The sequence below is a fragment of the Marinithermofilum abyssi genome (assembly GCF_014641195.1).
GTDB lineage: Bacteria > Bacillota > Bacilli > Thermoactinomycetales > DSM-45169 > Marinithermofilum > Marinithermofilum abyssi.
The window spans coordinates 1-54,509 of sequence record NZ_BMHQ01000008.1; the positions used below are offsets into that span (position 1 = coordinate 1).

Here is a 54,509-nt window from a genome sequence, read left to right on the forward strand (position 1 = left end):
AATGAATTAACGGGTCACGTTCTGACCGCTCTTCAGTTTTCAAGGAACGCTTGTGTGAAGCGTTGTTCGCTTCCTTTCAGTGTCTTCCGCTCTCTCGCGGCGACAAGATCTATCCTATCACTTTCAGGCGATCTTGTCAACACCTTTTTTCAACTTTTTTCGTGGCCGCCTCAGCGCCGGGCTTTCAGCGCCGTTCGCGTCAGCGACAAGAAATAGTATAGTAGGATCCTCGACATATGTCAACACTTTTTTCTGCAAAAATTAATGTCGGAGAAACTCAATCCCGACGCGGATTTTGCGAGGTACAAACGTCATTTTCCAACAAATGGTTTGTACCTCGCATCATTGTAATCGAATCACCGCAACACCTGTCACATTACCCGCAGACAACTCTACTAAACCTATCCTGATATTGAGAGAAACAAGGCGCTTTAACTGCTCATGCCCGATGTTCTTCTAATCCTGCCCGCTTCCCTTTGGCGAAGACCGATGTGCAATAGGCACACCGCAGTGCTTTTTGAGGAACCGAAGAAAGACAATAGGGACATTGCTTCGTCTCTTCCTGATGTTCCGCCGCATCTGCCTCCTGCTGTTTTCTTCTCCAGTTGATCTGCCGGATGATCAGGAACAGCGCGAAGGCAACAATGAGGAAATCAATCACCGTATTAATGAATACACCATAATTGATGGTAGGTGCCCCGGCTTTTTTCGCTGCGGCCAAAGTGCCATAGGACTTTCCGGAGAGATCGATAAACAGATTGGAAAAATCGATGTTTCCCAAAAGCAGACCAATCGGCGGCATCAAGATGTCATTGACAAGGGAAGTCACAATCTTGCCGAAAGCAGCGCCCAGAATTACGCCAACAGCCAGGTCAACCACATTGCCCCGCATGGCGAACTCTTTAAATTCTTTCAGCACAACGGATGTCCTCCTCTCGTGATGTTCACTCCGGGCTCACCCATAACAACGCGGGAAAGTTTTTCTTGGTTTGCATGGAATGAATGAAGGCGATCGCTTACCCTTCGATCCATATAAAAAAGATCTGCCGGGTTGAAGTGGCAGATCTTTTTTCGTATACACGTCGAGGTTTTTCGTATCGGGAAATGTGATTACGAATCAAACCGTTTGCCGTTAATTTCAAAGCTGGTGGTTACTTCTCCATTGAGCGACTGGGACACGGAGCAGTATTTGTCCCGGGATAAATCCACGGCGCGGCGGACTTTCTCCTCAGGCAAGTCTCCGGTCAACCGATAATGAATATGTACGTTCGTAAACCGGCGGGGATGATCTTCCGCCCGCTCACCGCTGATCTCCATCTCATAGCTCTCCACTTCCAGGCGCATTTTCCGCAGAATGCCGACAATGTCAATCCCGGAGCATGCTCCAGCGGCTGCCAGCAACAATTCCGTCGGACGGGGCCCTTTATTTTCCCCTCCCACATCCGGGGCTGCATCAATGGTGACTCGATGGCCAGAAGGTGTCTCCGCCTGAAATTGCATCTTACCGTTCCATTTCATTTCCACTTTCATTGTACAAACCTCCCCATTACATTATCGATGACAAATAGACAATTAAGCCCGATTCGATCAAGGCCGCCAGCACTAACATAACCACTATACCGCCTACAGCATAAGGAATCCGAGCAAACAGGGACTGCCAATCCTCTTTGGACTGAAGCAAACGCTCAGGCGAGATCCAACTGAGGCTCCATCTGGCAAAAGTAATCCCCAGACGAATTCCGTATGCCGCAGCAAAGATGACAGCGGGCAACTCCAAAATGCCGTGGGGCAAAATCGATGTCGCAAATACCACCAAGGGGTGAAGTCCCGTTTCCCGAGATGCTTGACCCAGTACAACGCCCAGCATTAATCCATTGGAGATCAACGCCAGCGCTGGAAAAATCCCCAAGAAAATACCCAAGCCAATCATCACGGCAGAAGCGCGCAAGTTATTTAGAAAAATCACAGCAAATGTATTCGCAAAGGTGGGGTTTTGTTTGATGGAGTTCGCGGCCTGCTTTAATTGCTCCCAGACGCCCGCCTGTTGCAACAGCTCTTGGATAGGACGGGCATTTGCATACCCCAACAGGGCACTGGCTAACAAAAGGAATAAGGAAAACCCCACCAGCTTTCTTTCCACCCGTATGGACTGTATAAACCCTTGCACAATTCTCCCCCTTTATCTATCGCACCGGCTTTTTTACAGAAACGGCATAACCCTCGTCCATTGGAATACATTTAGTATGGGACAGAACAGCTCATCCATTCCATGATCGGAGGTGGAACCGATGAATTTCTTCTGGGTGTTTTCCGGTAAAAAAATCCGGCGGGTTCTGTTGATGGTTACCGCATTTCTTTTTGCTTCCGGGGTGTATTATGCGGAGAAAGAGAATATCCAAGTGTTCATGCCTCTAAACTCCGGACCCGAAGCCGTCTACAGCGTCGATACAGACAAAAAAGTAGTGGCTTTGACCTTTGATATTTCCTGGGGAGAGGAACGAGCGGGTCCAATCCTGGATGTCCTTGAACAAAAGGGAATCAAAAAAGCGACGTTCTTTTTGTCCTCCCCTTGGGCGGAAACCCATCCCGATATTGTCAAGCGGATTGTGGATATGGGATATGAGGTGGGCAGCCACGGTCACCGGCACGTAAATTACAGCACGTTGAGCGAGGAACAAATTCGGCAACAAGTCAGCAAAGCCCATCACATTTTGAGCAAAGTAAGCAAAACCGAACCCAACTTGATTCGTTTTCCCAATGGAGACTTTGACAAACGGGTGTTGAAAATCGCCAACAACCTGGGATACACCACTATTCAGTGGGATACGGATTCCCTGGACTGGATGAACCCTGGAACGGACAAGATCGTCAGCCGCGTCACCAGCAAAGCCCACCCCGGCGACATCATTCTGTTGCACGCCAGCGACTCCTGCAAGCAGACACATGAAGCACTGCCCCAAATTATCGATCAGCTGCGTGCCAAAGGATATCAATTTACCAGTGTATCGGAGTTGATTGCCGGAACAAAGGTAGATCTGAATCCCGTCGATTAAGGAGCGGAAAAAGCTAGGCTTTTGCGTCTAGCTTTTTTTGTTTTTTCCCTAAAGCGCCTGCCGGAGTATCCTTCACTAAGCGGTGGAGCTGCATAATCTGCCACGCGTTGCACACGAGAAGGCTGCATACCATGAACAGTACCATCTCCATGGACTTTTGTTCCAGTGAAGGAATCGCCTCCAACATGGTCGCCGTGACCATGAAGAAAACGGTCGGCACAAAGGCTTCCGGTTTGGTGGCCTTTTGCTTAAACCATGCTGCTGTTAAGCCGGCGATGAGCAGCATCCCGGGAAGAATCAACGAGTTCAACAGCGACGGCCCATCCCCTTTCTGCCATCCCCACATGGCCGCCTGGTACAGGGCTCCCAGAGTGAGCAACAATTGCAACCCTTGGTATACCGCCTGATTTCGCAAAAAACCGACGGCAACCATATTAAACACCATATAAGCAAAGAAGCCCATTTGAGCCACAGCCCCAAACATCACGCCCGCCCAGAGCTGCCGCTCCATATCCAACCCAATGGGGCCCGTCCATTGCTGCAATATTCCCCCGATCACCGGAGCACTCATGCCGCCTATCAACAACGTGGTCCAAAACAAAAAAAACAGCTTACGGATGGTCATCGAACGGTCTCTCCCTTAAGCGATTGCAAAACTGGTCCCTATCGTCAAAAAACTTCGCCGTCTTTCAGCCCTATTATACCGATGTTCTTCGACGAAATAAATCGACTCCTCTTTCCTTGTACTGGAATCGGGATAATCAGCCGCGGATTCACTCATATTAAACATAACAGAACTCATGAAAGGACGTACTTCCGATGCGTGTTTCTCCCTGGATCACGGCGTTCGCCTGCTGCCTGCTGCTTGTCTCCTGCAGCCCGAGCCCTAAGCCGGAACCCCAACAGCCGGATTATAAAGAAACCAAACAGATGGTGCTGGATGTACTTCATACGCAAGAAGGAAAAAAAGCACTGTCGGAACTGATGCAGGAGCCGGATTTCAAAAAGCAAATCATTGTTACTGACAAAGTGATGGAAGAAACCATCGCCAAAACCATGACCGATCCGAAAATGGAAAAACAACTGGAGAAAATCCTGCAAAAACCGAAAGTGGCAGCCAATCTGTCCAAGGCCACGCAAAAGCAACAAAAAAAGCTGCAAAAGCAACTGATGAAAGATCCGGAATATCAAAAGCTGATGCTGGATATCCTGAAAGACCCGCAGTTTACACAGCATCTCACCCAGTTGATGAAAAGCCAGGAATACCGCAAGCAGACGATGAAGGTGATGGAGGAAGCGCTGGACACTCCTTCCTTCAAAGAGAAATTCATGAAGCTGCTTCAAGAGGCAGTAAAGGAAGCGGAAAAGAAAAAATCCGGCGGGAAAAAAGGAGCCGGCGGAGAAGGCGGCCAACAGCAACAAGAACAGCAGGGTGGACAATCCTGAGGAAGCCCGCTTATCTGGGCTTCCTCAGGTTGCTGACAACGTTCGGAGAAGCCCTTCTGCTGTGTCGTGTACAAAACGTTTTTTGGCTCGTACGGTTAACGTGTTGTGCACATCTGTGACACAGAAGGAAACGACGAATAAGAAGAATAAAAGGCTCTCTGCTACCCTTGTGAAGTCGCCTTCGATTTTTATTTCCATCCCACATATTGATGCTCTCGGTTAAACAGCGTCGGATATACCCTCCAAGCGATTCAACAAACGAAACAAGGTGCTCTTGCCTGCGCCGGAGGGTCCCATAAGGACCGTCAGGGTGCCTTTGGGAATCGCAGCCGATATCTCTTTCAGCGGTTCGACTCTGCCTTCCTTCGTCTGATAAGATTTACTGATTCGATGCAAACGGATGAGCGCCTGTTGTTTCACACGGTTTACCCCTTTACCTCCATTGTACCCTTGAACAGCCAAGAAAAAAGCACCGGCATTCCCAGCCGGTGCTCCCCTTGATGACGAACGTCTTGAACACAGCAAAGAGCTCTTTTGCCCGTCCTCGCTTTTTCCTCCCCCTTATTTTGTTGCACCTTATGCCGTTTCCATCTTATCCAGTATCCTACGGGCCAAGTCACCATAAATTTTTCCGGTTGGTGTCTCGGCGGCATAAATCGACGGAGAAAAGTCAGGATGTTCGGGGTCGCCGTTGTCCGGAGCACCCAAAGGAATCTGCGCAAGCAGTTCAGACTGAAGCTCTTCTGCCAGCTTGGTCCCGCCGCCGCGACCAAATACGTAATCCTTGTTCCCGCATGCGGAACATTGGAAGTACGCCATATTTTCAACCACACCCAAAAGCTCGTGATCCGTATGAAGCGCCATCGCTCCTGCACGGGCAGCAACAAAGGCCGCAGTGGCATGGGGGGTGGTAACCAAAAGCTCTTTGCTCTGGGGCAGCATCTGATGCACATCGAGTGCCACGTCCCCCGTTCCGGGAGGCAAGTCCAGCAGCATGTAATCCAACTCGCCCCACTCCACCTCCTGGAAGAAGTTGCGCAGCATTTTTCCCAGCATGGGCCCGCGCCAAATGACCGGGGCGTTTTCTTCGACGAAAAAGCCCATGGAAATCACTTTTACGCCGAAACGATCCACGGGATAGATCGTTTTTCCCACAACGCGGGGCCGCTCCTGAATGCCCATCATATCAGGCACACTGAAGCCGTAGATATCGGCATCGATCACTCCCACTCTTTTTCCTTCCCGAGCCAAAGCAACGGCCAAGTTGACGGTGACGGTAGATTTACCCACCCCGCCTTTCCCGCTGGCTACCGCGATAAACTTGGTTTTTGAATCCTTCGACAACAACGGAGGCACCTGTTCTTTCACTCCGGCTGCCGCTTCTCCCGGCTGTCTGGAACGCTTGGCCCGAACCTTTTCCTGGTGCTCCCGGCGGATGCGTTCCGCAAGAGCTTGCTGTTCCCGTTCACTCAAAACGCCAAACTCCACGTCCACTTCTTCCGCTCCCAGGGCTTTCAGTACTCCTGTCACCTTTTGGTGCAATTCATTCTGATGAGGAGCGTCCTCGCTTAACAACATCAGCTGCAAGCGAATCCGCCCGTCCTTGATCCGAATGTTGCGCACCAGATTGAGGCTGACCAGGTCTTTTTTCAGCTCGGGATCGTTGACGCGGCGAAGGGCATCCAACACTTTTTCAACGTTCAGCATCTACAACACCTCAAATGTGTGCTCTTCCTATTCAATCCCGATTATAGCATACTTAAGGAGCCTCTTTTGGAAGCGCTTCTCCCGAGTAGAAGCGTAAAATTCCCGTATAGATCGCTGCAGCCAATTTTTTTTGATAATCGGGCCGGGCCAGCATGGCCGCTTCCTGTGGATTGGAGAGAAACCCAACTTCCACGAGAGCGGAGGGAATTTGCGACGTCTTCAGGATGTATACATCTCCGCTGTAACGGGCCTGCCTTTTGGTATTTTCCAGATTGCGTACCAGCTCCTTTTGAATAAAAGTGGCCAGGCGCTGGTTGGCCTCCAATGTAGGATAATAAAAGGTTTGGGCACCGGACCACCGGGGAGACGGAATGGCATTAAGGTGCACACTGACAAGGGCATCTGCCCTGCTTTTTTTGATCAGCTGAGCCCGCCGTATCAGATCCTGAGCCTTTCGGCGCCGGGCTCCCTCATCTGCCAAATCCTTGTCCGTTTCCCGCGTCATCACGACCAAAGCCCCTGCCTCTTGCAGATAATCCCGCAGATAGAGAGTAACTTGGAGTGCTACATCCTTTTCCACCAGCCCGCCTTTACTGATAGCGCCTCCATCTGCACCGCCATGGCCGGGATCCAGTACGATCACCCGCCCTGCCAAGGGCATATGGAAGGTCCACTGAGCCCCTGGCCAAGAAATCCATGAAGCAATACCCATCATTATGGCGGAAGCCAGTACCACCCCGCTCAGCCATAACGCTCTTTTCTTTTGCAGCAGCTTTTTGAAGACGTCCATTCCCTTCCCACCTTTGTCCATTCCCTATCTGATCTATGTATATGGGACAAGTTGAACAGATATGTTTTATAGAAAGTTCCAGATGAAAGCCCACGGCGACCATAGGAAGTGCCATTGGGGTATTTTCATCGTGGGATGAAAGGCGACGTTGCTCAACACCCCTTTTCGGGGTGGAAAGAGTAACCAATACAGGGGTTAATCGAACGTATGAGCGGTGCTCATCCCACGGGTAGTGGGTTCGTTCCTTGTAAACGTCATGGTATGGGGTTCCAGTAGCGAACCAATCTCTCCTACTGGGTAAAACCATGAGAGTGAGATGGAGGAATTAGCGTACTGGTAATAGGTACGCCGCCCATGCGGGTACATTTCTAACTGCATGGGATGGGCTGATGAGACAGCCCTGAACTTGGGAGTTGTCTGAAACAGAAATGGACTGAGGGCGCTAACTACCCAAGAATCCCAAGGCTGAAGCCGTGTGGAGTCTCAAAGCATCCGTTGTTTGCGCAGCTGTTTCCCCTCATTCGTCCCCAGAAAAAACCACTGAGGTACCACTTCCTCCAGCACCAGCCAAACGGATTGGCAGACCATATCCTCCAATACCTGAAACAATTGAAAGTCCTCAGCAGCCTTTTGAAAGAGCTGATCCGCTTCTTCTCCAAATACCTGAAAAAACCAGCGCCGGTATTCCCATGTGTCTGCGGCCCCTTGTTCCAAGGCTACCCGGCAATGCTTCAATCCCATGACAAAAGAATCAAAGGCCAATCGGTAAACAGCCTCCTCCACCGCTACCCTGCCCCGGGCAGACATGGACTTGTGAAAAGGCTCGACCCACTCTATCATGACCCGATCAAGTTCCGTCCACGGAAAGAACTTTAACGCCAGCAGCCGCAGCCGTTCTGCTCTTTCAAGGAAGGTTTCCTCCAAATCAATCACTTTTCCCATGATGTTCACCCCACTTCCCGCACGGGGACCCTTACACTAGTGTTTGAAAAAAAGGCCGTCACCATGCAAAAAAGCAGCTCTTCTGCTAAAACGGCAGCTCAATGAAAATCAATCCGGTCCATTCTGCCTCCTGGCAACATAGTAAAAATATAAAAACCCCTGCAATATTGCAGGGGTTGAACACCGATCTCTCCAGATTACCGTTTCGAGAATTGAGGTGCACGACGCGCTTTTTTGAGCCCGTATTTTTTCCGTTCTTTCATCCGCGGGTCACGGGTCAGGAATCCGGCTTTTTTCAGCGTCGGGCGCAGCTCCGGATCCACTTTGAGCAGGGCCCGGGCAATGCCGTGACGGATGGCTCCCGCTTGACCGGTGAAACCGCCGCCGCTCACGTTTACCAATACGTCATAGCGGTTCAAGGTGTCGGTCAACACCAACGGTTGTTTCACAATCGCTTTCAGGGTTTCCAGGCCGAAGTAGCTATCCATGTCGCGACCGTTGATCACGATGCGACCGTCACCCGGTACCAGGCGGACGCGGGCAACGGATTCTTTGCGGCGACCGGTGCCGTAGAATTGGACTTGTGCCAAGAGTGGTTCCCTCCTTTATGCTGATATGCTGATTATCCGCGCAGTTCCCAGGTTTCCGGGTTTTGCGCCTGATGGGGATGTTCCGTTCCGGCGTAAACTTTCAGCTTTTTCAGCTGTTTGCGGCCGAGGCTGTTTTTCGGCAGCATGCCTTTCACAGCCAGTTCAATCATCCGGTCCGGACGTTGTTCGCGCAGCTCACCGGCAGGGGTGGACTTCAGTCCGCCCGGATAGCCGGAATGACGGTAGTACATTTTTTGCGACGCTTTTTTTCCGGTCAGTTTCACTTTGGCGGCGTTGATCACCACGACAAAGTCACCGGTATCCACGTGGGGGGTGAATTGCGGCTTATGTTTTCCGCGCAGAATGGCGGCCACTTCGGAAGCCACACGGCCCAACGGTTTATTGGCAGCGTCGACCACATACCATTTCCGATCCACTTCGTTCGGTTTGGCCATATATGTGGTTCGCATCATTTTCCCTCCTCATCTGTCAGCGAGACAATCCATTTCCTCAAACAAAAATCAAACAACCCTGTGGGTAAAGATGGAGTTGTTCCATGGTTTCCCATGGTTGCGCCGAACTGTTCCACCGGGGCTAGTGGAAAAATACCAACGACCATATTACACCAAGCAGTGGCTTATGTCAAGATCCAGCTTCGGAAGTTTCTTCCTTCCAAGGGGTATAGCAAACCTTCACCATGACAAGTCCTTCGGGCGGCAGGGTTTTCCCGGCACGCCCCCGATCCTTGGCCTCCAAGATCTCAGGAATAGCCGCCGGCGACAACTCGCCCTTACCGACTTGGACGAGTGTGCCCGCAATGATCCGGACCATATTGTACAGAAAACCGTTCCCTGTGACAGTGATAGCAACGACGCCGTCCTCCGGTTCGGTAATGCGACAGCCGTATAGGGTACGTACCCGGTCTGTCACAGGGGATTTCGCGGAGGAAAAGGAAGTAAAGTCATGAGTCCCTACCAGATGACTTCCTGCTTCCTTCATCCGGTCGATATCCAGCAAGACAGGCAGATGCGTCCGAAACCGCCGGGTAAACACGTCCGGTATCTTGTGGGTATCCAAAGTGTAGCAATACTGCTTCCAGCAGGCATCTTTACGGGCATGAAAGTCCAGCGGCACTTCTTCCGTGTCGAGAACAGTCAGATCTCGGGGAAGCGCCCGATCCAATATCACCGGCCAACGCTCAAGGGGGATCGGCGAATTCGTTTCCCAGTGAATCACTTGTCCCCGGGCATGGACGCCGGCATCTGTGCGGCCTGCTCCGGTTACAGTCACGTTCTCTCCCGTAATCCGGGAAAGGGTTTCCTCCAGCGTACCCTGAACGGTCCGTTGCCAGGGCTGTCGTTGGAAGCCGAAAAAATCGGTGCCATCGTAGGCAACAGTCATCTTCAGCTTCCTCATCCTGCTTCGACTCCCTTCTCCTGATCCTTTCGCTGATGGATAGATGGATAAGTGCATCAAGTGTTTAACCGCAGCCACAGAAGGACCCCTGTCAGCCCCGCCAACAACACCAACATCCCCCAATCCCTCGGTGCAAACTGCAGCTGCCGGATACGGGTCCGCCCTTTGCCTCCGCGATAACAGCGAGCTTCCATCGCCAGAGCCAACTCTTCCGCCCGGCGAAAAGCGGATACAAACAACGGAATGATCACGGGGATGTAGCTCTTGGCCCGCTGAAACAGGTTGCCGGTTTCAAAATCAGCCCCGCGGGCCTGCTGCGCCTTGATGATTTTCTCCGTTTCCTCCCAGAGGGCGGGAAGGAAGCGAAGGGCGATCGACATCATCAAAGCCAGCTCATGAGCGGGGACACGGAGCTTTTCCAATGGCTTCAGCAGCCGCTCCAGCCCATCGGTTAGATCGATGGGGGAAGTGGTCAACGTCAACAACGTGCCCATCACCACCAACAGCAAGAAGCGAAGCGACATCCAGCCTGCTTGCCGAACCCCTTCTTCATAAACGGTCACGGGTCCCCATTGTAAAAGCAAGTCTCCTCCTTTGGTAAACCCAAGATGAAGAAGCGCTGTCAAAGCGATCAACCATAAAATCGGCTTCAACCCCCGGAAAATCATCGGCAAAGGGATGCGGGAAAGCCAAACGCCTCCTGCCGCTATTACGGTCAAGAACAAATAGGCTAAAGCATCTTGGGCGAGGAAAACAACAAACATATAGCCGAATACAAACAACAGTTTCGTTCGCGGATCGAGGCGGTGCAACACGGATCCCGTCGGTATATACTGGCCCAGTACCGGGCTTTGGAAGGCGCTCATCCGGACTTCCCTTCCTTCCATCGGGCGAGAAGAGAGGATGCCAGATCCTCTTCCCGGCGAATCCCTTGCGGAAGAGGGGGGTGTAGATTCCGATTCAGCTCTTCCGCCAATACGATCCACTCCGGCACTTCCAAGCCCCACTCTCTCAACCGGGTTCCATGAGCAAACACTTGCTCCGGTGTGCCTTCAGCAACCAAACGCCCACGATGCATCACGAACATCCGCTCTGCATGCCGGGAGATCTCTTCCATGCTGTGAGATACCATGATTACTGTCATCTTTTGCTCCCGCTGAATCTGACGAATGGTTTCGAGCAGCTCCCGCTGTCCTCTCGGGTCTAATCCCGCCGTGGGTTCATCCAAAATCAACACCCGGGGCTGCATGGCCAGAACGCCGGCCAACGCCACTCGCCGCATCTGACCGCCGCTTAAATGAAAAGGGGAAAGGTCAGCCAGCTCAGACGGCAATCCTGCCCATGCCATCGCCTGTTCGACCCGTTGTTCCACTTCTTCCGGGGACAGCCCCAGATTTCGGGGGCCAAAAGCAATATCTTTGGCCACCGTTTCCTCAAACAGCTGATGCTCCGGATACTGAAAAACCACACTCACCCATTTTCGAAACGGCTTCCGGTTTTTGGTCTCCGGATCCAAAACAGCATCAAATACACGAACCCGCCCCTGGGTGGGACGGAGCAGGCCTGCGATCAATTGGATGAGGGTGGATTTTCCCGAACCGGTGGGTCCCACGATGCCGATAAAACTCCCCGCCTCCATACGAAGGCTGACATCCTGCAACGCTGTATGAGCAAAGGGTGTCCCTGCCATATAGACATGACTCAGCCCTTCGATAACAATCCCCATAACTCGTTCACCAGTTCCTTTGTATCGGAGGCAGTACCGGTAAGCGGCATGCCCTGCTTTTGCAGCTGTTCCTGCAGCCGGTAAATCAGCGGAGGTTCCAAGTCCCAGTCTCGCAAGCGCTCACCTTGACGAAAGACTTCACCGGGTGCTCCTTGCATCTGAACCCGGCCTTCGGCCATCACTACCAAACGATCTGCCAGAGATGCTTCCCGTGCGGAGTGGGTAATATGAACCACCGTTGTTCCCTGTCGATGCAAGTCTTGAATCGCCTGCATCACATCGTCCCGGCCGGCAGGGTCCAACATGGAGGTGGACTCATCAAACAGGATCACAGCCGGTTTCATCGCCAAGATCCCGGCAATCGCCAGTCTCTGCTTCTGTCCGCCGGACAGGTGATGGGGGGAGTCCTCCTCTCGACCCGCCAACCCCATCTGTGACAGCACCTCGGGGATTCGACGAAGCATTTCCGCCCGGGGAACCCCCAAGTTCTCCATGCCAAAAGCGACATCATCCCGAACGGTGGCCCCCACAATCTGGTTATCCGGATTTTGAAACACCATCCCCACCTGGCGGCGGATTTCCCATAGGTCTTCCGCATTTCGGGTGTCTTTTCCCATCACCCGAACACATCCCTCTGTCGGCAGCAGCAATCCGTTCAGCAATTTGGCCAAGGTTGATTTGCCGGAACCATTGGGGCCCATCACCGCCACGTACTCCCCGGGATCGATCCGCAGATTCACCCCTTGCAAAGCCCACTGACTGCGAGGGGTTTTCTCGGGGAAATAGTGATAAAACACTTCATGGACCTCCACAATGGGTGCCATGGTTTCACCTCACTTCACCCGCTGGCCGCATGCGGCGATCATTGTATATAAAGAAAAAAGGGCAGATTTCAGGATCGGAACGATCCTGCCCTCTCCCTTTCATCGACACACGCGTTATTTCACCAGTTCCAGATACACCATTTCGGCACCGTCGCCGCGGCGGGGACCGATTTTGATGATCCGGGTGTAACCGCCGTTGCGGTCTTCATAACGCGGACCCACTTCATCAAAGAGCTTCTTTATGGCATCCACTTTTTCGTGGTTTACACTTTCGCCGTCTTTCTCGGTGCGGGAGCGCTCCTTGCGGACAAATGCCGCTGCTTGACGACGAGCGTGCAGATCGCCCCGTTTTGCCAAGGTGATCATTTTTTCCGCGATGGACCGCACTTCCTTGGCTTTGGCTTCGGAAGTCTCAATTCGCTCGTTGATGATCAGGTCGGTGACTAGATCCCGAAGCAAAGCTTTCCGTGCAGCACTGTTACGACCCAATTTTGCATATGCCATGGATTTCCCCTCCCTCGTGTCAAAGTCGCGATGTCAGTCGTCCTTGCGCAGGGAAAGTCCCAACTCAGCCAGCTTTTCCTGCACTTCTTCCAGGGACTTGCGTCCCAGGTTGCGGACCTTCATCATATCTTCTTCTGTCTTTTGCGTCAGCTCTTGGACAGTGTTGATACCGGCCCGCTTGAGACAGTTGTAGGAGCGGACAGACAGGTCCAGCTCTTCGATGGTCATTTCCATGACCTTTTCTTTCTTGTCTTCTTCTTTTTCGACCATAATCTCGGCGTCTTGCGCTTCTTCGTTCAGACCCACAAAGAGCATGAGATGCTCGGTCAGTATCTTGGCCCCGAGGCTGACGGATTCGTCCGGACGCAGACTGCCGTCGGTCCACACTTCCAAAGTCAGCTTGTCATAGTTGGTGACTTGACCGACCCGGGTGTTTTCCACTTCATAGTTCACCCGTTCGATGGGTGTGTAGATGGAATCCACGGGAATAACCCCGATGGTTTGTTCTTCGTTTTTATTGCGTTCGGCCGGCACATAGCCCCGTCCGCGGTTGGCGGTCATCCGGATATGAAGGCGTGCATCATCAGCCAGGGTGGCGATATGCAGATCCGGGTTCAAAATCTCCACGTCGGAATCGGCGCGGATGTCTCCGGCTTTGACTTCACCGCCGCCTTCGACGTCGATCTCCAGGACCTTTTCCTCATCCGAATGGATCTTGAGAGCCAAGTGCTTGATGTTAAGGATCAGCTCCGTGGTATCCTCAACCACGCCGGGAATCGTGGAGAATTCGTGCAACACCCCGTCAATCTGAATGGAGGTTACAGCCGCACCCGGAAGGGATGACAGCAAGATGCGGCGCAACGAGTTGCCGAGGGTGGTGCCGTATCCGCGTTCCAAGGGTTCCACAACGAATTTCCCGTATCGGCCATCTTCACTCATCTCAACGGTTTCGATTTTTGGCTTTTCGATTTCTATCATACGGTCTTGAAACCCTCCTTCAGAACGTCGCATTCCGGGTGAGATCGCAAAAGTATAGCAGTCCGCATATTAAGCCCGAATAGTCGGGCGACGCACTACCAGTAAAGATTCGTCCCATACCAGTATAGACACGCTTCTACCCGTTTAAACCAGCGCCCCGACCCGGAATTTGGATCGTATTAAACACGGCGACGCTTCGGCGGGCGGCACCCGTTGTGAGGGATCGGTGTAACGTCTTTGATGAGGTTCACTTCAAGCCCGGCCGCTTGCAGGGAACGAATGGCGGCTTCCCGGCCGGCTCCCGGCCCTTTCACCATGACTTCCACCGTTTTCATGCCATGCTCCATCGCTTGTTTGGCAGCAGCTTCCGCAGCCATTTGAGCTGCAAAGGGCGTGCTTTTACGGGAGCCCTTGAAGCCCAAGGTACCGGAACTTGCCCAAGAGATGGTGTTTCCCCGCTTGTCGGTGATGGTGACGATTGTATTGTTGAACGTGGAACGAATATGAACCGTACCCGATTCGACGTTTTTCCGTGCGCGGCGTTTTACGCGCTGGTTAGTAGTTCTTTTCTTGGCAGCCATCGTTTTCCCTCCTTACTATCGATTATTTTTTCTTGTTGGCAACTGTCCGACGAGGACCTTTGCGCGTCCGTGCGTTGGTTTTGCTCCGTTGGCCGCGCACCGGCAAACCGCGGCGGTGACGGATTCCCCGATAGGATCCGATTTCGATCAGGCGCTTGATGTTCAGCGCGGTTTCCCGACGCAGATCCCCTTCAACCACCAGGTTCTTGTCGATGTAGCTACGCAGCTTGGCTACTTCGTCTTCCGTCAGGTCACGCACCCGCGTATCCGGGTTGATCCCGGTCTCTTTCAAAATGGTGTTGGCTTTGGAACGACCGATCCCGAAGATGTAGGTCAGTCCAACTTCCACCCGCTTGTCGCGAGGAAGGTCGACACCCGCAATACGTGCCATGTTTTCCGCACCTCCTGTCTTATCCTTGTTTTTGCTTGTGTTTCGGATTCTCGCAGATAACCATCACGGTCCCCTTGCGACGAATGACTTTGCATTTTTCGCAGATGGGCTTCACACTGGGTCTCACTTTCATTTTGCTTCCCTCCTGTACATTCGGTGTCGATCGAACGGATCATTTCCGGCGTCAGGGTTCCTCTCGCTCTGCCGCCGCGACCCTCGACACCGATGAACCGTTACTTATATCGATAAGTGATACGGCCTCGGGTCAAATCGTACGGGGAGAGCTGGACCGTCACCTTGTCGCCGGGGAGGATCCGGATGAAGTGCATGCGGATCTTGCCGGAAACGTGAGCAAGCACTTTGTGACCATTCTCCAGTTCTACACGAAACATCGCATTGGGCAGGGGCTCGATAACCGTGCCCTCCACCTCGATCACATCTTCTTTGGCCATTGACTCACTCTCCTTTTTTACTCTCCTGCTTGAGGAGGTATTGGTTCAGGGCGTAGCGCAGTTTGGCGTTCGTTACCCGACCGTCCTGTTCCAAGTCTTCCGCTACTTCCCGGGCGATGTGCTTGGTAGGCTGGATATGCTTGACGTTTTTCCTTTTCGAACGGCCAAACTTCCGTTTGTCCCCATCCGCCAAATGGACGAAGTGTGGTTCTTCCACACGGATCACTATCGCATATCTCCCTGCCTCACGACCCCTTAACACCCGGACGATTTGACCAGGTTGAGGCCGCCTTTCGCCGTCCGTCACATCCATCACCCTTCACCTTTTACGCTGTGGTCAATATTTCGTGGCCGTCTTCCGTGATCGCGATGGTATGCTCAAAATGGGCGCAGAGGGAACCGTCCTGAGTCACTACGGTCCAGTTGTCGGCCAGCGTCTTTACATGCCGGCTTCCCACATTCACCATCGGCTCGACGGCCAGTGTCATCCCCGGTTTGAGACGGGGTCCTTTTCCTGGCGGACCGAAATTAGGCACGCTCGGTTCTTCATGCAGATTCTGGCCGACTCCGTGTCCCACGTATTCCCGGACGATAGAGAATCCGGCTTCCTCCACGTAAACCTGGATGGCGTGGGAGATGTCGCCCACCCGAGCACCGGGCTTCGCTTGCTCCAGTCCCTTGTACAGGGAGGTTTCCGTCACTTCCAACAGCCGGGACGCTTCATCGGTAATCTGTCCCACGGGATACGTCCAGGCCGAATCACCGTGATACCCCTTGTAACAGGCACCGATATCCACACTGACAATATCCCCGTCATTCAACACCCGATCGCTGGGGATCCCGTGTACAAGTTCCTCGTTGACCGAGGTACATACACTGCCAGGAAAGCCGTTATATCCTTTGAAGGATGGAGTCGCCCCGTGTTCGCGGATCACCTTTTCAGCCAGGCGGTCCAAATCTTTGGTCGTCATGCCGGGCCGAATCGCTTTGCGAATCACCTGATGGGCTTCATGCACGATGCGACCCGCTTCCCGGAGGAACTCCAGTTCCTTTGCCGATTTCAAAATGATCATGTGGCAGTCCCTCTTAAATGCGCCAAAATCGACTCCGTCACGTGGTCGATCGACTGTTCGCCGTTAATGACACGCAACACATCTTTTTTCTGATAGTAATCGACTAAGGCCTGGGTCTTTTCCATATTGACGGCAAGGCGCTTTTTCACTGTTTCTTCCTTGTCGTCATCCCGCTGATAGAGGCTGCCGCCGCACTTGTCACATATGCCCTCTTCTTTCGAAGGGGCAAATACGACATGGTACGTAGCTCCGCAATTGCGGCAGATACGACGACCCGTCAGCCGTTTTAACAATTCTTCCTCGCCCACTTCAATATAGACAACATGGTCGAGGTTCCGCCCCATCTCCTCGAGGATCTCATCCAATGCTTCTGCTTGGGGCACCGTACGAGGGAACCCGTCCAGCATAAACCCCTCGTCGCAATCATCTTTGCCCAAGCGCTCCCGGACGATACCAATCGTCACACGGTCGGGCACCAATTGACCCTCATCCATAAACTTCTTCGCTTCCAGACCCATCTCAGTTCCTTCCTTGACTGCGGCCCGGAACATATCTCCGGTGGAGATGTGCGGAATGCGGAATGCCTCGGTAATCCGTTCGGCCTGCGTGCCTTTTCCGGCACCGGGCAATCCCATCAGCACAATATTCAAGCCTCATCCCTCCCGGTGTGTTTCGACCAAAACGGGTGGTCCGCATGGACGCACGCCTTTGGCGACCTTTTGATGTCCAGGTTCAACGGAAGTACACACCATCCAAAGGCGTCACCATCTATCGGAGGAGACCTGATCACAAGAAGTCTCCGGTTTTATGGATGATCCCCGGATACACTCCGGGGCACCCTGGTGTTTCATTACTTGATAAACCCTTTATAGTGGCGCTTGATCAGTTGGCTTTCGATGGTCTTCATCGTTTCCAAAGCCACCCCGACCACGATCAGCAGAGAGGTTCCGCCGATCTGCACCGACTGCGGCAATCCGGCAATCGATGTGAAGAACACAGGCAGGATCGAGACGGCAGCCAGGAACAAGGCTCCGGCCAAAGTGATTCGGTTCATCACCTTCGTCAAAAACATCGTCGTGTTCTTACCCGGTCGAATCCCCGGGATATAACCGCCGTTCTTCTTCATCTGATCCGAAAGCTGCACCGGGTTGATCTGCACAAACGTGTAAAAATAGGTGAACCCGATGATCAGCAGAATATAAAGCGCCATGCCGATGGGAGCACTGTACTGGAAGTTGGCGATAATCCAATCCGCAACAGGTGCTCCCTTCCAGAAACTCGCGATGGTTGTCGGGAAGATCAACAGGGACATCGCGAAGATCACGGGAATCACCCCGGCGGCATTCACTTTCATCGGAATGTGGGTGGATTGCCCACCGAACATTTTCCGACCCACGACACGCTTGGCGTATTGCACCGGAATCTTCCGGACCCCTTGCTGAATGAAGATCACGCCAGCCACGATCAGAATCAGCGCAGCCACGATGATCACTATTTTGGCCACGTTCAGTGCCACTTGATCACCGGCTTTAGCAAACTCCGTCTCGTAAATCATTCCGGCTGCTTGGGGGATACCCGCAATGATCCCAGCAAAGATGAGAATGGAAATCCCGTTGCCGATGCCTTTATCCGTGATCTGCTCACCCAACCACATCAGGAAAGCAGTTCCGGCAGTCAACGTGAGCGAAATCAGAGCAAAAGTGAAGAATCCCTTGTCTTCCAGAAAACTGATGCCCATCGTAGCGCCAGCGTTTTCGAAGCCGATCGTCAAACCGATCGACTGAATCAAGGCCAGCACAATCGTACCATACCGTGTAACCTGTGCCAACTTACGCCGTCCGACTTCCCCTTCTTTGGCCCACTGAGCAAATCTCGGAATCACATCCATCGTCAACAGCTGTACGATGATAGATGCCGTAATATACGGCATAATGCCCATCGCAAAGATGGAGAAGTTCAGGAACGCACCGCCGGAAAAGGCGTTGATCAAGCCAAACACCCCGCCGCCCGCTTGTTCCGCAAAGGTGTGCAGGGCTTCGTTGTTGGTGTTCGGTACCGGGATAAAGGTGCCGATCCGGAAAATGACCAACATGGCCAAAGTAAACAGGATGCGGCGCCGGAGATCCTCCACTTTAAAGATATTGCTCACGGTCTGAAACATCAGAGCACCTCCGTCGTGCCGCCCGCATTCGCGATTTTCTCTTGTGCAGCGGAAGAGAACTTGTGCGCCTTGACCGTCAGTTTCACATTCACGTCACCATTGGCCAGCACTTTCAAGCCATCCTTCAAGTTCTTAATCACGCCGGTTTTCACGAGCAGTTCCGGGGTGACCACTGTGCCTTCCTCAAATCGATTCAGCGTATCCAGATTGACGATGGCGTACTCTTTCCGGTTCGGGTTGGTAAAACCGCGCTTCGGCAAACGACGGTACAGCGGGTTTTGACCCCCTTCAAAGCCCGGGCGCACACCACCGCCGGAACGGGCTTTTTGCCCTTTGTGTCCGCGACCGGAGGTTTTTCCGTTTCCGGAAGCCATACCCCGGCCCACACGGTTGCGTTTCTTACGGGAACCCGGTGCCGGTTTCAGTTCATGCAGCTTCATTACTTCGCACCTCCTCTACGAGTCTGCCTTTGAGGATTACTCCTGTACTTCTTTCACTTCGACCAAGTGTTTCACTTGATTGATCATGCCGCGAATGGCCGGGCTGTCATTTTGGATCACGGTTTGTTCCCGCTTTTTCAGACCCAGGGTCCGCAGCGTAACCCGGTGTTTTTCCGGACGACCAATCATGCTCCGTTTGAGGGTGATGGCCAGTTTGTTCGCCACTTGTCATCCCTCCTTATCCTAACAGCTCTTCAACAGATTTTCCGCGCAGTTTGGCCACTTCTTCCGGGCGTTTCAAGCTTCGAATGCCTTCCAGGGTGGCCCGAACCATGTTGATCGGGTTGTTGGACCCGGTAGACTTCGTCAGAATGTCGCCCACACCGGCAACCGTCAGTACGTCACGCACCGCACCGCCGGCGATCACACCGGTACCTTTGGAGGCGGGCTTCATCATCACGCGACCTGCACCGAAGCGTCCGATCACTTCGTGGGGAATGGTGGTTCCTTGCAGCGGGACGGTGATCATGTTTTTCTTTGCTTCTTCCACGCCTTTGCGAATGGCTTCCGGCACTTCAGCCGCTTTACCGATGCCGAAGCCCACTTTACCTTTACCGTCACCGACGACTACCAGCGCGCTGAAGCTGAACCGGCGACCACCTTTGACCACTTTGGCCACCCGGTTGATATTGACTACTTTTTCAATGTAGTCGTTCTGCTGCTCGTTACGCATGGCTCTACCTCCTTTGCTCAAAAGTCGAGACCTCCTTCGCGAGCACCCTCAGCCAACGCTTTGATGCGTCCGTGATAGAGATAACCGCCGCGGTCGAACACGACCTGTTTGATGCCTTTCTCCTGTGCCCGCTTGGCAATCAATTCTCCGACTTTCCGAGCCGCTTCTGCGTTGCCGCCGTAGATTCCGCTCTCTTTCAGCTCAGCATCCAGAGTGGAAGCAGAGGCCAAGGTTTGACCCGCCACATCGTCGATCAGCTGAGCGTAGATGTTTTTGGAAGAACGGAACACGTTCAGGCGGGGACGCGCTGCGGTTCCGAAGATCTTCTTACGAACCCGCAGATGACGGCGTTTCCGGCTTTTATTCCGGTCTTGTTTGCTGATCATGCCGCTTTCACTCCCTTCCGTTCACCAGGATTACTTACCGGTTTTACCTTCTTTGCGACGAATCCGCTCATCGCTGTATTTGATCCCTTTCCCTTTGTAGGGTTCCGGTTCGCGAATGGAACGGATATTGGCAGCTACAGCACCTACCCGTTCTTTGTCAATCCCTTTTACCACGATCTCGGTTTGAGAAGGCACATCCAGTTCAATGCCCTCGATGGCATCCACTTCAACCGGATGGGAGTAGCCCACGTTCAGGACTACTTTGTTGCCTTTCTTTTGCGCACGGTAACCGACACCCACCAGTTCCAGCTTTTTGCTGAAGCCGTTGGTCACACCTTCCACCATGTTGGCGATCAGGGCGCGCATCGTTCCGTGCATAGCCCGGTGTTTCCGTGCATCGCTCGGCCGTTCAACCAGAATCTCGTTCTCTTCCACTTTCACCGCGATATCCGGGAGAATGTCGCGGGAGAGGGTGCCTTTCGGCCCTTTGACGCTGATCTTATCCCCGTCGATTTTCACTTCCACCCCGTTGGGGATGGCAATCGGTTTATTACCGATACGAGACATGCTTTCACCTCCATCCTTCTCCGCCGGTATTACCAGATGTAAGCCAGTACTTCTCCGCCCACTTTCGCTTTCCGTGCCTCGGCGTCGGTCATAACGCCTTTGGAAGTGGACAGGATAGCAATGCCGAGACCCCGCAGCACCCGCGGGATTTCCGTGCTTTTCGTATAAACGCGCAAGCCCGGTTTGCTGATCCGTTTCAGTCCGGTGATCACCCGCTCGTTGTTCTGTCCGTACTTCAGGAAGATGCGAATGATCCCTTGTTTGCCGTCATCGATAAATTCCGCATCGCGGATGAAGCCTTCCCGCTTCAGGATTTCGGCGATTTCCCGTTTCAGCTTGGAAGCGGGAACTTCCAGGCTTTCGTGGCGTACGAGGTTGGCGTTACGAATACGGGTCAGCATGTCAGCAATCGGGTCAGTCATCACCATGCACGTTCCCTCCTTTCACAAGTCGCGATTACCAGCTCGCTTTTTTCACACCGGGAATCTGCCCTTTGTAGGCCAATTCGCGGAAACAAATCCGGCAGAGGCGGAACTTCCGAATCACGGAATGCGGACGGCCGCACCGCTCGCACCGGGTGTACGCACGCACTTGGTATTTCGGCTTGCGTTTCGCTTTGGCGATCATCGATTTCTTGGCCAACGGATTCCCTCCTTTTCATGATGGTCAAAATCAGATTACTGCTTCCGGAAAGGCATACCCATTTGCGTTAGCAGTTCACGGGCTTCCTCGTCCGTATTGGCAGTGGTGACGATAATGATGTCCATTCCGCGCACTTTATCCACTTTGTCATACTCGATTTCCGGGAAAACGAGCTGCTCCTTCAGGCCCAGCGTGTAGTTGCCGCGACCGTCGAAGGACTTCGGAGAAACCCCGCGAAAGTCGCGCACACGCGGCAGAGCTACGTTGATCAATTTGTCCAGGAAGTGGTACATCCGCTCGCCGCGCAGGGTCACTTTGCAGCCGATCGGCATTCCTTCCCGCAGTTTGAAGCCGGCGATGGATTTTTTGGCCCGGGTAATCACCGGTTTTTGACCGGAAATCAAGGTCAGGTCCTCCACCGCACCGTCCAGGGCTTTCGGGTTTTGCACCGCTTCACCCACGCCCATGTTGATGACGATCTTTTCGATCTTCGGCACTTGCATCGGAGATTTGTACTCAAACTTTTTCATCAATGCCGGAGTGATCTCGTCTTTGTATTTCTCTTTGATTCGGAGACTCATGCCAACGTTCCTCCTTTCCTAGCAGGCTGTCAGTCCAGGATCTCGCCGGACTTTTTCGCAAAGCGGACTTTCACTTCTTTGCCGCCTTTTTCCACAAACTTGTAACCCACACGGGTCGGTTCTTTCGTTTTCGGGTCTTCCAACATCAGGTTGGAGACATGGATCGGGGCTTCCTGTTCGATGATGCCCCCTTGCGGGTTGTCCTGGGAAGGACGGGTGTGTTTCTTTACCATGTTGACGCCTTCCACCAGTGCCCGCTGCTCTTTCGGGAACACTTTCAGAACACGCCCTTTGGTGTACACCTTGTTCCCGTTCTTGTCTTTGGTCGGGGCTTCTTTCCCGCGCATCACGATCACGGTGTCGCCTTTTTTGATGTGCAACTTGTTCGGACGCTTGCTCATGCTCGGCACCTCCTTACTCAGCGAAATCCCATTCGCAACCCGTTAAAGTACTTCCGGTGCGAGAGAGATGATTTTCATGAAATCTTTTTCCCGTAGTTCACGAGCCACCGGTCCGAAGATCCGGGTACCCCGGGGGCTTTTGTCATCACGAATCACCACAGCGGCGTTTTCGTCAAAACGAATGTAGGAACCATCCGGACGACGGGTCGGACGAGTCGTGCGTACAATCACGCACTTCACAACGTCCCCCTTCTTGACAACGCCACCGGGTGTTGCTTGTTTCACGGAAGCCACAATCACATCACCAATACCGGCGAATTTCCGCTTCGATCCACCCAGTACCTTGATGCACATCAGTTCCTTTGCTCCGGAGTTATCAGCAGCACGAAGGCGGCTTTCTGCTTGAATCATGGTTCTCCCTCCTTCCGCCAGTCCGTCTCAGGTTAGATAATGACGGCTTCTTCGACGATTTCAACCAGACGCCAACGCTTGTCTTTGGACAGCGGACGCGTTTCCATGATTTTTACGATGTCGCCCTTTTTGGCTTGGTTGTTTTCGTCATGAGCTTTGAACTTTTTGCTGTATTTCACGCGCTTGCCGTACAGAGGATCCTTTTTGTAGGTCTCCACCGCGACAACGATCGTTTTGTCCATCTTATCGCTGACAACTTTGCCGACGCGTACTTTCCGCATGTTGCGCTCGCTCATGCCTGGTTCCTCCTTTCAATCCCCAGTTCGCGCTCCCGAATCACCGTTTTGGCACGGGCGATGTCTTTGCGAACCTGGCGAATCCGGGACGGATTGTCCAGTTGCCCGGTGGCTGCCTGGAACCGGAGGTTAAAAAGCTCTTCTTTCAGCGACGCGATTTTCTGTTCGATCTCTGCGGTGGTCATTTCCATCAGCTCTTTAGCTTTCATCGGCCCCACCCGCTTCTTCTCGAATTACAAATTTGGTTTTGATCGGCAGTTTGTTGGCAGCGAGACGCATCGCTTCACGCGCTACGTGCTCCGGTACACCTGCCAGTTCAAACAGGATCTTACCCGGTTTTACAACGGCCACCCATTTTTCAGGGGAACCTTTACCACTACCCATCCGTACCTCGAGAGGCTTTTGAGTAATCGGTTTATCCGGGAAGATCTTGATCCACACTTTACCTCCCCGTTTGATGTAACGGGTCATCGCAATACGTGCCGCTTCGATTTGCCGGTTGGTGATCCAAGACGGCTCCAGCGCTTGTAACCCGTATTCACCGAAAGCGACTTCGGTGCCGCCTTTGGCCCGGCCTCTCATGCGGCCGCGATGCTCTTTACGAAACTTCGTCCGTTTCGGCATCAACATGATTACTTACCTCCTTCCGCGTCTCCCTTTTTCTTCGTCGGGAGTACTTCACCGCGGTAGATCCACACTTTTACACCGATCCGTCCATATGTGGTGTGGGCTTCCGCAGTACCGTAGTCAATGTCTGCACGCAGGGTGTGCAACGGCACAGTTCCTTCGTTGTATCCTTCCGTACGGGCAATGTCAGCACCGCCCAGACGGCCGCTCACTTGCGTCCGCACCCCTTTGGCGCCGGCACGCAGCGTCCGTTGGATGGTTTGTTTCATCGCGCGGCGGAAAGAAATCCGACGCTCCAATTGTTGTGCGATGTTTTCCGCCACCAGACGTGCGTCCAGTTCCGGATTCTTGATTTCGCTGATGTTGATGTGTACTTTCTTGCCGGTCAGCTTGGTCAGCTCTTTGCGCAGGGCTTCCACTTCGGAACCGCCTTTCCCGATTACCATGCCCGGCTTAGCGGTATGGATGGTCAGGTTGACGCGGTTGGCGGCCCGCTCGATTTCCACGGTGGAAACGGCTGCGTCTTTTAAACGCTTCGCGAGGTATTCGCGGATTTCGATGTCTTCATGCAGCATGTCAGCGTAGTCTTTTCCGCCGAACCACTTGGATTCCCAATCGCGGATCACGCCGACGCGCAGCCCTACCGGGTTTACCTTTTGACCCATCAGCTATCCCTCCTTATTTTTCAGCTACGACCACCGTAATGTGGCTGGTCCGTTTGTTGATCCGGCTGGCACGTCCCATGGCACGGGGACGGAACCGTTTCATGGTCGGTCCTTCATCCACCACGGCTGTCTTTACCACAAGGTTTTGCGGATCCAGTTCGTTGTTGTGTTCCGCGTTGGCGATGGCAGAACGCAGGACTTTCTCAATAATCGGCGAAGCTGCTTTCGGCGTGTACCGCAGGATGGCCAGTGCTTCTGCCACGGATTTGCCGCGGATCAGGTCGATCACCAGGCGTGCCTTGCGGGGTGCAATCCGCACGTAACGTGCTACAGCTTTCGCTTCTTTTGCCCGAGTCGCTTCCATCTTTCGCCCTCCTCTCATGTCAGCCTAAACCGAAACTTATTTCCGCTTCGTCTTCTTGTCGTCCCCGGCGTGACCGCGAAAGGTCCGAGTCGGAACGAATTCGCCCAGCTTATGACCCACCATGTCTTCGGTGATGTACACCGGCACGTGCTTCCGTCCATCATGCACCGCAATGGTGTGACCGATGAATTCGGGGAAAATGGTGGAACGACGGGACCAGGTCTTGATGACCTTCTTGTCGTTCTTTTCATTCAGCACCCGGACTTTTTTCAGCAGATGTTCGTCTGCGAAAGGTCCTTTTTTCAGGCTGCGAGCCATGCATTCAACCCCCCTTCAGTCTTTGCTGAGTATAACCGGTGTTTATTACTTCTTGCGACGACGCACGATATATTTATCGGACGGTTTGTTTTTCTTCCGGGTTTTGTATCCGAGGGTCGGTTTGCCCCAAGGCGTAACCGGAGATTTCCGACCGATCGGCGCACGACCTTCACCACCGCCGTGGGGGTGATCAGACGGGTTCATCACAGAACCGCGAACCGTCGGGCGAACGCCTTTCCAGCGGGAACGTCCGGCTTTCCCGATGTTGATCAGCTCGTGATCCAGGTTGCCCACTTGACCCAAGGTAGCGCGGCATTCGCGACGTACCATGCGGGTTTCGCCAGAAGTCAGACGAATGATGGCATACTTACCGTCTTTCCCGAGCAATTGCGCAGAAGCACCGGCAGCGCGCACCATTTTGCCGCCTGCACCCGGCTTCAGCTCGATGTTGTGAATGGTGGAACCCACCGGAATGTTTTCGAGCGGCAGGGCGTTCCCCACTTTGATGTCCGCTTGCGGGCCGGACTCGATGGTGTCGCCCACTTTCAGCCCATGAGGATGCAGGATGTAACGTTTTTCACCGTCTGCGTAGTGAATCAGAGCGATGTTGGCAGAACGGTTGGGATCGTATTCGATGGTGGCAACTTTGCCGGGAATGCCGTCTTTGTTCCGTTTGAAGTCGATAATGCGGTATTTCCGCTTATGACCGCCGCCTTTGTGACGGGTGGTGATCCGACCTTGGTTGTTCCGACCGGATTTCTTTTGCAGGCTGGTCGTCAGGGATTTCTCCGGCGTAGTCGCGGTGATCTCTTCAAAAGTAGAGACCGTCATTTGCCGGCGACCCGGAGAGGTCGGTTTAAAATGCTTGATACCCATGTGCTGTTCCCTCCTTTTCTTCGGAAGTCATCAGGCTTCGAAGATTTCGATGCTTTTGCTGTCGTCCGTCAGTTGAACGATCGCTTTTTTACGGTTGGAAGTGAACCCTTGGTAACGGCCAAAACGCTTCTTCTTGCCTTTTACGTTGATGGTGTTCACTTTCGCCACTTTCACACCGAAGATTTGCTCTACGGCTTGCTTGATTTCCGTTTTGTTCGCCCGTTTATCCACCTCGAAAACGTACTTTTTCTCCTCCATGAGGTCGGTGGATTTCTCCGTCACCAACGGGCGCCGGATGATGTCGCGGGGATCTTTCATTGCCCGAGCACCTCCTCTACGCGGGAGACCGCATCCCGGGTGATGATGAGCTTGTCGTGATTCAGCACGTCCAGTACGTTCAGGCCGTCGGCTTTCACGAATTTCACTCCGGGGATGTTCCGCGCGGACAGGGCCACGTTCTCATCAAAGTCCTGGGTGACAACCAGCGCTTTGCGTTCAGCGTTCAGGTTGTTCAGCACCTTCACCATTTCTTTGGTTTTCGGTTGCTCCAGGGTCAGTTTGTCCAGCACCACCAGGTTCTCCTCTTTCACTTTGGAAGACAGAGCCGAGCGGATCGCCAGACGGCGTACTTTTTTCGGCAGTTTGTAAGCGTAGCTGCGCGGTGTCGGACCGAACACTACACCACCGCCTACCCAGATCGGGGAACGGATGCTGCCATGACGCGCACGTCCCGTCCCTTTTTGTCTCCACGGCTTGCGTCCGCCGCCGCTTACGGCCGAACGGTTTTTCACGGCATGGGTTCCACGGCGTTGGGAAGCTTGCTGCATCACAACGGCGTCGTGCAGAACCGCTTCATTGGGCTCGATGCCGAATACGGATTCGGACAGTTCGATTTCGCCCACTTGGCTGCCGTTCATGTCCACAACATTAACTTTAGGCATGACGTCTCCTCCCTTCCCGGTAAATGTTACCGACTTTTGACTGCAGACTTGATAACGACGAAGCTGTTTTTCGGACCCGGGATCGAACCTTTCACCAGGATCAGGTTCTTTTCAGGATCCACTTTGACGATTTTCAGGTTTTGGACGGTTACCTTGTCAGAGCCCATGCGTCCAGGCAAGGTTTGCCCTTTGAACACCCGCATCGGGTCGATGGCACCCAAGGAACCAGGACGACGATGATAGCGGGAACCGTGGCTCATCGGCCCGCGGGCTTGGTTGTGCCGCTTGATCGCACCGGCAAAACCTTTCCCTTTCGACGTGGCGGTGATATCCACCAGTTCACCTTCCGCGAACAAGTCCGCTTTTACTTCTTGTCCCAGTTCGTATTCCGCCGGGTTCATCCCGCGGATTTCCCGCACGAACCGTTTCGGAGCAACACCGGCTTTTTTGGCGTGGCCTTTTTCCGGACGGTTGGCGCGGTGTTCTTTTTTGTCGAGGAAACCGAGCTGAACGGCTTCATACCCGTCATTGGCATCCTCTTTCTTTTGCAAGACATTGCACGGACCGGCGTGGATCACAGTCACCGGGATAGCCGTGCCGTCTTCGGCAAACACCTGAGTCATCCCCAGTTTCTTACCGAGAATCCCTTTCACGTCGCACACCTCCTACCGGCAGTGTTGTGGTTTGTATCCTTACAGTTTGATTTCGATGTCTACGCCGGACGGCAGGTCGAGCCGCATCAACGCATCCACCGTTTGGGGAGTCGGGTTGACGATGTCGATCAACCGCTTGTGCGTCCGCATCTCGAACTGCTCCCGCGAATCTTTATACTTGTGAACCGCCCGCAAGATCGTGTATACAGCACGTTCCGTCGGCAGCGGGATCGGCCCCGACACATCCGCCCCCGTCCGGGTTGCCGTATCGACGATTTTCTCCGCCGATTGGTCCAGAGCGCGGTGGTCATACGCTTTGAGGCGAATGCGAATCTTTTGTTTTGCCATGTTTGCCCCTCCTTTTCGCCCATTTTGATAAACGGACTTACTCCGCGGAAATTTCCCTCACACCCATGGCAAAGGGGCCGGGTGTGTCGGCAACCTTCCGCATCATCGCGTCCAATGACCAACATTCCTTATTATATAGAACAACTAGAGCGGATGCAAGCGAAATCGCATCCGCTCTGAGGTTTCTTATGCTGGCAAGGTTTGTCATCGTTGGTCGCTAAAAGACAGACCGCGTATAGTCTATCACAGGGTATGGGTAAGAAGCAAACCGTTCAGGAAAAAAATCCTCAGGGATCGAGGCGCTGTGATCATAGGTAACCCTCTTTTGAAAATAGAAAGATTACCTTTCCCTATCCACGGGTACCAGCCACTGTTCCGGCTGCATCTCAGGCGCTTCGATGACGATCGCTGTCATGCCTGTCTCACTGCCGGATTCGTGCCCCTCTCCTGTCCAACCACCTCAAGGGCTACCGATTCGGCCAAGGTTTATCCTATTAGTTAGCCAACCTTTTTAATAGTCTGATATCTGTCGGTAAAACATGGTATAATCGAAAAGAAAGAAAGCGGGTCGTGCACTGCGTTTCACCTTGTTGCCTTCCCGACTTTATTTTGCCCGCTTGTGCAACCGATTTCATTTTGTCTTGCGAGGTGAGCTTATGAAAAAATATGTGTCTGCCGCAGTCAGTTTTGCACTCGCTTTCGCCCTGCCCGTCGCAGCGGGCGCCACCGAAAAGGTTCATGCTGAATCCGCTGCCTACAAGTTGAATTGGCGACACGGTGTGTTTTACGAAATCTACGTCCGGTCTTTCTATGACTCCAACAAAGACGGCGACGGCGACTTGCGTGGAATCATGCAAAAGATGAATTACCTCAACGACAATAATCCCTATACCAAGAGGGATCTGAACATTAACGGCTTATGGTTGATGCCGATTACGAAATCCCCCAGCTACCACAAATACGATGTAACGGATTATTATCAGGTAGACCCCCAATACGGAACATTGAAAGATTTCCGCGCCATGGTTAAAAAAGCCCATCAGCATGGAGTTAAAGTGATCATGGACTTGGTCGTCAACCACACGAGCAACCAACATCCCTGGTTTCAGTCGGCAATGAAGGATAAGAACAGCCCCTACCGTGATTACTACATCTGGGCGGATAAAAATACGGACATCCATGAAAAAGGCCCCTGGGGTCAGCCCGTCTGGCACGAAACCTATCCGGGATCCGGCGATTACTATTACGGACTGTTCTGGAGCGGGATGCCCGATTTAAACTATGATAACCCCAAAGTACGGGAAGAGATCAAAAAGGTCGGGAAGTTCTGGTTGAAACAGGGCGCGGACGGATTCCGCCTGGACGCCGCCAAACACATCTACGACGAAAAGGACGTGGACAAAAATCTGCAGTGGTGGAACGAGTTCAAGACGGCGATGAAGCAAGAGAAGCCAGACGTTTATCTGGTCAGCGAAGTGTGGAGCAACTTTACCCAAGTCGCCCCCTATTATCGAGAGTTGGACACGATGTTCAATTTCGATCTCGCCGATAAAATTCTGCAATCGGCAAAGTCCGAGTCCGACCAGGGGATCGCCTCCTTCTCGGAAACAACCTACAAGGCCTTTAAAGAAGCCAATCCAGATGCCATCGACGCGCCCTTTTTGACCAATCATGACCAAAACCGGACGATGAGTGTACTGGAAGGCGACAAAGAGCAAGCCAAAGTAGCCGCTTCCATCCTGCTCACCCTGCCAGGCAACCCCTTTATCTATTACGGGGAAGAGATCGGCATGCTCGGTGAGAAGCCCGATGAGTATATCCGTGAACCATTCCGTTGGTATCCCGGCAGCGGGAAGGGGCAAACCACCTGGGAAGAACCTCGTCACAACAAAGGTCCCGATGCAGTATCGGTGGAAGCACAGAATCAAGATCCGAACTCCTTGCTGAACCACTACCGAAACATGATTCATCTGCGCCAGGAACACCCTGCTTTGATGAAAGGAGATATTCAAGCCATTGACACCGGCGATGACCGCATTGTCGCTTTCCAGCGCACCTACGGAAAGGAAACCTTGATTGTGGTACACAATTTATCCGGAGAAACTGTCCAGCTGGACCAGTTCGGCAAAAAGAAACGGGTCCATACCACTTCAAAACAAGTAAAAACCGTTGCAGACGGGAAGCTTCATTTACCCGGGTACTCTTCTGTGATTCTGGAAAAGTAATAGGACAAAGCCCTGAGCCGAAAGGCGACAGGGCTTTGTTTCTAACTTGCCAATCCTGAGGATCTACCGACGCAAACGAATAGATCCCAGCTCGGTATGTATGCGGCCAATGAGCCGTCCGCTGCTCTAGGTAGAATTGAAAAAGCGGCAGATAAAATTTGCTCGAAAAAGGACTTGTCGGCCGGTGTGTGATTTATGTTAATAGTGGCTAAATTGCAGCTCCTAATCTGTATCCTTCCGCATATGCCGGAAACGAACCGACCAGAGAGTTTGAGCGGTCTACTGGATGGAAAACCGGTGGATTACCAAATGAAGTCGACTGCCCGTGGGCTGGAGGTATTTGTGACTGTTCCTTCAGGAAATCATCAGCTGGATGTTCGTGTGCAGTGACTCATTGATCAACAGACTGTCAAAAGACAGCTCCCTCTTTCTAGGGAGCTGTCTTTTGACTGTTGAAATGACCTGATTTTTTCTGAACCCGCAGGCATCTGCCCATGATATAGGGGCAAGAAGCTGCGGATATGCTTTTCCCTCCAAAAAAAGAACCCCTCATCCAAAGATGAGAGGTTCTTCACACGTAATGGGGATTATTCGCTGATGGCAGTTACGGCGCCAGCGCCAACGGTGCGGCCGCCTTCGCGGATAGCGAAGCGGGTACCGTCTTCGATGGCGATCGGAGCGATCAGTTCCACTTCCATTTCCACGTTGTCGCCAGGCATTACCATTTCAGTGCCTTCCGGCAGTTTGATAACGCCGGTTACGTCGGTGGTACGGAAGTAGAATTGCGGACGGTAACCGTTGAAGAACGGGGTGTGACGGCCGCCTTCTTCTTTGCTCAGGATGTACACTTGAGCTTTGAATTTGGTGTGCGGCTTAACCGTACCGGGTTTGGCCAACACTTGACCACGCTGAACCTCATCACGGTTCACACCGCGCAGCAGAGCACCGATGTTGTCGCCGGCTTCAGCTTCATCCATCAGCTTGCGGAACATTTCCACGCCGGTAACAACGGTTTTCTTGGTTTCTTCTTCCAGACCGATGATTTCCACTTCATCGGACACTTTCAGGATACCGCGCTCCACACGACCGGTTGCCACGGTACCACGACCGGTAATGGTGAAGACGTCCTCGATCGGCATCAGGAACGGCTTATCTTTGTCACGCTCCGGAGCCGGGATGTATTCGTCCACAGCACGCATCAGTTCCAGGATCTTTTCGGCCCACTCGCTGTCCGGCTCTTCCAGAGCTTTCAGAGCGGAACCAGCAACCACCGGGATGTCGTCGCCCGGGAATTCGTACTCGGAAAGCAGTTCGCGAACTTCCATTTCCACCAGTTCCAGCAGCTCTTCGTCGTCCACCATATCCACTTTGTTCAGGAAGACAACGATGCTCGGCACACCCACCTGACGGGACAGCAAAATGTGCTCCCGGGTTTGCGGCATCGGGCCGTCAGCGGCGGACACCACGAGGATAGCACCATCCATTTGGGCAGCACCGGTGATCATGTTTTTCACGTAGTCAGCGTGACCCGGGCAGTCCACGTGAGCATAGTGGCGATTTTCGGTTTCGTACTCCACGTGAGCGGTGGAGATGGTGATACCACGTTCACGCTCTTCCGGAGCTTTGTCGATTTGGTCGTAAGCGGTAGCGGTAGCACCGCCGGTTTTCGCCAGGATCGTGGTGATCGCAGCAGTCAGAGTGGTTTTACCGTGGTCAACGTGACCGATGGTACCAATGTTCACGTGCGGTTTCGTACGCTCAAACTTCTCTTTGGACATGAGTTTAATCCTCCTTTGTTCACATAGAAAAGAATTGTTGAAGATGTATGGGGAGAAAGCTGGCAAGCGGCATCACCGCTTCCCAACTCTCTTCACCGGGTGTGTTGCAGGGCTTCGGACATTATTCGCCGGAAGCCTTGGCAATCAACTCTTCCGCAAGGCTCTTCGGCACTTCTTCATAATGGTCGAAGTGCATGGTGTATTGGCCGCGACCTTGGGTGCGGGAACGCAGGTTCGTCGCGTAACCGAACATTTCAGCCAGCGGCACCATGGCGCGGATCACTTGTGCACCGCCGCGGGAATCCATGCCTTCCACACGGCCGCGACGAGAGTTGATGTCACCCATCACGTCACCCATGTACTCTTCCGGAACAATCACTTCCACTTTCATAATGGGTTCCAAAAGGACCGGGTTACATTTGGATTTGGCCGCTTTCAACGCCATGGAACCAGCGATCTTAAAGGCCATCTCCGAGGAGTCCACATCGTGGTAAGACCCATCAAACAGGGTAGCCTTGATATCCACCATCGGATAGCCGGCGAGCACTCCGTTTTGCATGGCCTCTTCGATTCCGGCTTGCACAGCGGGGATATATTCGCGGGGAACAACCCCACCCACAATTTTGTTTTCGAATTCGAAACCGGAACCTTCTTCCAACGGTTCGAACTCGATCCAGACGTGACCGTATTGACCACGACCACCGGACTGACGGATGAATTTCCCTTCGACTTTCGCAGAGCTGCGGAAGGTTTCCCGGTAAGCCACCTGCGGGTTACCCACGTTGGCTTCCACTTTGAACTCCCGCTTCAAGCGATCCACAATGATGTCGAGGTGAAGCTCACCCATACCGGCAATGATGGTCTGACCGGTCTCATCATCGGTCCAAGCTTTGAAGGTCGGATCTTCTTCCGCCAGCTTGGACAGCGCCACTGCCATCTTGTCTTGGTCGCTCTTCGTTTTCGGTTCGATGGCGACCTGGATCACGGGCTCGGGGAATACCATGGATTCCAGGATGATCGGGTTCTTCTCATCGCACAGCGTATCTCCGGTAGTGGTATCTTTCAGACCCACAGCAGCAGCGATATCGCCGGCGTATACCGTTTTAATCTCTTCACGGGAGTTGGCGTGCATCTGCAGAATTCGACCGACCCGTTCCCGTTTCCCTTTTGTGGAGTTCAGCACATAGGATCCGGAGTTCAAGGTACCGGAGTACACCCGGAAGAAGGTCAGCTTACCCACATAGGGGTCCGACATAATTTTGAAAGCCAGTGCAGCGAACGGACCATTGTCATCCGATTCGCGGGTAGCTTCCGTGCCGTCCGGGAGTTCGCCTTTAATCGCCGGTACGTCCAGCGGGGAAGGCAAGTAGTCGACCACGGCATCCAGCAGCAGCTGAACCCCTTTGTTTTTATAGGAAGATCCGCAGAGAACCGGGATGATTTCCACGTTGCAGACGCCTTTACGCAGAGCTGCTTTCAGTTCCTCTTCGGTCGGCTCTTCACCTTCGAGATACTTCATCATCAGCTCTTCGTCCAGTTCGGCGATCGCTTCGATCATCTGGGTGCGGTATTCTTCCGCTTTTTCTTTGTATTCGTCCGGGATTTCCCGAGCATCCGTACGGGTACCCAGGTCATCCACATAATAGTAAGCGACATTTTTGATCAGGTCGATGATACCTTCAAAAGTATCTTCATACCCAATCGGATATTGAATCGGCACGGCATTGGCACCGAGGCGTTCACGCATCTGCTGTACAGCGCCTTCGAAGTCAGCACCGACAATATCCATTTTGTTAACGTAAGCAATCCGCGGAACATGATAGGTATCCGCTTGACGCCACACTGTTTCCGACTGAGGTTCTACGCCGCCTTTGGCACAGAATACCCCAACGGCTCCATCCAGCACGCGCAGGGAACGCTCCACCTCGACGGTAAAGTCCACGTGTCCCGGTGTGTCGATAATATTGATCCGGTGATCTTTCCACTGAGCGGTGGTAGCAGCGGAGGTAATGGTGATCCCCCGCTCTTGTTCCTGCTCCATCCAGTCCATGGTGGCAGCACCTTCGTGCACTTCACCGATCTTATGCACACGGCCGGAGTAGAACAAAATCCGCTCCGTGGTCGTGGTTTTACCCGCATCGATGTGAGCCATGATCCCGATATTGCGCGTGTCCTTCAAGGAGAACTCACGTGCCATCGGAAATGTCTCCTTTCATAGGGCAAAAGTATGCTCAACCAATTACCAACGATAGTGAGCGAAGGCACGGTTGGCTTCGGCCATGCGGTGGGTGTCTTCTTTCTTCTTGACAGCCGCACCGGTGTTGTTAGCAGCATCCAGAATTTCGTTAGCCAAACGCTCTTCCATGGTTTTTTCGCTGCGCAAGCGAGCGTAGCTCACCAACCAGCGAAGCCCCAGGCTCGTGCGCCGTTCCGGTTTCACTTCCACCGGTACTTGGTAGTTGGCACCACCTACGCGGCGGGCTTTAACCTCCAAGACAGGCATCACGTTTTTCAGAGCTTGTTCGAACACTTCCATCGGGTCCTTACCGGAGCGTTCACGAATGATGTTAAAGGCATCGTACAGAATGCGTTGGGCTTTCCCTTTTTTCCCGTCATACATCAGCCGGTTGATCAGGCGGGTGACCAACTTGCTGTTATAGAGCGGATCCGGCAATACTTCCCGGCGGGGTACGGGTCCTTTTCGCGGCATGCTGTTTCCCTCCTTTGCTGCGGTGTTGAAATCATGATGTGTTCATTATTTCTTCGGACGTTTGGTGCCGTATTTGGAACGGCCTTGTTTCCGGTCTTGCACACCAGCGGTATCCAATGCGCCACGCACGATGTGGTAACGAACACCCGGCAAGTCTTTTACACGACCGCCGCGAACCAGCACCACACTGTGCTCTTGCAGGTTGTGGCCGATCCCCGGAATGTAGGCGGTCACCTCGATCCCGTTGGTCAGGCGCACACGAGCGTACTTCCGAAGAGCGGAGTTCGGTTTCTTCGGAGTCATCGTGCCCACACGGGTGCAGACGCCGCGTTTTTGGGGAGAGCTTTGGTTGGTCAGCTCTTTGCGGAAGCTGTTGTAGCCATGTTGCAGCGCAGGAGCAGTGGATTTAGCTTTCTTGCGTTGACGACCTTTGCGAACCAATTGGTTAATTGTCGGCATGCCGGTCACCTCCTTTGACATGTTTCAGTACCACAGAGCCAGGCGGTTCATTTTTACACAGCAAATTGGAACCCACATCCAAACGTGGACCGCGCCCGTTCAACACGCGGCACGCGGCCCGTTTGGATTGTTGACGTGTTCCAATCCGCTCAATTCAAAATGGCTACCGTCGCTGCACCCACTTCGATTCCGCAGGCTTTGCCCAGTTCTTTCATGGAATCGACGTAGAGGACGGCAATCCCTTTATTTTTGCACAGATTGATTACGGGGAGCGTCACATGTTCATCCGCATCCCGCGCAATCACCACCTGTTGCGCCTTCCCTTGCTCAACCGCTTTCTTCGTCTGCTTGGCTCCGATCATAAGAGAAGCCGCTTGTTTCACTTTTTCATAAGACACTTGGCGTAGCCCTCCAAAGTGAAATTTACCAAGCACACGAGGATATATTACCATCGGCGTACCCGGTTGTCAACAAGAGGAATTCGGGCTTCATCCTGTTATTTTTTCACAGGATGAAGCGCTGAAATCATCCCTTTGTCTTCAAGGGCTGCAACCCGGTTTGCTACGGGGAGGTTTATCCCTCTTGCTCTCTTGCCGTTCCGTCAATGGAGCTCGATGAATAACCCTCTCCCGTCACGCTATCAAACAATCCGCTTCGCATGCACGGATCTTAACGAGCATCGATCTGCTCAGTCTACCAGCACCTTCTCTGCTGCATCCGCCTCGGAACCGGCTTCGCCGGAAGCTTCGGTAGGATCCGTGGCAAGAGTACGGTAACGGGACATCCCCGTACCGGCAGGTACCAGCTTCCCGATAATCACGTTCTCCTTCAGACCGAGCAGGCGGTCCACCTTGCCTTTGATCGCTGCATCGGTCAACACGCGGGTCGTTTCCTGGAAGGAGGCTGCGGACAGGAAGGATTCCGTCTCCAAGGAAGCCTTGGTGATCCCCAGCAGAATCGGACGCGCCACTGCCGGTTCGCCGCCGTTGGCGAGTACTTTGCGGTTGGCCTCTTCGTACTCATGCAGATCGACAAAAGATCCCGGAAGCAATTCGGTATCTCCGGAGTCGGTGATCCGTACTTTGCGCATCATTTGACGGATCATCACTTCCACGTGCTTGTCGTTGATCTCCACCCCTTGCAGGCGGTATACCTTCTGCACTTCTTGCAGAATGTACTCCTGCACGCCGCGAACACCTTTGACCCGCAGCAGTTCTTTCGGATCAACGGAGCCTTCTGTCAGTTCGTCACCGGCTTCCACCCTATCGCCGAGCGCCACTTTCATGCGGGAACCGTAAGGGATGGTGTAGACTTTGTTTTCCACTTCCCCTTCGATTTCCACTTCGCGGCGGTCTTTAACTTCACGGATATCGGCCACTTTACCGGCGATCTCACTGATGATGGCCTGCCCTTTCGGATTCCGGGCTTCAAACAGCTCCTGAATCCGGGGCAAACCTTGGGTGATGTCGTCGCCGGCCACCCCGCCGGTGTGGAAGGTACGCATCGTGAGCTGGGTACCCGGCTCTCCGATGGACTGGGCGGCGATAATTCCGACCGCTTCGCCCACTTCCACATTGGTCCCGAGGGCGAGGTTCCGCCCGTAACATTTGCGGCAGACTCCGTGATGGGTGCGACAGCTCAGCACGGAGCGGATTTCCACTTCTTCGACGCCGGCTTCCACAATTTTGGTTGCCAGGTCTTCGTCGATCATCTGGTCCCGCTCCACGATCACTTCTTTGGTTTCCGGATGGCGCACCGTTTTGAAAGCGACCCGGCCCACAATCCGATCATACAGGCCCTCAATCACTTCGCCGCCATCCTGGATCTTGCTGACCGGCAGCCCTTTGTCGGTACCGCAGTCTTCTTCCCGGACGATAACGTCTTGGGCCACGTCCACCAGACGCCGGGTGAGATAACCGGAGTCCGCAGTTCGGAGAGCCGTATCCGCCAACCCTTTCCGGGCTCCGTGAGTGGAGATGAAGTACTCCAACACCGTCAAACCTTCCCGGAAGTTCGACTTAATCGGCAACTCGATAATCCGTCCAGCCGGGTTGGCCATCAGACCACGCATTCCTGCCAGCTGAGTGATCTGGGACACGTTACCCCGGGCACCGGAGTTGGCCATCATGAAGATCGGGTTAAATTTGCCCATCTTTCTCATCAGGACCTTGGTAATGTCGTCCTTGGCCTGACTCCAGATGGAGATGACCCGTTCATACCGCTCGTCTTCGGTGATCAAACCGCGGCGGTATTGTCTGAGCACCATTTCCACCTTTTGTTCCGCTTCCGCTAGGATCTCCTTTTTCTCCTCCGGAACCACAACGTCGGATACGGACATCGTGATCCCCGCTTTGGTGGAGTAGGAGTATCCGAGCGCCTTCACTTTATCCAGCAGGACCGCCGTTTCTTTCGTGCCAAAGCGGCGGAACACTTCGGATATGATTTTGCCCAAGAAGCCTTTTTTGACAGCTTCACCCTCCGGCATTTCCTTTATCTTCTCAGGGATGTTGATCCCTTTGTCGAAAATAAAGTATTGATCCGGGGTCCCTTTGGTCAGGTTGGCCTGGGTCGGCTCGTTGATATAAGGCAGCTCTTGCGGGAAGATCTCGTTGAAAATGATCTTGCCGACCGTGGTGATCAGGAACGCATTCTGCTGCTTTTCCGTAAAGGAGCTTTTGTTTAGGCTTTTCGCCGGAATGGCGATCCGTGCATGGAGCGTCACATAGCCTTGAGAGTAGGCGTTGATCGCTTCACCCGGCGTGGCGAAAATGCTGCCTTCTCCTTTGTCCCCGCTCTTTTCCAAGGTGAGGTAATAAGATCCCAGCACCATGTCCTGAGAGGGAGTCACAACCGGCTTCCCGTCTTTCGGGTTGAGAATGTTTTGTGCCGCCAGCATTAACAGACGTGCTTCCGCCTGGGCTTCTGCAGACAAGGGGACGTGAACAGCCATTTGGTCCCCGTCGAAATCAGCGTTGTATGCCGTACATACCAAAGGATGCAGACGGATTGCACGCCCTTCCACCAGGACCGGCTCGAAAGCCTGGATCCCGAGGCGGTGAAGGGTGGGCGCCCGATTGAGGAGCACGGGATGTTCCTTAATAACTTCCTCCAGCACATCCCACACCTCGTGATGCACCCGCTCCACTTTCCGTTTCGCACTCTTGATGTTGTGCGCCAATCCTTTGGCTACAAGCTCCTTCATCACGAAGGGTTTAAACAGTTCCAGCGCCATCTCTTTCGGCAGACCGCATTGATAGATTTTCAAATACGGGCCGACGACGATAACCGAACGGCCGGAGTAGTCCACCCGTTTTCCGAGCAGGTTCTGACGGAAACGTCCTTGTTTCCCTTTCAGCATGTGAGAAAGAGATTTGAGCGGACGGTTGCCGGGGCCGGTTACCGGGCGGCCGCGGCGGCCATTGTCGATCAGGGCGTCCACCGCTTCTTGCAGCATCCGTTTTTCGTTTTGAACGATGATATCCGGAGCTCCCAAATCCAACAGGCGCTTCAAGCGGTTGTTCCGGTTAATCACCCGGCGGTACAGGTCGTTCAGGTCCGAGGTGGCAAAGCGACCCCCGTCCAACTGCACCATAGGCCGAAGTTCCGGTGGGATCACCGGAAGGACGTCCAGCACCATCCAGTCGGGGCGGTTGCCGGAGTTGCGGAAAGCCTCCAGCACCTCCAGACGCTTGATGGCCCGGTTCCGCCGTTGTCCCTGCGCCGTCTGCAGTTCTTCCTTCAGGGCCTCCACTTCGCGGTCCAGATCGATATCCTGCAGGAGCCGCTTGATCGCTTCGGCTCCCATCATCGCCGTAAAGGCATTGCCGTATTTTTCCCGATAGCTGCGGTATTCCTTCTCGGACAGCAGCTGTTTTTTCTCCAAGGGCGTTTGCCCCGGATCCACCACTACATAAGAAGCGAAATAAATCACTTCTTCCAAGGAGCGCGGGGACATGTCCAACACAAGCCCCATGCGGCTGGGAATCCCTTTGAAGTACCAGATGTGCGATACGGGAGCGGCCAGCTCGATGTGGCCCATCCGTTCCCGACGCACTTTGGAACGGGTCACTTCCACTCCGCAGCGGTCACAAACGACTCCTTTGTACCGAACACGTTTATACTTGCCGCAGTGACACTCCCAATCCTTGGTCGGTCCAAAGATTTTCTCGCAGAAAAGCCCCTCTTTTTCAGGCTTTAACGTCCGGTAGTTGATCGTCTCGGGCTTTTTCACTTCGCCCCGAGACCAAGACCGGATTTTGTTGGGGGATGCGAGACCGATTTTCATAAACTCAAAGTTATTGACGTCCAGCACAGGGCATTCCTCCCTCAGGATCCTTCCGTTTACCTTGTCTCAACCACGGCGATCCTTTGATGGCAAAACGCCTCATCGCTCGAGGCCCGACGAGTGTTTTACGAAGAAGACCGGTTTTGTTCACCGTCCATCTCCAGTCCCATCTGATCTCCCGCCGGTTCCTCGTCCTCATCGATTTCACGTATCTCGATCTCTTGTTCGTCTTCCGCCAGGATTTTCACGTCCATCCCGAGGCTTTGCAGCTCCTTGATCAAAACCTTGAACGACTCAGGCACACCCGGTTCCGGAACGTTTTCCCCTTTGACGATCGATTCATAGGTCTTGACGCGGCCCACCACGTCATCCGACTTCACCGTGAGGATCTCTTGCAGCGTGTAGGCGGCGCCGTAAGCTTCCAGGGCCCAAACCTCCATCTCACCAAACCGCTGACCCCCGAACTGCGCTTTACCGCCTAAAGGCTGCTGCGTAACGAGGGAGTAGGGTCCGGTGGAACGGGCGTGGATCTTGTCATCCACCATGTGAGCCAATTTGATCATATACATCACACCGACGGTGACGCGGTTTTCAAAAGGTTCACCGGTCCGGCCGTCGTAGAGAACGGTTTTTCCGTCGGGGTCCAATCCGGCCTCTTCCAGGGCGTTAAACACATCTTGCTCGGTTGCCCCGTCAAAAACCGGCGTAGCCATGTGCAGACCCATCTGGCGGGCCGCCATGCCCAAGTGCACCTCCAACACCTGTCCGATGTTCATCCGGGAAGGCACACCCAAGGGATTGAGTACCACTTCCACCGGAGTCCCGTCCGGGAGGAAAGGCATATCTTCTTCGGGCAGCACGCGGGCGATAACCCCTTTGTTTCCGTGACGCCCGGCCATCTTATCCCCTTCGGAAATTTTCCGTTTCTGGGCGATGTACACCCGGACCAACTGGTTCACACCGGGAGGCAGCTCATCTCCGTTTTCCCGTTCGAACACTTTGACGTCCACAACAATCCCATCGGTACCGTGGGGCACGCGCAGGGAGGTATCCCGCACTTCCCGGGCCTTTTCACCGAAGATGGCATGCAAGAGGCGCTCTTCGGCAGTCAGTTCGGTAACCCCTTTGGGAGTCACTTTTCCGACCAGAATGTCGCCGGATTTGATCTCGGCACCGATGCGGATAATTCCCCGTTCGTCCAGGTTTTTCAGCGCATCTTCACCTACGTTGGGGATATCCCGGGTGATCTCTTCCGGCCCCAGTTTGGTATCCCGGGCTTCCGACTCATATTCTTCGATGTGAATGGAGGTGTAAACATCCTCCTTCACCAATTTTTCACTGAGCAAAATGGCATCCTCGTAGTTGTACCCTTCCCAGGTCATGAAGGCTACGACCACGTTGCGGCCGAGAGCCATTTCCCCTTTGTCTGTGGAAGGACCGTCAGCGAGAGGAGTGCCGGCTTGCACCTTTTCACCCACACGCACGAAAGGCCGCTGGTTAATGCAAGTCCCTTGGTTGGAACGGATGAATTTGTGCAACTTATATTTGTCGAGATCGCCTTTGACCAGCTTCCCGTCCACTTCTTCCTCGTGGCGGACCCAGATCTCGTCGGCAGTCACCCGCTCCACAGTGCCCGGCCGTTTGGCCAGAACCATGACACCGGAATCCACCGCTGCCTTGTACTCCATGCCCGTTCCGATAAACGGGGCTTCCGGCTTTAAGAGCGGCACGGCTTGCCGCTGCATGTTGGATCCCATCAATGCGCGGTTGGAGTCGTCGTTTTCCAGGAAGGGAATGCAAGCAGTAGCGACAGAAACCACTTGTTTCGGCGACACGTCCATAAAGTCAACGCGTTCCCGCGCCACCGGCATGATCTCTTCTTTGTAACGGACAACCACTTGCTCATTGGCAAAGCGTCCTTCCTCATCCAGCGGCGCATTCGCCTGGGCAACATAGTAGTTGTCCTCTTCATCCGCCGTCAGGTAGACGATCTCATCGGTCACCTTGTTGGTTTCCGGATCCACTTTGCGGTACGGTGTTTCAATAAAGCCGTAATCGTTGATCCGCGCATAGCTGGACAAGGAGTTGATCAACCCGATGTTGGGTCCCTCCGGCGTTTCAATCGGACACATCCGGCCATAGTGGGAGTGGTGAACGTCCCGCACCTCAAAGCCGGCCCGTTCCCGGGTCAAACCGCCGGGGCCCAGAGCGGACAGACGCCGCTTGTGGGTCAATTCAGCCAGCGGGTTGGTCTGATCCATGAACTGGGACAACTGGCTGGAACCGAAGAACTCCTTGATGGATGCGATGACCGGTCGGATATTGATCAATGCCTGGGGCGTGATCGCGTTGGCATCCTGAATCGACATCCGCTCCCGCACCACTCGTTCCATCCGGGACAACCCGATCCGGAACTGGTTCTGCAAGAGTTCACCCACGGAACGCAGACGACGGTTGCCCAAATGGTCAATGTCGTCGGTGCTTCCGACACCATGCAGCAGATTGATGAAATAGTTGATCGACGCGATGATGTCTTCCGGGGTAATATGTTTAACGGACTGATCCACCTGCCCGTTGGAGATCACGTTGATAACTTTTCCGTCTTGGGTGGGAGAGAAAATTTTCAACGTCTGCAGATTCAAAGAACCGTCTTCCGGCACGCCGCCGCGTACGCTGTATTCGACCCGGCCAAGACCTCCTTCCAGATAGGGGAGAAGTTTATCCAAGATGCGGCGGTCCACCACCTGACCGGCTTCGGCGATAATTTCCCCGGTTTCCGGATCGACCACAGTCTCCGCCAAACGCTGGTTCAAGAGACGGTTTTTGATATGCAGCTTTTTGTTCATTTTGTACCGGCCCACATTGGCCAGGTCGTACCGTTTCGGATCGAAGAAACGAGAGTACAAAAGACTGCGGGCGTTGTCCGCCGTCGGCGGTTCACCCGGACGCAGACGCTCATAGATCTCGATCAACGCCTTTTCGGTGTTGCCCGTGTTGTCTTTGTCCAGCGTGTTGCGGATATATTCATCTTCTCCCAGCAAATCGAGGATCTCCGCATCACTGCTGAATCCCAGAGCACGCAAAAGGACCGTCACCGGAATCTTCCTCGTGCGATCGATACGCACATAGATGATATCCTTGGCGTCGGTTTCAAATTCCAGCCATGCCCCACGGTTGGGGATTACGGTAGCCGTGTACGTCGGTTTTCCGTTTTTGTCCACTTTGCTGCTGTAGTACACGCTGGGCGAGCGGACCAACTGGCTGACGATGACCCGTTCTGCACCGTTGATAATGAAGGTGCCGGTATCGGTCATCAACGGGAAGTCGCCCATGAACACTTCCTGTTCTTTCACTTCACCGGTTTCTTTGTTGATGAGACGCACTTTGACGCGGAGAGGCGCCGCATACGTGACATCTCGTTCTTTTGCCTCATCGACAGAGTACTTGGGTTCTTCCAAGGTGTAATCGATGAACTCCAGAACCAAGTTGCCGGTGAAATCCTCAATCGGCGAAATATCCTGGAACATCTCTCTCAGGCCCTGATCCAAGAACCATTGGTAAGAACGCTGCTGGATCTCGATCAGGTTGGGCAGTTCGAGAACTTCATTGATTCTCGCATAGCTGCGCCGTTGCCGACGACCGTATTGGACTAGTTTACCTGCCAAACGAGCTCCCCCCTCGAACCCAGTCGATTGACGCGTGATCGGTCACAGGGTACGCTGCCACGCCTCAATACTGTTGGACACTCAGGTTCAATAGTGACTTGTGGTTCCCGCACACCCCATGATTGTGCGTAGAATTTATGGATGGATAACCTCTTTTTTCCAACAGGGAAAGGTCTATTTTTCTATGGTAACCCAAACAAGAGGTTCTTATTCACGAAAAAACACCCCGTTGCCTCGGTGAAAATAATATTCCACAAGCATTGGGTTTGTTAGCATTTTAAAACGATACCACAAGGGAGAATCGGTGTCAACGTTCTGTTCCCTTTTCTCCCCGCAGGATCCAAAACCCTTTTTTTCTAGTAACGAGTTCTACCTGCGGGAAAAGATGTTCCAATTTCTCCCGCGCCGAGGCACCGCCTTGTTGTTTGCGGATGACGACCCACAGTTCACCGCCAGGCAGTAAATGCTCCGCTGATTCTTCAAACAAACGATACACGGTTTTTTTCCCGGCTCGAATCGGTGGATTCGTGAGAATCGTCGCAAAGGACCGGCCTTGAATCGCAGAAAAGCCGTCGCTTTCTAATACTTCCACCCGGTCTGCGACACCATTGGTGTCCGCATTCTTCCGCGCAAGTTCCAAGGCGCGGCGGTTCACATCCACCATCGTAACCCGGCACTCCGGTGCTACAGCAGCACTCACCACCCCCACCGGACCGTAACCGCAGCCAAGGTCCAAAATATCTCCCGCTTCCGGAAGTATCATGGTTTCGATCAACAGGCGCGTGCCGAAATCGATCCCTTTTTTGGAAAAGACGCCGGCATCCGCCTGAAAATGAAACGTACGCCCGCGAAGGTCGGCAATGATGCGGCGGTCTTCCCCCGATGATCCGGGTTCGGAACTGTAATAGTGGTCTGCCATTTCCATTCACCTCGACGGATATAAAAGAACCCGCCGACGAACCGCCGGCGGGTCCGGTTGCAGGCGAAACGTTATTTGAGTTCCACCTTTGCACCGGCTTCTTCCAACTGGGATTTGATGTCTTCGGCTTCCTCTTTGGATACGCCTTCTTTGACCGGGCTCGGAGCGCCGTCCACGAGGGCTTTGGCTTCTTTGAGGCCCAGTCCGGTGATGCCGCGAACAGCTTTGATGACATTGATTTTGGAGGAACCGGCATCAGCCAGGATCACATCGAATTCGGTTTGTTCTTCGGCAGCTTCACCAGCAGCTGCACCGCCGGCAACGGCCACCGGTGCAGCGGCGGTCACGCCGAATTCTTCTTCGATTGCTTTAACCAAGTCGTTCAGTTCGAGCACGCTCATGCCTTTGATGGCTTCAATAATTTGCTCTTTGCTCATGAGAATACCTCCTTAATATCGTCCATTGTGTATGGTGGGTAAACCATTGGAATCGGTTTTTTTCGATCCAACTTAAGCTTCTTGAGCTTCTTCGCCTTCGCCGTCTTTGTCGGCAACGGCTTTGACAGCCAGGGCGAAGTTCCGCATCGGTGCTTGCAGCACGCTGAGCAGCATGGACAAGAGTCCTTCGCGGGAAGGCAGGTCCGCCAGCTCCTTGATTTGATCCAGGGAGACGACGTTTCCTTCCACGATGCCAGCCTTGATTTCCAGGGCTTTGTGATCTTTGGCGAACTTGTGAAGCACTTTGGCCGGGGCCACGGCATCCTCTGGAGAGAAAGCGATGGCGGTCGGGCCTACCAGGTGTTCATCCAGTTCGCTGTAGTTGACTTCCGCTGCTGCGCGGCGTACCATCGTGTTTTTCAACACTTTGTACTCCACGCCGGCTTCCCGCAGCTGTTTCCGCAGCTCGTTCATTTCGGCCACGGTCAGACCGCGGTAGTCCGTCAGAATGGTGCTTTTGCTGTTTTGCAGTTTCTCGACAATCTCAGCAACCACTTCTTTTTTCTTTTCGATTGCAGTGGACATGAACACACCTCCTTAAAGGGGAAATCCGCCCATGAAAAAAGCCTTCGCGCAGACAGACGAAGGCCGGGAACTGTGCAATCCTCGCACAGAGAAACCCTAGGTTTCTCGTTCCTCTACCTCGGCTGGCTTTTTAAGCACCCAGGGTGCCCCGGCTGTCTACGGTAGTGCTCTTTTCAATTGTGGGGATTGGCTTCCTGTATCTCAAACCGCTTCAATCAGCGGCCGGTGAAACGGGAAGTGTTGACGGTGACGCCCGGTCCCATCGTAGAGGAAACCGCAGCGTTGCGTACGTACTGCCCTTTGGCGGCAGCCGGCTTGGCTTTCAGCAAAGCTTCCAGCAAAGCTTGGAAGTTCTCAGCCAGTTTTTCGGTGTCAAAAGAGACTTTGCCGATCGGTGCGTGGACATTGCCGGATTTGTCGGCACGATATTCCACTTTACCGGCTTTGATCTCTTTGACGGCTTTCTCCACTTCGAAGGTGACGGTGCCGGTTTTCGGGTTCGGCATCATGCCGCGGGGACCCAGGATCCGACCCAGTTTACCCACTTGAGCCATCATGTCCGGGGTAGCTACCACCACATCGAAGTCCAGCCAACCCTGGCTCACTTTGTTCACCAAGTCTTCGTCACCGACAAAGTCGGCTCCGGCTTGTTCCGCTTCTTTCGCTTTTTCGCCTTTGGCGAATACCAGCACCCGTTTGGTTTTCCCGGTGCCATGCGGCAATACGACCGCACCGCGTACTTGCTGGTCGGCGCGCTTGGTGTCGATGCCCAGGCGGAATGCAGCCTCGACGGTTTCGTCAAACTTGGCCGGGGCAACTTCTTTCACCAGCTGAATCGCTTCTTCCAGCTCGTAAGCTCGTTCCCGGTCGATTTTCTTCAGCGCTTCTTGAAACTTTTTACCATGTTTAGCCACGGTATTCACTCCCTTCGTGGTAATAACGGAAATTCCTCCCACACGCGCTCTTCACCCGCGGCGGCAAAGAGAGCGTTTCGTCCGTCATCGAATCAGTCTTCGACGACGATACCCATGCTGCGGGCGGTGCCTTCCACCATCCGCATGGCTGCTTCCACATCAGCAGCGTTCAAGTCGGGCATTTTGATTTCGGCAATCTCGCGGATTTTGTCCCGCTTGATGGTGGCCACTTTGTTCTTGTTGGGCTCGCCGGAACCTTTGTCCAGGCCCGCTGCCTTTTTCAACAGAACTGCTGCCGGCGGAGTCTTCGTGATGAAGTCGAAAGACCGGTCCTCATAAACGGTGATCTCCACCGGGATGATCATGCCGGCTTGGTCTTGGGTCCGGGCGTTGAATTCTTTACAAAAGCCCATGATGTTCACACCGGCTTGACCCAGTGCAGGACCGACCGGCGGTGCCGGGTTCGCTTTGCCGGCAGGAATCTGTAGCTTGACGACTTTCATGACTTTTTTGGCCACGCTGTTCAACCTCCTTTGAAGAAAAGTGGTTCCCTCGGGTCCGTTGTACCCTCCCACGGAAAAGAGGCCCTTTAACGGTTTAGCCGTCCAGGACGGTCACACCGAGCAAAGGGAATCTCAAACAATCCAACTTTACCATAACCGCTGCCAAAATTGAAGGCAGGTTCCAAAGTTAAATTTTTTCCACTTGGTTGAAGTCGAGTTCCACCGGGGTTTCCCGACCGAACATATTGACAAGGACCTTCAGCTTCTGCCGGTTCACATCCACTTCCTCAATGTTGCCGACGAAGTTGGCAAAGGGGCCCTCTTTCACTTTGACCGTTTCGGAAACGGCGAAATCCACTTTGGGACGCGCCTCTTCCATCCCCATCTGGTGAAGGATGGCCTGCACCTCATCCGGCATAAGGGGAGTGGGTTTTGACCCTGCCCCAGGCGACCCGACAAACCCAGTCACCCCTGGCGTGTTGCGCACGACGTACCACGAGTCGTCCGTCATCACCATTTCCACGAGGACATATCCCGGAAAAACCTTGCGCTGAACAGTCTTGCGCTTACCATCCTTATGCTCGATTTCCTCTTCCGTCGGTACGAGGACACGGAAGATCTTATCTTGCATATCCATGGAATGCACGCGTTTTTCCAGGTTGGTTTTCACTTTGTTCTCGTAGCCGGAATACGTGTGGACAACATACCAATTCTTCTCCATGAAATCAGGGCAGTTTCGCCCTGTCCCCCCTTACGACTTTTTTCCGCCGACACATCAGGTGATCCGATTGACCAGCGACAGGATTCCGTAGTCAATGATTCCGAGGAACAAAGTCATGATAACGACCACCGTCAAAACCACCAGGGTATAGCTGATCAGCTCCTGACGGCTAGGCCATTTGACTTTCTTCAGTTCGGCAACTCCGGACCGAAAGAAGTCGGCGATACCGGTCACACTGCGCTTGATGCGGCCGAGAAAACCCATGCGCTTACCCTCCCATGTGAAAATCTCGCTGTCACTTTGGAACGCCGATCATTTGGTTTCGCGATGAATGGTGTGACTGTTGCAACGAGGGCAGTATTTCCGGAATTCCATCCGGTCGGGATGCTTCCGTTTATTTTTAGTGGAGGAATAGTTTCGCTCCTTACATTCCGTACAAGCCAGCGTCATCAACACCCGCATGCGAACACCTCCTTGACTCGCACTCAAGACGGTCTGAGGGCGTAATACAAAATACCCCACCAACTTTATCACAGAGATAAAAACATGTCAACCAAATCATGTCTTTCCAGTATTAACCCTTTCTTTAGGGAAATAAACAACCGTTAAAGAAGCTCTTTTCCCTCCAAAAAGAATGGATGGTTGCGGGAAGGGAATCCAGCTCCAGCTTCCCTTGCGGCGTTCAACAAATCTTTACAAATGGACCGAAAAACAGAAGGAAATTTGACATATGATGTCGAATGGTAAGAGCCGAACACAGAAAAAACAGGCAGAGCCTGTTTAAAAAATGAAGAGGACGGGTATAAAAAGCACCGGTTTCCCAGTGCACCCGTCACGAAGTCAGCTCTCGTACTTCGAGGTACCGTTCCAGTTTCCTTTTCACCCGTTGCAAAGCATTATCGATGGATTTCACATGACGGTTGAGATCCACCGCAATCTCTTGATAGGAACGGCCATCCAAATACAGCATGAGGACCTGTCTTTCCAACTCGCTCAAAATTTGCGACATTTTATCTTCGATGTCGTCAAACTCCTCTTGGTTGATATACAGCTCCTCCGGATCCGATACACGTCCGCCGGTCAAGATGTCCATCAACGTCCGGTCGGAATCCTCGTCATAGATCGGCTTGTCCAAGGAAACATAGGAATTCAAGGGGATGTGCTTCTGTCGGGTGGCCGTTTTGATGGCCGTGATAATCTGCCGGGTGATGCACAACTCGGCAAATGCCTTGAAGGAAGCGAGCTTGTCCCCGCGGAAATCCCGGATCGCCTTATAAAGCCCAATCATCCCTTCTTGCACGATATCCTCGTGGTCGGCGCCAATGAGAAAGTAAGACCGCGCTTTCGCCCGCACGAAGTTTTTGTATTTGTTGATCAACTCTTCAAGGGCGGTGCTGTCGCCACTGCGCACTCGATCCACCAGCTCTTCGTCGGTCATCATCCTGTAGTCAGTCAAGTCAGTCACCATGCTCACTTGAAGATTGACGCTCACCTTCATCCCTCCGACCCATTAGCTGGAAAACCCAAGATAAATACATTATAGCCGAGTTGCAACAAAAACGTCAATTTTTCTCCTATTTTTTCCGTCTCCATTTTTCAAAAGTTTTTAGCACATCCTCTCCCAGCCCATGTCCCAAGGTATGCCGCTCTTGCCACTGTTCCTCTATTTTTTTTCGCACCCGGCCTTTCAGAGATTGCATCTCCTCCAAGAGTTCCCGGGCAGAAATCCGGTAGGCCCCCTGACCAAACACCATGCGCTGCTCCAAATAATCGGAAGTAGCCACGTAGATGCGGCGGGAAGGATGACGGAACTTTCGAACCAGCCGTTCGATCAACTGGTCGGCCGTTTCATGTTCCTTGGTAAAGTAAACCGTCACCCGCTGGTCTTTAAACCGGCTTTCCCCGCCGGGCGTTCGATGGGCATCGAAGACGAGGAACACCTTTCGGCCGGAAGCCGCCTGATATTCCGACAACATCGCGGTCAGCTGCAGCCGTGCATCCTCCAGCGGAAAAGAAGACCAACCGTTCTCAATAGCGCCTATCACGTTGTATCCGTCCACGATCAGCCACTCTTCCATGTCAGCCTCCGTCTACTCCTGCCGCTTTCGAAGCACTTCATACATCAAAAGGGCAGCGGCCACAGATGCATTGAGAGAAGAGACACGTCCTTTCATCGGCAGCTGAATCAACAGGTCACACTTCTCCTTCAACAGCCGGCTGATCCCTTTTCCCTCATTTCCAATAACGAGAGCGGTGGGAAGCGTGTAGTCAACCCGACTGTAACTTTGCGGTGCCTGGGCATCGCTGCCGATCAGCCACACCCCTTGTTCCTTCAATTCATCCGCCGTCCGATTCAAGTTGGTTACCCGGACCACCGGCACATGCTCGATCGCACCGGCGCTGGTTTTGGCCACGGTGCTCGTCAGACCTACCGCCCGCCGTTTGGGAATGATCACCCCATGTACTCCCGTCGCATCGGCCGTCCGCAGGATGGAACCCAAATTATGCGGATCCTCAATCCCGTCCAGCAGGAGGAAGAACGGTGATTCCCCGCGGAATTCGGCCCGTGCGAATATATCCTCCAGCCGGGCATAGTCAAAAGAAGCCACCTGGGCCATCACGCCTTGGTGGTTCCCTCCTTCGGCCAGCTGATCCAACCGGCGCCGGGGTACCTGGCTCACCGGTATTCCCCGCTCCTGGGCCAGACGCAGGATCTCTTTGATCCCCCCTTTTCCCTTGGCTGCGCCTTCCGCCACCAGCAGCTTGTCCGTACTGCGGCCCCTGGAGAGAGCTTCTTTTACCGAATGGCGCCCCATCACCCATTCATTATTCATCGCGCTTCCCTTCTTCCGTCGCTTCTATGATAGTCTCCATCATTTCTCTCAGCCTCGCCGACTGTCCGGTCAGGTACCAATACCCCACCAAGGCTTCCACCCCGGTGCTGTAGCGGTAATCGGTGGCTTTGGCATTGCGGGGGACGCTTTTGGACTTCGCATTGCGCCCCCGCTTTAAGATATCCAGCTCCTCTTCCGTGAGACAGGACTCCACCCGCCGAACCGCCTCCGCCTGGGCCCCGGCGGATACATACCGGACAGCGGTCTGTTGCAGCTCATGGGGTTTGTTTACCCCATCCGCCACCAAATAGTACCGGACATACAGCTCATAGACAGCATCTCCCACATAAGCCAACAGGAGAGGATTCAACTCCCGGGGGTGTTTGGGAAGTGGCTTGTCTGTCATCCCGACTTCCAACATGCCGCTCACTTCTTTCTCCACCGCGTTCCCTGGGGCGTATCTTCCAAAATGATCCCCATTTCCTGAAGCCGGTCGCGAATTTCGTCCGCCCGGGCAAAGTTCCGCTCCTTCCGCGCCTGGATCCGTTCTTCGATCAACGCCTCGATCTCGCTGTCCAGGATTTCTTCTGGTTCCAGCTCCATCAATCCCAAAATATCAGAACCGAATACCCGGAACCATTGCAGAATCCGTTCCAGCGATTGTTTGGATACCACATCCTTCGCCACCCAATCATTGGCGAATTTGACGCCGTCAAACAGGACGCTGATGGCATTGGCGGTATTGAAGTCGTCATCCATCGCTTCTTCAAAGGCTTGGGTCAATTCTTTCAACCGGGCTTCCACGGCCGAACTCGGCTCGCCATCCACCGCTGCTTCCATCCGATGGCGCAGGTTCGTGACAACCGTGTCAAACCGTTCCAATGCTCCTTCGAATTGCCGGATCGTATCATAACGAAAGGAAATCGGGTTGCGGTAGTGGGCCGACAGCAAAAAATAACGCAATGCCCGCGGTTCGTATTCTTCCCGCAGCTCTTTTACTCGGACGATATTGCCGAGGGATTTGGACATTTTTTCATTGCCCATATTGATGTAGCCGTTATGGAGCCAGTATTGGGCAAAGGTTTCCCCCGTCCAGCATTCGCTTTGCGCGATTTCGTTTTCATGGTGGGGGAAGCAGAGATCCATCCCGCCGGCGTGAATATCGATGCTGTCACCCAGGTATTTCCGTGCCATTGCAGAGCATTCGATGTGCCAGCCGGGCCGCCCTTTGCCCCAGGGACTGTCCCAACTGATCTCGCCGGGTTTGGCCGCCTTCCACAAGGCAAAGTCCAACGGATTCTCCTTTCGTTCGTTCACTTCGATCCGAGCCCCGGACTTCAATTCATCGATGGATTGATGGGACAGCTTTCCGTAATCTTCTTTGCTGAGGGAACGGAAATATACATCTCCGTTTATTTCATAAGCATGTCCTTTGTCGATCAGATTTTGGATCGCCTCGATCATCTCCGGGATGTGTTCGGTCGCCCGGGGATGTACGTCTGCCCGCTTAACTCCCAGCGCGTCCATATCTTCGAAATAAGCGGCGATATAGCGTTCCGCCAATTCCGGTACCGCAACCCCTTCCTCCTGCGCCGCTTTAATCAGCTTGTCATCGACATCGGTGAAGTTTTGTACGTAGGTCACTTCAAATCCTTTGTATTGCAAATAGCGCCGGACCACATCGAAAAAGACAAACACCCGGGCATTTCCGATATGGATGTAGTTGTAGACGGTCGGCCCGCATACATACATCTTCACCTTGTTATCTGTAAGCGGCCGAAGCTCTTCTCGAGTCCGGGTCAAGGTATTATACAGACGCGTAGTCATCCTTCTTTTTTCCTCCTCTAAGTTCTTCCAACTCGTGTCTCACCGAATCCAGCTCCTGTCGCAAACGGCTGATCTCCTCCTCCAGCGACTGACAAGTCTCTTCAAAGGGATCAGGCAATTTGTGGTGCTCCAAATCGCAATCCACCCGCACACCGTCCTGTACCACGACTCGGCCGGGTACGCCGACTACAGTGGAGTTTGCCGGCACCTCTTTCAAAACGACAGAGCCGGCGCCGATCTTTGCATTTTTGCCGATCCGCATGGAGCCGAGCACTTTGGCCCCCGACGCAATCAGGACACCTTCTTCCACCGTCGGGTGACGTTTGCCTTTCTCTTTCCCGGTTCCGCCCAAGGTAACCCCTTGGTAAATGGTCACCCGGTCTCCAATTTCACACGTTTCTCCGATGACGACACCCATCCCGTGATCGATGAAAACACCTTTGCCGATCTTAGCGCCCGGATGAATTTCAATCCCGGTAATAAAACGATTAAACTGAGATAAGACCCTTGCCACCAAAAACCAGTTGCGTTGATATAACCAGTGGGCGATTCGGTGCATCCAGATCGCATGCAAGCCCGAATAAGTAAGAACCACTTCAAAGGTACTCCGGGCCGCAGGATCCCGTTCAAATACCGCATCGATGTCTGCACGGAGGATTGCCCGCATTTGCTTCCAACGTTCCCGCACTCCCAATGTTCCAACCTCCCTTTCAAAATCATCCGTGCCAGCCTTTCTGTCGGATGCTCCACTCGTGACTCGATCGCCATAACGAACCCATTGATGACAAACTTGTAGGATCGCTTCGACTCTTTTGCCCGTTTCTCCCTTTCCTCCGACTTAGAAGCCTATACTGTCCACTCCAAAAGATTCAACGAGACGCGGCACAATGCGAAAGTGCACTCAAAAAGTACAAGCACCCGCAGGGCACACATCACGCCTGGGTCGCAAGCTCCCAGGTCGTGCTATGTGCCGCTTTTTTGTCTCGTCTCCTCTCTTGTCGCTGAGTTCGTCGTCAAAAGTCGCTGCTCGGTCAAAAAAGTTCTTCAGCCATTTCGAGAAACTTTGTCAGCAGCCTCCCTTATTCCTCTCACGCACTTGCCAGTTCGCGGAAAGGAGCTTAAGCACATAAACCATTCGGTCCGTCTAGTAAATGAGCTTCACACCTCATACCCATCCGTATAATAAAAACGCCTCTGCAGCTATACGCTGCAGAGACGGTAACTTCCGCGGTTCCACTCTGCTTGACCAGTCTGCTTCGGATGACCGATCCCCTTCTTCCCGTAACGGCGGGCACCGGCCCCGCCTACTATCCGCAAGGAGTTCGGCGGAGCAGCTCACAGGTGCATTCGGCGAGAGAGGAAACAGGGTGCTTGCAGCCGGTGGCACCCCTCTCTGAAGAATCCTTTCCCTCGCTTACTCTCCTGATCCACGCTTTATCAAACCCTATGCGATTTTAAATATATTGTACCACATTCGATTGAAAAAAACCGAAATCTCACCCCGAGATCACAGCATCCCGGTTGGTCAGGTAATGCTGCAGCCGGCTGATGACCGTATCCGCGCCCAACAACGAGATTGTTTCCCGCAGATCCGGGCCGTGGGTTTGGCCGGTGACGGCGGCGCGAACAGGCATAAAGAGCTGCTTTCCTTTGTACCCAGTCTCTTTTTGTACGTTTTTCAACAGGGTTTTGACGGTGTCGGGCTCCAGATCCTCCGCCTGCTCGATCTGGCTGATGAAAGCAGCCGCTACTTCCGGCACATGTTCCTGGGCCAGTACTTCCCGGGCCTCGTCGGAATAGTCTACCTCCGTACGGAAGAACATATCGGACAACTCCACGATCTGGGCCACATAGTCCAGTTGCTCTTGATACAATCCGACCAGGCGCGTGACCCATTCCCGCTTCTCATCCGTCAGCTCTTTCGGCACCCGCCCTGCCTTTTGCAAATGCGGCAGCGCCAAGGCGGTAATGCGCTCCAGGCTGGACTGCTTGATATAGTGGTTGTTCATCCATTTCAATTTCCCGGTGTCAAATACGGCCGGAGCTTTGGAGACGCGATTCAGGGAGAAGAGATCCACCAGCTCTTCTTTGGAGAAAATCTCTTCTTCCGCTTTGTCCCCCTCCGGCGCCCATCCGAGTAAGGCCAAAAAGTTAACGATCGCTTCGGGGAGATATCCCAGCTCTTTGTATTGGTCGATAAACTGAATCACGGATTCATCCCGTTTACTCATCTTTTTCCCGTCGGGATTCAGAATGAGGGAAGCATGAGCAAATACGGGCGCTTCAAATCCCAGCGCTTCATAGATCAAGACCTGACGCGGCGTATTGGACAAATGCTCCTCCCCCCGCACCACGTGGGTGATTTCCATCAGAGCATCGTCTACCACCACAGCAAAGTTATAGGTGGGGCGGCCATCCGGACGGGCGACGATGAAATCGCCAATGCCGTCAGATTCAAACCGCACTTCTCCACGCACCTCATCCTGAATTACGATGGTACGCCCTTGGGGCACGCGGAAACGGATAGAGGGCTTGCGGCCTTCCGCTTCCCGCTCAGCACGCTGTTCCGGAGTCAGGTTGCGGCAACGGCCCACGTATTTCGGTGCAACACCTTCAGCGAGTTGTTTTTCCCGGTCTCGCTCCAGTTCCTCCTGCGTGCAATAGCAGGGATACGCATGGCCGGATTTCAGTAGCTTCTCCAGGTATTCCCGGTAAATATCCGTCCGTTCCATGGAACGGTACGGGGCGTGCGGGCCTCCCTTTT

General features: G+C 53.5%; 71 protein-coding genes and 2 other annotated features (1 of these 73 running past the window's edge). Of the genes, 4 read left to right on the forward strand and 67 right to left on the reverse strand.

What is annotated here, in order from left to right; translation table 11 throughout:
• The coding region (locus IEW70_RS17890; protein ID WP_229751953.1) for a hypothetical protein at window positions 1–216 on the forward strand (216 nt) is incomplete at its 5' end.
• 223 nt (window positions 217–439) lie between these two features.
• Here IEW70_RS17890 and mscL read toward each other — a convergent pair.
• From mscL to IEW70_RS11480, 3 genes are all read right to left on the reverse strand, one after another.
• Window positions 440–919: a large conductance mechanosensitive channel protein MscL gene (gene mscL, locus IEW70_RS11470; RefSeq protein WP_188648069.1), complete on the reverse strand. Its 480-nt coding sequence runs from the start codon at window positions 917–919 to the stop codon at window positions 440–442.
• A 191-nt stretch (window positions 920–1,110) separates the two neighbouring features.
• Window positions 1,111–1,530: an OsmC family protein gene (locus IEW70_RS11475; protein ID WP_188648070.1), complete on the reverse strand. Its 420-nt coding sequence runs from the start codon at window positions 1,528–1,530 to the stop codon at window positions 1,111–1,113.
• Window positions 1,531–1,546: 16 nt separating this feature from the next.
• Window positions 1,547–2,167: a stage II sporulation protein M gene (locus IEW70_RS11480; RefSeq protein WP_188648071.1), complete on the reverse strand. Its 621-nt coding sequence runs from the start codon at window positions 2,165–2,167 to the stop codon at window positions 1,547–1,549.
• A 121-nt stretch (window positions 2,168–2,288) separates the two neighbouring features.
• On the opposite strand from IEW70_RS11480, the gene pdaB reads away from it, so the two are divergent.
• A complete protein-coding gene (pdaB, locus tag IEW70_RS11485; RefSeq protein ID WP_188648072.1) occupies window positions 2,289–3,053 on the forward strand; it encodes a polysaccharide deacetylase family sporulation protein PdaB in 765 nt (254 codons plus the stop codon).
• Between the two features lie 13 nt (window positions 3,054–3,066).
• Here pdaB and IEW70_RS11490 read toward each other — a convergent pair whose 3' ends face one another.
• Window positions 3,067–3,678 (reverse strand): KinB-signaling pathway activation protein, encoded by a 612-nt coding sequence (locus IEW70_RS11490; protein ID WP_188648073.1) that lies wholly within the window; start codon window positions 3,676–3,678, stop codon window positions 3,067–3,069.
• A 194-nt stretch (window positions 3,679–3,872) separates the two neighbouring features.
• On the opposite strand from IEW70_RS11490, the gene gerD reads away from it, so the two are divergent.
• Window positions 3,873–4,499, forward strand: coding sequence for a spore germination lipoprotein GerD (gene gerD, locus IEW70_RS11495; protein WP_188648074.1), 627 nt, complete (start codon window positions 3,873–3,875; stop codon window positions 4,497–4,499).
• 219 nt (window positions 4,500–4,718) lie between these two features.
• On the opposite strand, the gene IEW70_RS18285 is transcribed toward gerD, so the two are convergent.
• The 41 genes from IEW70_RS18285 to rpsJ all read right to left on the reverse strand — a co-directional run bounded on the left by IEW70_RS18285 (window position 4,719) and on the right by rpsJ (window position 27,883).
• On the reverse strand, window positions 4,719–4,919 hold the full coding sequence (locus tag IEW70_RS18285) for an ATP-binding cassette domain-containing protein (RefSeq protein ID WP_308423157.1): 201 nt from the start codon (window positions 4,917–4,919) through the stop codon (window positions 4,719–4,721).
• A 156-nt stretch (window positions 4,920–5,075) separates the two neighbouring features.
• Entirely contained in the window at window positions 5,076–6,206 is a 1,131-nt protein-coding gene (salA, locus tag IEW70_RS11505; protein ID WP_188648075.1) for an iron-sulfur carrier protein/transcriptional regulator SalA, read from the reverse strand.
• A 52-nt stretch (window positions 6,207–6,258) separates the two neighbouring features.
• Window positions 6,259–6,996 (reverse strand): N-acetylmuramoyl-L-alanine amidase CwlD, encoded by a 738-nt coding sequence (cwlD, locus tag IEW70_RS11510; RefSeq protein ID WP_229751954.1) that lies wholly within the window; start codon window positions 6,994–6,996, stop codon window positions 6,259–6,261.
• 483 nt (window positions 6,997–7,479) lie between these two features.
• Window positions 7,480–7,938 carry a hypothetical protein gene (locus IEW70_RS11515; protein ID WP_188648077.1) on the reverse strand — a complete coding sequence of 153 codons (459 nt, stop codon included), beginning with the start codon at window positions 7,936–7,938 and terminating at the stop codon, window positions 7,480–7,482.
• 197 nt (window positions 7,939–8,135) lie between these two features.
• Entirely contained in the window at window positions 8,136–8,528 is a 393-nt protein-coding gene (rpsI, locus tag IEW70_RS11520; protein ID WP_188648078.1) for a 30S ribosomal protein S9, read from the reverse strand.
• A gap of 32 nt (window positions 8,529–8,560) precedes the next feature.
• Complete coding sequence (rplM, locus tag IEW70_RS11525) at window positions 8,561–8,998, reverse strand: 50S ribosomal protein L13 (RefSeq protein WP_188648079.1); 438 nt, start codon at window positions 8,996–8,998, stop codon at window positions 8,561–8,563.
• A gap of 172 nt (window positions 8,999–9,170) precedes the next feature.
• A complete protein-coding gene (gene truA, locus IEW70_RS11530; RefSeq protein WP_188648080.1) occupies window positions 9,171–9,944 on the reverse strand; it encodes a tRNA pseudouridine(38-40) synthase TruA in 774 nt (257 codons plus the stop codon).
• 56 nt (window positions 9,945–10,000) lie between these two features.
• Complete coding sequence (locus IEW70_RS11535) at window positions 10,001–10,810, reverse strand: energy-coupling factor transporter transmembrane component T family protein (RefSeq protein ID WP_188648081.1); 810 nt, start codon at window positions 10,808–10,810, stop codon at window positions 10,001–10,003.
• Window positions 10,807–11,670, reverse strand: coding sequence for an energy-coupling factor transporter ATPase (locus tag IEW70_RS11540; protein WP_188648082.1), 864 nt, complete (start codon window positions 11,668–11,670; stop codon window positions 10,807–10,809). Before IEW70_RS11540 ends, IEW70_RS11535 begins: the two co-directional genes overlap by 4 nt.
• Complete coding sequence (locus IEW70_RS11545) at window positions 11,646–12,494, reverse strand: energy-coupling factor transporter ATPase (RefSeq protein ID WP_188648083.1); 849 nt, start codon at window positions 12,492–12,494, stop codon at window positions 11,646–11,648. The genes IEW70_RS11540 and IEW70_RS11545 overlap by 25 nt, the downstream gene beginning before the upstream one ends.
• Before the next feature lie 114 nt (window positions 12,495–12,608).
• Window positions 12,609–12,998, reverse strand: coding sequence for a 50S ribosomal protein L17 (rplQ, locus tag IEW70_RS11550; RefSeq protein ID WP_188648084.1), 390 nt, complete (start codon window positions 12,996–12,998; stop codon window positions 12,609–12,611).
• A 33-nt stretch (window positions 12,999–13,031) separates the two neighbouring features.
• A complete protein-coding gene (locus IEW70_RS11555; RefSeq protein WP_188648085.1) occupies window positions 13,032–13,976 on the reverse strand; it encodes a DNA-directed RNA polymerase subunit alpha in 945 nt (314 codons plus the stop codon).
• Between the two features lie 179 nt (window positions 13,977–14,155).
• The gene (gene rpsK, locus IEW70_RS11560; RefSeq protein ID WP_188648086.1) at window positions 14,156–14,557 is read right to left on the reverse strand and encodes a 30S ribosomal protein S11; all 402 of its coding nucleotides are present in this window, start codon (window positions 14,555–14,557) and stop codon (window positions 14,156–14,158) included.
• A 22-nt stretch (window positions 14,558–14,579) separates the two neighbouring features.
• Window positions 14,580–14,948, reverse strand: coding sequence for a 30S ribosomal protein S13 (gene rpsM / locus IEW70_RS11565; protein ID WP_188648087.1), 369 nt, complete (start codon window positions 14,946–14,948; stop codon window positions 14,580–14,582).
• A gap of 19 nt (window positions 14,949–14,967) precedes the next feature.
• Window positions 14,968–15,081 (reverse strand): 50S ribosomal protein L36, encoded by a 114-nt coding sequence (gene rpmJ / locus IEW70_RS11570; protein ID WP_003322638.1) that lies wholly within the window; start codon window positions 15,079–15,081, stop codon window positions 14,968–14,970.
• Between the two features lie 100 nt (window positions 15,082–15,181).
• Window positions 15,182–15,400, reverse strand: coding sequence for a translation initiation factor IF-1 (infA, locus tag IEW70_RS11575; RefSeq protein ID WP_173224352.1), 219 nt, complete (start codon window positions 15,398–15,400; stop codon window positions 15,182–15,184).
• 4 nt (window positions 15,401–15,404) lie between these two features.
• Complete coding sequence (locus IEW70_RS11580; RefSeq protein ID WP_188648088.1) at window positions 15,405–15,713, reverse strand: KOW domain-containing RNA-binding protein; 309 nt, start codon at window positions 15,711–15,713, stop codon at window positions 15,405–15,407.
• A gap of 13 nt (window positions 15,714–15,726) precedes the next feature.
• On the reverse strand, window positions 15,727–16,473 hold the full coding sequence (gene map / locus IEW70_RS11585; RefSeq protein WP_188648089.1) for a type I methionyl aminopeptidase: 747 nt from the start codon (window positions 16,471–16,473) through the stop codon (window positions 15,727–15,729).
• The gene (locus IEW70_RS11590) at window positions 16,470–17,123 is read right to left on the reverse strand and encodes an adenylate kinase (RefSeq protein ID WP_188648090.1); all 654 of its coding nucleotides are present in this window, start codon (window positions 17,121–17,123) and stop codon (window positions 16,470–16,472) included. Before IEW70_RS11590 ends, map begins: the two co-directional genes overlap by 4 nt.
• Before the next feature lie 200 nt (window positions 17,124–17,323).
• Window positions 17,324–18,634, reverse strand: coding sequence for a preprotein translocase subunit SecY (gene secY, locus IEW70_RS11595; protein WP_188648091.1), 1,311 nt, complete (start codon window positions 18,632–18,634; stop codon window positions 17,324–17,326).
• A complete protein-coding gene (gene rplO / locus IEW70_RS11600; protein WP_188648092.1) occupies window positions 18,634–19,074 on the reverse strand; it encodes a 50S ribosomal protein L15 in 441 nt (146 codons plus the stop codon). The genes secY and rplO overlap by 1 nt, the downstream gene beginning before the upstream one ends.
• Window positions 19,075–19,110: 36 nt before the next feature.
• Window positions 19,111–19,299, reverse strand: a complete 189-nt coding sequence (rpmD, locus tag IEW70_RS11605) for a 50S ribosomal protein L30 (protein WP_188648093.1) — start codon at window positions 19,297–19,299, stop codon at window positions 19,111–19,113.
• Window positions 19,300–19,312: 13 nt separating this feature from the next.
• On the reverse strand, window positions 19,313–19,807 hold the full coding sequence (gene rpsE / locus IEW70_RS11610; protein ID WP_188648094.1) for a 30S ribosomal protein S5: 495 nt from the start codon (window positions 19,805–19,807) through the stop codon (window positions 19,313–19,315).
• 17 nt (window positions 19,808–19,824) lie between these two features.
• Window positions 19,825–20,193: a 50S ribosomal protein L18 gene (gene rplR / locus IEW70_RS11615; protein WP_188648095.1), complete on the reverse strand. Its 369-nt coding sequence runs from the start codon at window positions 20,191–20,193 to the stop codon at window positions 19,825–19,827.
• Window positions 20,194–20,223: 30 nt separating this feature from the next.
• Window positions 20,224–20,760: a 50S ribosomal protein L6 gene (gene rplF / locus IEW70_RS11620; RefSeq protein ID WP_188648096.1), complete on the reverse strand. Its 537-nt coding sequence runs from the start codon at window positions 20,758–20,760 to the stop codon at window positions 20,224–20,226.
• 29 nt (window positions 20,761–20,789) lie between these two features.
• Window positions 20,790–21,188, reverse strand: coding sequence for a 30S ribosomal protein S8 (gene rpsH / locus IEW70_RS11625; RefSeq protein ID WP_188648097.1), 399 nt, complete (start codon window positions 21,186–21,188; stop codon window positions 20,790–20,792).
• Window positions 21,189–21,216: 28 nt separating this feature from the next.
• Window positions 21,217–21,402, reverse strand: coding sequence for a type Z 30S ribosomal protein S14 (locus IEW70_RS11630; protein ID WP_188648098.1), 186 nt, complete (start codon window positions 21,400–21,402; stop codon window positions 21,217–21,219).
• A 35-nt stretch (window positions 21,403–21,437) separates the two neighbouring features.
• The gene (gene rplE, locus IEW70_RS11635) at window positions 21,438–21,983 is read right to left on the reverse strand and encodes a 50S ribosomal protein L5 (protein ID WP_188648099.1); all 546 of its coding nucleotides are present in this window, start codon (window positions 21,981–21,983) and stop codon (window positions 21,438–21,440) included.
• 29 nt (window positions 21,984–22,012) lie between these two features.
• Window positions 22,013–22,384 carry a 50S ribosomal protein L24 gene (gene rplX, locus IEW70_RS11640; protein ID WP_229751955.1) on the reverse strand — a complete coding sequence of 124 codons (372 nt, stop codon included), beginning with the start codon at window positions 22,382–22,384 and terminating at the stop codon, window positions 22,013–22,015.
• Window positions 22,385–22,426: 42 nt separating this feature from the next.
• Window positions 22,427–22,795 (reverse strand): 50S ribosomal protein L14, encoded by a 369-nt coding sequence (gene rplN / locus IEW70_RS11645; protein WP_188648100.1) that lies wholly within the window; start codon window positions 22,793–22,795, stop codon window positions 22,427–22,429.
• 32 nt (window positions 22,796–22,827) lie between these two features.
• Window positions 22,828–23,091 (reverse strand): 30S ribosomal protein S17, encoded by a 264-nt coding sequence (rpsQ, locus tag IEW70_RS11650; RefSeq protein WP_188648101.1) that lies wholly within the window; start codon window positions 23,089–23,091, stop codon window positions 22,828–22,830.
• Window positions 23,088–23,300, reverse strand: a complete 213-nt coding sequence (gene rpmC, locus IEW70_RS11655; RefSeq protein WP_188648102.1) for a 50S ribosomal protein L29 — start codon at window positions 23,298–23,300, stop codon at window positions 23,088–23,090. The genes rpsQ and rpmC overlap by 4 nt, the downstream gene beginning before the upstream one ends.
• Complete coding sequence (gene rplP / locus IEW70_RS11660) at window positions 23,290–23,721, reverse strand: 50S ribosomal protein L16 (protein WP_188648103.1); 432 nt, start codon at window positions 23,719–23,721, stop codon at window positions 23,290–23,292. Before rplP ends, rpmC begins: the two co-directional genes overlap by 11 nt.
• Before the next feature lie 2 nt (window positions 23,722–23,723).
• Window positions 23,724–24,383, reverse strand: a complete 660-nt coding sequence (gene rpsC / locus IEW70_RS11665; RefSeq protein ID WP_188648104.1) for a 30S ribosomal protein S3 — start codon at window positions 24,381–24,383, stop codon at window positions 23,724–23,726.
• A 13-nt stretch (window positions 24,384–24,396) separates the two neighbouring features.
• Window positions 24,397–24,747: a 50S ribosomal protein L22 gene (gene rplV, locus IEW70_RS11670; protein ID WP_188648105.1), complete on the reverse strand. Its 351-nt coding sequence runs from the start codon at window positions 24,745–24,747 to the stop codon at window positions 24,397–24,399.
• A 36-nt stretch (window positions 24,748–24,783) separates the two neighbouring features.
• A complete protein-coding gene (rpsS, locus tag IEW70_RS11675; protein WP_188648106.1) occupies window positions 24,784–25,065 on the reverse strand; it encodes a 30S ribosomal protein S19 in 282 nt (93 codons plus the stop codon).
• 45 nt (window positions 25,066–25,110) lie between these two features.
• Window positions 25,111–25,941 (reverse strand): 50S ribosomal protein L2, encoded by an 831-nt coding sequence (rplB, locus tag IEW70_RS11680; protein WP_188648107.1) that lies wholly within the window; start codon window positions 25,939–25,941, stop codon window positions 25,111–25,113.
• A gap of 30 nt (window positions 25,942–25,971) precedes the next feature.
• Entirely contained in the window at window positions 25,972–26,259 is a 288-nt protein-coding gene (rplW, locus tag IEW70_RS11685; RefSeq protein WP_188648108.1) for a 50S ribosomal protein L23, read from the reverse strand.
• Window positions 26,256–26,882, reverse strand: a complete 627-nt coding sequence (gene rplD / locus IEW70_RS11690; RefSeq protein WP_188648109.1) for a 50S ribosomal protein L4 — start codon at window positions 26,880–26,882, stop codon at window positions 26,256–26,258. The genes rplW and rplD overlap by 4 nt, the downstream gene beginning before the upstream one ends.
• Window positions 26,883–26,908: 26 nt before the next feature.
• Window positions 26,909–27,535 (reverse strand): 50S ribosomal protein L3, encoded by a 627-nt coding sequence (gene rplC, locus IEW70_RS11695; protein WP_188648110.1) that lies wholly within the window; start codon window positions 27,533–27,535, stop codon window positions 26,909–26,911.
• 39 nt (window positions 27,536–27,574) lie between these two features.
• The gene (rpsJ, locus tag IEW70_RS11700; protein ID WP_188648111.1) at window positions 27,575–27,883 is read right to left on the reverse strand and encodes a 30S ribosomal protein S10; all 309 of its coding nucleotides are present in this window, start codon (window positions 27,881–27,883) and stop codon (window positions 27,575–27,577) included.
• Window positions 27,884–28,539: 656 nt separating this feature from the next.
• Between rpsJ and IEW70_RS11705 the strand changes: the two genes are divergently transcribed.
• Window positions 28,540–30,108: an alpha-amylase family glycosyl hydrolase gene (locus IEW70_RS11705; protein ID WP_188648112.1), complete on the forward strand. Its 1,569-nt coding sequence runs from the start codon at window positions 28,540–28,542 to the stop codon at window positions 30,106–30,108.
• 587 nt (window positions 30,109–30,695) lie between these two features.
• Here the strand turns inward: IEW70_RS11705 and tuf are convergent.
• From tuf to gltX, 22 genes are all read right to left on the reverse strand, one after another.
• On the reverse strand, window positions 30,696–31,886 hold the full coding sequence (tuf, locus tag IEW70_RS11710; protein WP_188648113.1) for an elongation factor Tu: 1,191 nt from the start codon (window positions 31,884–31,886) through the stop codon (window positions 30,696–30,698).
• A gap of 121 nt (window positions 31,887–32,007) precedes the next feature.
• The gene (gene fusA, locus IEW70_RS11715; RefSeq protein ID WP_188648114.1) at window positions 32,008–34,083 is read right to left on the reverse strand and encodes an elongation factor G; all 2,076 of its coding nucleotides are present in this window, start codon (window positions 34,081–34,083) and stop codon (window positions 32,008–32,010) included.
• A gap of 42 nt (window positions 34,084–34,125) precedes the next feature.
• Window positions 34,126–34,596 carry a 30S ribosomal protein S7 gene (gene rpsG, locus IEW70_RS11720; protein WP_188648115.1) on the reverse strand — a complete coding sequence of 157 codons (471 nt, stop codon included), beginning with the start codon at window positions 34,594–34,596 and terminating at the stop codon, window positions 34,126–34,128.
• Window positions 34,597–34,641: 45 nt separating this feature from the next.
• The gene (gene rpsL / locus IEW70_RS11725) at window positions 34,642–35,055 is read right to left on the reverse strand and encodes a 30S ribosomal protein S12 (RefSeq protein ID WP_188648116.1); all 414 of its coding nucleotides are present in this window, start codon (window positions 35,053–35,055) and stop codon (window positions 34,642–34,644) included.
• A 149-nt stretch (window positions 35,056–35,204) separates the two neighbouring features.
• Window positions 35,205–35,453 (reverse strand): 50S ribosomal protein L7ae-like protein, encoded by a 249-nt coding sequence (locus IEW70_RS11730; protein WP_188648117.1) that lies wholly within the window; start codon window positions 35,451–35,453, stop codon window positions 35,205–35,207.
• Window positions 35,454–35,743: 290 nt separating this feature from the next.
• Entirely contained in the window at window positions 35,744–39,367 is a 3,624-nt protein-coding gene (gene rpoC, locus IEW70_RS11735) for a DNA-directed RNA polymerase subunit beta' (protein WP_229751956.1), read from the reverse strand.
• A 98-nt stretch (window positions 39,368–39,465) separates the two neighbouring features.
• Window positions 39,466–43,005 (reverse strand): DNA-directed RNA polymerase subunit beta, encoded by a 3,540-nt coding sequence (gene rpoB / locus IEW70_RS11740; RefSeq protein WP_188648118.1) that lies wholly within the window; start codon window positions 43,003–43,005, stop codon window positions 39,466–39,468.
• Between the two features lie 307 nt (window positions 43,006–43,312).
• Entirely contained in the window at window positions 43,313–43,924 is a 612-nt protein-coding gene (locus IEW70_RS11745; protein ID WP_188648119.1) for a class I SAM-dependent methyltransferase, read from the reverse strand.
• A 71-nt stretch (window positions 43,925–43,995) separates the two neighbouring features.
• A complete protein-coding gene (gene rplL, locus IEW70_RS11750; protein ID WP_188648120.1) occupies window positions 43,996–44,361 on the reverse strand; it encodes a 50S ribosomal protein L7/L12 in 366 nt (121 codons plus the stop codon).
• Window positions 44,362–44,433: 72 nt separating this feature from the next.
• Entirely contained in the window at window positions 44,434–44,946 is a 513-nt protein-coding gene (gene rplJ, locus IEW70_RS11755) for a 50S ribosomal protein L10 (protein WP_188648121.1), read from the reverse strand.
• 25 nt (window positions 44,947–44,971) lie between these two features.
• Window positions 44,972–45,126, reverse strand: a sequence feature (ribosomal protein L10 leader region).
• Window positions 45,127–45,161: 35 nt separating this feature from the next.
• Window positions 45,162–45,860: a 50S ribosomal protein L1 gene (gene rplA / locus IEW70_RS11760; RefSeq protein WP_188648122.1), complete on the reverse strand. Its 699-nt coding sequence runs from the start codon at window positions 45,858–45,860 to the stop codon at window positions 45,162–45,164.
• A 92-nt stretch (window positions 45,861–45,952) separates the two neighbouring features.
• Window positions 45,953–46,378 carry a 50S ribosomal protein L11 gene (gene rplK / locus IEW70_RS11765; RefSeq protein ID WP_188648123.1) on the reverse strand — a complete coding sequence of 142 codons (426 nt, stop codon included), beginning with the start codon at window positions 46,376–46,378 and terminating at the stop codon, window positions 45,953–45,955.
• A gap of 172 nt (window positions 46,379–46,550) precedes the next feature.
• Window positions 46,551–47,084, reverse strand: coding sequence for a transcription termination/antitermination protein NusG (nusG, locus tag IEW70_RS11770; protein WP_188648124.1), 534 nt, complete (start codon window positions 47,082–47,084; stop codon window positions 46,551–46,553).
• Window positions 47,085–47,138: 54 nt separating this feature from the next.
• The gene (gene secE / locus IEW70_RS11775) at window positions 47,139–47,348 is read right to left on the reverse strand and encodes a preprotein translocase subunit SecE (RefSeq protein WP_188648125.1); all 210 of its coding nucleotides are present in this window, start codon (window positions 47,346–47,348) and stop codon (window positions 47,139–47,141) included.
• 48 nt (window positions 47,349–47,396) lie between these two features.
• The gene (rpmG, locus tag IEW70_RS11780; protein ID WP_188648126.1) at window positions 47,397–47,546 is read right to left on the reverse strand and encodes a 50S ribosomal protein L33; all 150 of its coding nucleotides are present in this window, start codon (window positions 47,544–47,546) and stop codon (window positions 47,397–47,399) included.
• A 370-nt stretch (window positions 47,547–47,916) separates the two neighbouring features.
• Window positions 47,917–48,552 carry an RNA polymerase sporulation sigma factor SigH gene (gene sigH / locus IEW70_RS11785; protein ID WP_373285964.1) on the reverse strand — a complete coding sequence of 212 codons (636 nt, stop codon included), beginning with the start codon at window positions 48,550–48,552 and terminating at the stop codon, window positions 47,917–47,919.
• A 106-nt stretch (window positions 48,553–48,658) separates the two neighbouring features.
• Entirely contained in the window at window positions 48,659–49,162 is a 504-nt protein-coding gene (locus IEW70_RS11790) for an NYN domain-containing protein (RefSeq protein WP_188648128.1), read from the reverse strand.
• Between the two features lie 12 nt (window positions 49,163–49,174).
• Window positions 49,175–49,918 (reverse strand): 23S rRNA (guanosine(2251)-2'-O)-methyltransferase RlmB, encoded by a 744-nt coding sequence (gene rlmB, locus IEW70_RS11795; protein ID WP_188648129.1) that lies wholly within the window; start codon window positions 49,916–49,918, stop codon window positions 49,175–49,177.
• Window positions 49,911–50,339 (reverse strand): Mini-ribonuclease 3, encoded by a 429-nt coding sequence (locus IEW70_RS11800; protein WP_229751965.1) that lies wholly within the window; start codon window positions 50,337–50,339, stop codon window positions 49,911–49,913. The genes rlmB and IEW70_RS11800 overlap by 8 nt, the downstream gene beginning before the upstream one ends.
• 5 nt (window positions 50,340–50,344) lie before the next feature.
• Window positions 50,345–51,745 (reverse strand): cysteine--tRNA ligase, encoded by a 1,401-nt coding sequence (gene cysS / locus IEW70_RS11805; protein WP_188648130.1) that lies wholly within the window; start codon window positions 51,743–51,745, stop codon window positions 50,345–50,347.
• Window positions 51,726–52,412, reverse strand: a complete 687-nt coding sequence (gene cysE / locus IEW70_RS11810; RefSeq protein ID WP_188648242.1) for a serine O-acetyltransferase — start codon at window positions 52,410–52,412, stop codon at window positions 51,726–51,728. Before cysE ends, cysS begins: the two co-directional genes overlap by 20 nt.
• A 541-nt stretch (window positions 52,413–52,953) precedes the next feature.
• Window positions 52,954–53,184: a binding site (T-box leader), on the reverse strand.
• Between the two features lie 57 nt (window positions 53,185–53,241).
• Window positions 53,242–54,509 carry the 3' portion of a glutamate--tRNA ligase gene (gltX, locus tag IEW70_RS11815; protein ID WP_188648131.1) on the reverse strand. The gene runs 220 nt beyond the window's last position, so 1,268 of the gene's 1,488 nt are visible here — the last part of the coding sequence; its start codon lies off the right edge, out of view; its stop codon occupies window positions 53,242–53,244.

Excerpts from the sequence above, each read along its gene's own strand:
- IEW70_RS11535 (WP_188648081.1), bottom strand. The coding sequence starts at position 10,810 with ATGAGCGCCTTCCAAAGCCCGGTACTGGGCCAGTATATACCGACGGGA.
- IEW70_RS11745 (WP_188648119.1), bottom strand. The coding sequence starts at position 43,924 with ATGGCAGACCACTATTACAGTTCCGAACCCGGATCATCGGGGGAAGAC.
- nusG (WP_188648124.1), bottom strand. The coding sequence starts at position 47,084 with ATGGAGAAGAATTGGTATGTTGTCCACACGTATTCCGGCTACGAGAAC.
- IEW70_RS11475 (WP_188648070.1), bottom strand. The coding sequence starts at position 1,530 with ATGAAAGTGGAAATGAAATGGAACGGTAAGATGCAATTTCAGGCGGAG.
- pdaB (WP_188648072.1), top strand. The coding sequence starts at position 2,289 with ATGAATTTCTTCTGGGTGTTTTCCGGTAAAAAAATCCGGCGGGTTCTG.
- IEW70_RS11800 (WP_229751965.1), bottom strand. The coding sequence starts at position 50,339 with ATGTTGGAAGTCGGGATGACAGACAAGCCACTTCCCAAACACCCCCGG.
- rpsQ (WP_188648101.1), bottom strand. The coding sequence starts at position 23,091 with ATGAGCGAGCGCAACATGCGGAAAGTACGCGTCGGCAAAGTTGTCAGC.
- rplR (WP_188648095.1), bottom strand. The coding sequence starts at position 20,193 with ATGATCAGCAAACAAGACCGGAATAAAAGCCGGAAACGCCGTCATCTG.
- IEW70_RS11540 (WP_188648082.1), bottom strand. The coding sequence starts at position 11,670 with ATGGGGATTGTTATCGAAGGGCTGAGTCATGTCTATATGGCAGGGACA.
- rplL (WP_188648120.1), bottom strand. The coding sequence starts at position 44,361 with ATGAGCAAAGAGCAAATTATTGAAGCCATCAAAGGCATGAGCGTGCTC.
- rlmB (WP_188648129.1), bottom strand. The coding sequence starts at position 49,918 with ATGAATAATGAATGGGTGATGGGGCGCCATTCGGTAAAAGAAGCTCTC.
- rplO (WP_188648092.1), bottom strand. The coding sequence starts at position 19,074 with ATGAAGCTGCATGAACTGAAACCGGCACCGGGTTCCCGTAAGAAACGC.
- rpsJ (WP_188648111.1), bottom strand. The coding sequence starts at position 27,883 with ATGGCAAAACAAAAGATTCGCATTCGCCTCAAAGCGTATGACCACCGC.
- secE (WP_188648125.1), bottom strand. The coding sequence starts at position 47,348 with ATGGGTTTTCTCGGCCGCATCAAGCGCAGTGTGACCGGTATCGCCGAC.
- rplX (WP_229751955.1), bottom strand. The coding sequence starts at position 22,384 with ATGAGCAAGCGTCCGAACAAGTTGCACATCAAAAAAGGCGACACCGTG.
- IEW70_RS11580 (WP_188648088.1), bottom strand. The coding sequence starts at position 15,713 with ATGGATGTGACGGACGGCGAAAGGCGGCCTCAACCTGGTCAAATCGTC.
- cwlD (WP_229751954.1), bottom strand. The coding sequence starts at position 6,996 with ATGGACGTCTTCAAAAAGCTGCTGCAAAAGAAAAGAGCGTTATGGCTG.
- truA (WP_188648080.1), bottom strand. The coding sequence starts at position 9,944 with ATGAGGAAGCTGAAGATGACTGTTGCCTACGATGGCACCGATTTTTTC.
- rpmJ (WP_003322638.1), bottom strand. The coding sequence starts at position 15,081 with ATGAAAGTGAGACCCAGTGTGAAGCCCATCTGCGAAAAATGCAAAGTC.
- tuf (WP_188648113.1), bottom strand. The coding sequence starts at position 31,886 with ATGTCCAAAGAGAAGTTTGAGCGTACGAAACCGCACGTGAACATTGGT.
- salA (WP_188648075.1), bottom strand. The coding sequence starts at position 6,206 with ATGCTGAACGTTGAAAAAGTGTTGGATGCCCTTCGCCGCGTCAACGAT.
- rpsS (WP_188648106.1), bottom strand. The coding sequence starts at position 25,065 with ATGGCTCGCAGCCTGAAAAAAGGACCTTTCGCAGACGAACATCTGCTG.
- rpsG (WP_188648115.1), bottom strand. The coding sequence starts at position 34,596 with ATGCCGCGAAAAGGACCCGTACCCCGCCGGGAAGTATTGCCGGATCCG.
- rpsL (WP_188648116.1), bottom strand. The coding sequence starts at position 35,055 with ATGCCGACAATTAACCAATTGGTTCGCAAAGGTCGTCAACGCAAGAAA.
- map (WP_188648089.1), bottom strand. The coding sequence starts at position 16,473 with ATGATCATTTTGAAATCGGCAAAGGAACTGGAGTTCCTCCGGGAAGCG.
- rplW (WP_188648108.1), bottom strand. The coding sequence starts at position 26,259 with ATGAAAGATCCCCGCGACATCATCCGGCGCCCGTTGGTGACGGAGAAA.
- rplB (WP_188648107.1), bottom strand. The coding sequence starts at position 25,941 with ATGGGTATCAAGCATTTTAAACCGACCTCTCCGGGTCGCCGGCAAATG.
- rplM (WP_188648079.1), bottom strand. The coding sequence starts at position 8,998 with ATGCGAACCACATATATGGCCAAACCGAACGAAGTGGATCGGAAATGG.
- IEW70_RS11705 (WP_188648112.1), top strand. The coding sequence starts at position 28,540 with ATGAAAAAATATGTGTCTGCCGCAGTCAGTTTTGCACTCGCTTTCGCC.
- IEW70_RS11515 (WP_188648077.1), bottom strand. The coding sequence starts at position 7,938 with ATGGGAAAAGTGATTGATTTGGAGGAAACCTTCCTTGAAAGAGCAGAA.
- rplP (WP_188648103.1), bottom strand. The coding sequence starts at position 23,721 with ATGTTGATGCCGAAACGGACGAAGTTTCGTAAAGAGCATCGCGGCCGC.
- rpsC (WP_188648104.1), bottom strand. The coding sequence starts at position 24,383 with ATGGGTCAAAAGGTAAACCCGGTAGGGCTGCGCGTCGGCGTGATCCGC.
- rplD (WP_188648109.1), bottom strand. The coding sequence starts at position 26,882 with ATGCCTAAAGTTAATGTTGTGGACATGAACGGCAGCCAAGTGGGCGAA.
- IEW70_RS11790 (WP_188648128.1), bottom strand. The coding sequence starts at position 49,162 with ATGGAAGAGTGGCTGATCGTGGACGGATACAACGTGATAGGCGCTATT.
- rplF (WP_188648096.1), bottom strand. The coding sequence starts at position 20,760 with ATGTCTCGTATCGGTAATAAACCGATTGCCATCCCCAACGGGGTGGAA.
- rpmC (WP_188648102.1), bottom strand. The coding sequence starts at position 23,300 with ATGAAAGCTAAAGAGCTGATGGAAATGACCACCGCAGAGATCGAACAG.
- infA (WP_173224352.1), bottom strand. The coding sequence starts at position 15,400 with ATGGCCAAAGAAGATGTGATCGAGGTGGAGGGCACGGTTATCGAGCCC.
- gerD (WP_188648074.1), top strand. The coding sequence starts at position 3,873 with ATGCGTGTTTCTCCCTGGATCACGGCGTTCGCCTGCTGCCTGCTGCTT.
- rpsM (WP_188648087.1), bottom strand. The coding sequence starts at position 14,948 with ATGGCACGTATTGCGGGTGTCGACCTTCCTCGCGACAAGCGGGTGGAA.
- fusA (WP_188648114.1), bottom strand. The coding sequence starts at position 34,083 with ATGGCACGTGAGTTCTCCTTGAAGGACACGCGCAATATCGGGATCATG.
- sigH (WP_373285964.1), bottom strand. The coding sequence starts at position 48,552 with ATGGTGACTGACTTGACTGACTACAGGATGATGACCGACGAAGAGCTG.
- IEW70_RS11545 (WP_188648083.1), bottom strand. The coding sequence starts at position 12,494 with ATGGCACCCATTGTGGAGGTCCATGAAGTGTTTTATCACTATTTCCCC.
- rpsE (WP_188648094.1), bottom strand. The coding sequence starts at position 19,807 with ATGCGTAACGAGCAGCAGAACGACTACATTGAAAAAGTAGTCAATATC.
- rplJ (WP_188648121.1), bottom strand. The coding sequence starts at position 44,946 with ATGTCCACTGCAATCGAAAAGAAAAAAGAAGTGGTTGCTGAGATTGTC.
- rplN (WP_188648100.1), bottom strand. The coding sequence starts at position 22,795 with ATGATTCAAGCAGAAAGCCGCCTTCGTGCTGCTGATAACTCCGGAGCA.
- IEW70_RS11490 (WP_188648073.1), bottom strand. The coding sequence starts at position 3,678 with ATGACCATCCGTAAGCTGTTTTTTTTGTTTTGGACCACGTTGTTGATA.
- IEW70_RS11555 (WP_188648085.1), bottom strand. The coding sequence starts at position 13,976 with ATGATAGAAATCGAAAAGCCAAAAATCGAAACCGTTGAGATGAGTGAA.
- cysE (WP_188648242.1), bottom strand. The coding sequence starts at position 52,412 with ATGCGGGCAATCCTCCGTGCAGACATCGATGCGGTATTTGAACGGGAT.
- rpmG (WP_188648126.1), bottom strand. The coding sequence starts at position 47,546 with ATGCGGGTGTTGATGACGCTGGCTTGTACGGAATGTAAGGAGCGAAAC.
- rpsK (WP_188648086.1), bottom strand. The coding sequence starts at position 14,557 with ATGGCTGCCAAGAAAAGAACTACTAACCAGCGCGTAAAACGCCGCGCA.
- rpsH (WP_188648097.1), bottom strand. The coding sequence starts at position 21,188 with ATGGTGATGACTGACCCGATTGCTGACATGCTGACCCGTATTCGTAAC.
- rplQ (WP_188648084.1), bottom strand. The coding sequence starts at position 12,998 with ATGGCATATGCAAAATTGGGTCGTAACAGTGCTGCACGGAAAGCTTTG.
- cysS (WP_188648130.1), bottom strand. The coding sequence starts at position 51,745 with ATGACTACGCGTCTGTATAATACCTTGACCCGGACTCGAGAAGAGCTT.
- rplE (WP_188648099.1), bottom strand. The coding sequence starts at position 21,983 with ATGAGTCTCCGAATCAAAGAGAAATACAAAGACGAGATCACTCCGGCA.
- secY (WP_188648091.1), bottom strand. The coding sequence starts at position 18,634 with ATGTTTCAGACCGTGAGCAATATCTTTAAAGTGGAGGATCTCCGGCGC.
- rplV (WP_188648105.1), bottom strand. The coding sequence starts at position 24,747 with ATGGAAGCGACTCGGGCAAAAGAAGCGAAAGCTGTAGCACGTTACGTG.